This is a genomic window from Lysinibacillus sphaericus (genome assembly GCF_001629735.1).
GTDB classification, from domain to species: Bacteria; Bacillota; Bacilli; order Bacillales_A; family Planococcaceae; genus Lysinibacillus; species Lysinibacillus pinottii.
This window is the reverse complement of the sequence record NZ_CP015224.1, coordinates 1,611,527-1,669,197: the sequence shown is the minus strand read 5'-3', so window position 1 is coordinate 1,669,197 and position 57,671 is coordinate 1,611,527. Positions and strand designations below refer to the sequence as shown.

The 57,671-nt window shown below is 38.0% G+C and carries 56 protein-coding genes, 1 pseudogene, 2 riboswitches and 1 other annotated feature (1 of these 60 cut by a window edge); of the genes and pseudogenes, 37 read left to right on the top strand and 20 right to left on the bottom strand.

Annotated features, from left to right (window positions below):
* Positions 1-148: 148 nt before the first annotated feature.
* The 8 genes from A2J09_RS24170 to A2J09_RS08065 all read left to right on the top strand — a co-directional run bounded on the left by A2J09_RS24170 (position 149) and on the right by A2J09_RS08065 (position 8,958).
* Positions 149-334, top strand: a complete 186-nt coding sequence (locus tag A2J09_RS24170; RefSeq protein ID WP_227256851.1) for a hypothetical protein — start codon at positions 149-151, stop codon at positions 332-334.
* Positions 335-366: 32 nt separating this feature from the next.
* On the top strand, positions 367-600 hold the full coding sequence (locus A2J09_RS24165) for a phage tail assembly chaperone (protein ID WP_012294657.1): 234 nt from the start codon (positions 367-369) through the stop codon (positions 598-600).
* Positions 601-744: 144 nt separating this feature from the next.
* Positions 745-1,311 (top strand): DUF4352 domain-containing protein, encoded by a 567-nt coding sequence (locus A2J09_RS08090; protein WP_012294656.1) that lies wholly within the window; start codon positions 745-747, stop codon positions 1,309-1,311.
* Positions 1,312-2,492: 1,181 nt separating this feature from the next.
* Positions 2,493-2,633, top strand: coding sequence for a hypothetical protein (locus A2J09_RS23685; protein WP_155726283.1), 141 nt, complete (start codon positions 2,493-2,495; stop codon positions 2,631-2,633).
* Positions 2,634-2,764: 131 nt separating this feature from the next.
* Positions 2,765-3,094, top strand: coding sequence for a phage minor head protein (locus A2J09_RS08080; RefSeq protein ID WP_051563251.1), 330 nt, complete (start codon positions 2,765-2,767; stop codon positions 3,092-3,094).
* A gap of 332 nt (positions 3,095-3,426) precedes the next feature.
* A complete protein-coding gene (locus A2J09_RS08075) occupies positions 3,427-3,909 on the top strand; it encodes a hypothetical protein (protein WP_036161806.1) in 483 nt (160 codons plus the stop codon).
* Between the two features lie 602 nt (positions 3,910-4,511).
* Positions 4,512-7,217, top strand: coding sequence for an aconitate hydratase AcnA (gene acnA / locus A2J09_RS08070; RefSeq protein WP_036161804.1), 2,706 nt, complete (start codon positions 4,512-4,514; stop codon positions 7,215-7,217).
* Positions 7,218-7,497: 280 nt separating this feature from the next.
* Positions 7,498-8,958, top strand: coding sequence for an S-layer homology domain-containing protein (locus A2J09_RS08065; protein ID WP_012294651.1), 1,461 nt, complete (start codon positions 7,498-7,500; stop codon positions 8,956-8,958).
* Between the two features lie 57 nt (positions 8,959-9,015).
* On the opposite strand, the gene A2J09_RS08060 is transcribed toward A2J09_RS08065, so the two are convergent.
* Positions 9,016-9,600, bottom strand: coding sequence for a DJ-1/PfpI family protein (locus tag A2J09_RS08060; RefSeq protein ID WP_036161802.1), 585 nt, complete (start codon positions 9,598-9,600; stop codon positions 9,016-9,018).
* Between the two features lie 138 nt (positions 9,601-9,738).
* Here A2J09_RS08060 and A2J09_RS08055 point away from each other — a divergent pair, with 138 nt between their 5' ends.
* The 5 genes and pseudogenes from A2J09_RS08055 (at position 9,739) to ileS (ending at position 15,369) form a co-directional block, all read left to right on the top strand.
* Positions 9,739-10,185 carry an Lrp/AsnC family transcriptional regulator gene (locus tag A2J09_RS08055; RefSeq protein ID WP_031416066.1) on the top strand — a complete coding sequence of 149 codons (447 nt, stop codon included), beginning with the start codon at positions 9,739-9,741 and terminating at the stop codon, positions 10,183-10,185.
* 346 nt (positions 10,186-10,531) lie between these two features.
* Entirely contained in the window at positions 10,532-11,083 is a 552-nt protein-coding gene (locus A2J09_RS08050) for a hypothetical protein (RefSeq protein WP_227256850.1), read from the top strand.
* Complete coding sequence (locus A2J09_RS24160; RefSeq protein ID WP_227256849.1) at positions 11,080-11,319, top strand: hypothetical protein; 240 nt, start codon at positions 11,080-11,082, stop codon at positions 11,317-11,319. Before A2J09_RS08050 ends, A2J09_RS24160 begins: the two co-directional genes overlap by 4 nt.
* A pseudogene (locus A2J09_RS24650) lies at positions 11,256-11,737 on the top strand (DUF2785 domain-containing protein). Before A2J09_RS24160 ends, A2J09_RS24650 begins: the two are co-directional and overlap by 64 nt.
* A 243-nt stretch (positions 11,738-11,980) precedes the next feature.
* Positions 11,981-12,217 (top strand) — a binding site (T-box leader).
* Positions 12,218-12,276: 59 nt separating this feature from the next.
* A complete protein-coding gene (gene ileS, locus A2J09_RS08040) occupies positions 12,277-15,369 on the top strand; it encodes an isoleucine--tRNA ligase (RefSeq protein ID WP_036161797.1) in 3,093 nt (1,030 codons plus the stop codon).
* Between the two features lie 41 nt (positions 15,370-15,410).
* Here the strand turns inward: ileS and A2J09_RS08035 are convergent, their stop codons facing one another.
* Complete coding sequence (locus tag A2J09_RS08035; protein ID WP_012294644.1) at positions 15,411-16,013, bottom strand: LysE/ArgO family amino acid transporter; 603 nt, start codon at positions 16,011-16,013, stop codon at positions 15,411-15,413.
* Between the two features lie 106 nt (positions 16,014-16,119).
* On the opposite strand from A2J09_RS08035, the gene A2J09_RS08030 reads away from it, so the two are divergent.
* Positions 16,120-17,580, top strand: coding sequence for an aminotransferase-like domain-containing protein (locus A2J09_RS08030; RefSeq protein WP_012294643.1), 1,461 nt, complete (start codon positions 16,120-16,122; stop codon positions 17,578-17,580).
* A gap of 146 nt (positions 17,581-17,726) precedes the next feature.
* Positions 17,727-18,911 (top strand): oxalate decarboxylase family bicupin, encoded by a 1,185-nt coding sequence (locus tag A2J09_RS08025; protein WP_036161794.1) that lies wholly within the window; start codon positions 17,727-17,729, stop codon positions 18,909-18,911.
* A 37-nt stretch (positions 18,912-18,948) separates the two neighbouring features.
* Here A2J09_RS08025 and A2J09_RS08020 read toward each other — a convergent pair whose 3' ends face one another.
* Positions 18,949-20,100, bottom strand: a complete 1,152-nt coding sequence (locus A2J09_RS08020; protein ID WP_036161791.1) for an MFS transporter — start codon at positions 20,098-20,100, stop codon at positions 18,949-18,951.
* Positions 20,101-20,198: 98 nt separating this feature from the next.
* Between A2J09_RS08020 and yeiL the strand changes: the two genes are divergently transcribed.
* On the top strand, positions 20,199-20,861 hold the full coding sequence (gene yeiL / locus A2J09_RS08015) for a transcriptional regulator YeiL (RefSeq protein WP_036161788.1): 663 nt from the start codon (positions 20,199-20,201) through the stop codon (positions 20,859-20,861).
* A gap of 46 nt (positions 20,862-20,907) precedes the next feature.
* Here yeiL and A2J09_RS08010 read toward each other — a convergent pair whose 3' ends face one another.
* Positions 20,908-21,207 (bottom strand): hypothetical protein, encoded by a 300-nt coding sequence (locus A2J09_RS08010; protein WP_012294639.1) that lies wholly within the window; start codon positions 21,205-21,207, stop codon positions 20,908-20,910.
* A gap of 283 nt (positions 21,208-21,490) precedes the next feature.
* On the opposite strand from A2J09_RS08010, the gene A2J09_RS08005 reads away from it, so the two are divergent.
* From A2J09_RS08005 to panF, 3 genes are all read left to right on the top strand, one after another.
* Positions 21,491-22,471: a diaminopimelate dehydrogenase gene (locus A2J09_RS08005; RefSeq protein WP_012294638.1), complete on the top strand. Its 981-nt coding sequence runs from the start codon at positions 21,491-21,493 to the stop codon at positions 22,469-22,471.
* Positions 22,472-23,162: 691 nt separating this feature from the next.
* Positions 23,163-23,426: a YhdT family protein gene (locus tag A2J09_RS07995; RefSeq protein WP_012294636.1), complete on the top strand. Its 264-nt coding sequence runs from the start codon at positions 23,163-23,165 to the stop codon at positions 23,424-23,426.
* Positions 23,426-24,871, top strand: coding sequence for a sodium/pantothenate symporter (gene panF / locus A2J09_RS07990; protein WP_036161783.1), 1,446 nt, complete (start codon positions 23,426-23,428; stop codon positions 24,869-24,871). The genes A2J09_RS07995 and panF overlap by 1 nt, the downstream gene beginning before the upstream one ends.
* Before the next feature lie 44 nt (positions 24,872-24,915).
* On the opposite strand, the gene A2J09_RS07985 is transcribed toward panF, so the two are convergent.
* Positions 24,916-25,686, bottom strand: coding sequence for a TSUP family transporter (locus A2J09_RS07985; RefSeq protein ID WP_036161779.1), 771 nt, complete (start codon positions 25,684-25,686; stop codon positions 24,916-24,918).
* 127 nt (positions 25,687-25,813) lie between these two features.
* On the opposite strand from A2J09_RS07985, the gene A2J09_RS07980 reads away from it, so the two are divergent.
* Complete coding sequence (locus A2J09_RS07980; RefSeq protein WP_012294634.1) at positions 25,814-26,596, top strand: TrmB family transcriptional regulator; 783 nt, start codon at positions 25,814-25,816, stop codon at positions 26,594-26,596.
* 21 nt (positions 26,597-26,617) lie between these two features.
* A complete protein-coding gene (locus A2J09_RS07975) occupies positions 26,618-27,001 on the top strand; it encodes a hypothetical protein (protein ID WP_227256848.1) in 384 nt (127 codons plus the stop codon).
* Positions 27,002-27,046: 45 nt separating this feature from the next.
* Here A2J09_RS07975 and A2J09_RS07970 read toward each other — a convergent pair whose 3' ends face one another.
* Positions 27,047-27,418 carry a nucleotide excision repair endonuclease gene (locus A2J09_RS07970; protein ID WP_025116318.1) on the bottom strand — a complete coding sequence of 124 codons (372 nt, stop codon included), beginning with the start codon at positions 27,416-27,418 and terminating at the stop codon, positions 27,047-27,049.
* Between the two features lie 202 nt (positions 27,419-27,620).
* Positions 27,621-27,730: riboswitch (SAM riboswitch) on the top strand.
* Between the two features lie 98 nt (positions 27,731-27,828).
* Between A2J09_RS07970 and metA the strand changes: the two genes are divergently transcribed.
* Positions 27,829-28,764: a homoserine O-acetyltransferase MetA gene (gene metA / locus A2J09_RS07965; protein WP_012294631.1), complete on the top strand. Its 936-nt coding sequence runs from the start codon at positions 27,829-27,831 to the stop codon at positions 28,762-28,764.
* A gap of 55 nt (positions 28,765-28,819) precedes the next feature.
* On the opposite strand, the gene A2J09_RS24145 is transcribed toward metA, so the two are convergent.
* The 6 genes from A2J09_RS24145 to plsY all read right to left on the bottom strand — a co-directional run bounded on the left by A2J09_RS24145 (position 28,820) and on the right by plsY (position 34,800).
* Positions 28,820-30,694 (bottom strand): endospore germination permease, encoded by a 1,875-nt coding sequence (locus tag A2J09_RS24145; RefSeq protein WP_012294630.1) that lies wholly within the window; start codon positions 30,692-30,694, stop codon positions 28,820-28,822.
* Positions 30,695-30,727: 33 nt separating this feature from the next.
* Positions 30,728-30,961, bottom strand: a complete 234-nt coding sequence (locus A2J09_RS07955) for a hypothetical protein (protein ID WP_012294629.1) — start codon at positions 30,959-30,961, stop codon at positions 30,728-30,730.
* A 4-nt stretch (positions 30,962-30,965) separates the two neighbouring features.
* Entirely contained in the window at positions 30,966-32,165 is a 1,200-nt protein-coding gene (locus A2J09_RS07950; protein ID WP_012294628.1) for a Ger(x)C family spore germination protein, read from the bottom strand.
* 30 nt (positions 32,166-32,195) lie between these two features.
* The gene (locus tag A2J09_RS07945) at positions 32,196-33,740 is read right to left on the bottom strand and encodes a spore germination protein (RefSeq protein ID WP_012294627.1); all 1,545 of its coding nucleotides are present in this window, start codon (positions 33,738-33,740) and stop codon (positions 32,196-32,198) included.
* Between the two features lie 147 nt (positions 33,741-33,887).
* Positions 33,888-34,178, bottom strand: coding sequence for a HesB/YadR/YfhF family protein (locus A2J09_RS07940; RefSeq protein WP_012294626.1), 291 nt, complete (start codon positions 34,176-34,178; stop codon positions 33,888-33,890).
* Positions 34,179-34,197: 19 nt separating this feature from the next.
* The gene (gene plsY, locus A2J09_RS07935) at positions 34,198-34,800 is read right to left on the bottom strand and encodes a glycerol-3-phosphate 1-O-acyltransferase PlsY (RefSeq protein ID WP_012294625.1); all 603 of its coding nucleotides are present in this window, start codon (positions 34,798-34,800) and stop codon (positions 34,198-34,200) included.
* Positions 34,801-35,337: 537 nt separating this feature from the next.
* Between plsY and parE the strand changes: the two genes are divergently transcribed.
* The 7 genes from parE (at position 35,338) to A2J09_RS07900 (ending at position 43,662) form a co-directional block, all read left to right on the top strand.
* Positions 35,338-37,314 carry a DNA topoisomerase IV subunit B gene (parE, locus tag A2J09_RS07930; RefSeq protein ID WP_031416030.1) on the top strand — a complete coding sequence of 659 codons (1,977 nt, stop codon included), beginning with the start codon at positions 35,338-35,340 and terminating at the stop codon, positions 37,312-37,314.
* On the top strand, positions 37,311-39,749 hold the full coding sequence (gene parC / locus A2J09_RS07925; protein ID WP_036161775.1) for a DNA topoisomerase IV subunit A: 2,439 nt from the start codon (positions 37,311-37,313) through the stop codon (positions 39,747-39,749). Before parE ends, parC begins: the two co-directional genes overlap by 4 nt.
* 123 nt (positions 39,750-39,872) lie before the next feature.
* Positions 39,873-39,983: riboswitch (TPP riboswitch) on the top strand.
* 155 nt (positions 39,984-40,138) lie between these two features.
* A complete protein-coding gene (locus A2J09_RS07920) occupies positions 40,139-41,134 on the top strand; it encodes an ABC transporter substrate-binding protein (RefSeq protein ID WP_012294623.1) in 996 nt (331 codons plus the stop codon).
* A gap of 1 nt (position 41,135) precedes the next feature.
* Positions 41,136-41,429 carry a thiamine-binding protein gene (locus tag A2J09_RS07915; RefSeq protein ID WP_012294622.1) on the top strand — a complete coding sequence of 98 codons (294 nt, stop codon included), beginning with the start codon at positions 41,136-41,138 and terminating at the stop codon, positions 41,427-41,429.
* Positions 41,426-42,199, top strand: coding sequence for an ABC transporter permease (locus tag A2J09_RS07910; protein ID WP_012294621.1), 774 nt, complete (start codon positions 41,426-41,428; stop codon positions 42,197-42,199). The genes A2J09_RS07915 and A2J09_RS07910 overlap by 4 nt, the downstream gene beginning before the upstream one ends.
* Complete coding sequence (locus A2J09_RS07905; protein ID WP_012294620.1) at positions 42,174-42,923, top strand: ABC transporter ATP-binding protein; 750 nt, start codon at positions 42,174-42,176, stop codon at positions 42,921-42,923. Before A2J09_RS07910 ends, A2J09_RS07905 begins: the two co-directional genes overlap by 26 nt.
* Positions 42,913-43,662, top strand: a complete 750-nt coding sequence (locus A2J09_RS07900; RefSeq protein WP_036161772.1) for a TatD family hydrolase — start codon at positions 42,913-42,915, stop codon at positions 43,660-43,662. The genes A2J09_RS07905 and A2J09_RS07900 overlap by 11 nt, the downstream gene beginning before the upstream one ends.
* A 60-nt stretch (positions 43,663-43,722) precedes the next feature.
* On the opposite strand, the gene A2J09_RS23920 is transcribed toward A2J09_RS07900, so the two are convergent.
* The 5 genes from A2J09_RS23920 to A2J09_RS07880 all read right to left on the bottom strand — a co-directional run bounded on the left by A2J09_RS23920 (position 43,723) and on the right by A2J09_RS07880 (position 48,254).
* On the bottom strand, positions 43,723-43,899 hold the full coding sequence (locus A2J09_RS23920) for a hypothetical protein (RefSeq protein ID WP_227256847.1): 177 nt from the start codon (positions 43,897-43,899) through the stop codon (positions 43,723-43,725).
* Between the two features lie 92 nt (positions 43,900-43,991).
* Entirely contained in the window at positions 43,992-45,536 is a 1,545-nt protein-coding gene (locus A2J09_RS07895; RefSeq protein WP_036162768.1) for a solute symporter family protein, read from the bottom strand.
* Positions 45,537-45,544: 8 nt separating this feature from the next.
* Entirely contained in the window at positions 45,545-45,883 is a 339-nt protein-coding gene (locus tag A2J09_RS07890) for a DUF485 domain-containing protein (RefSeq protein ID WP_031416022.1), read from the bottom strand.
* 481 nt (positions 45,884-46,364) lie between these two features.
* Positions 46,365-47,918 (bottom strand): solute symporter family protein, encoded by a 1,554-nt coding sequence (locus tag A2J09_RS07885; protein WP_036161769.1) that lies wholly within the window; start codon positions 47,916-47,918, stop codon positions 46,365-46,367.
* Complete coding sequence (locus A2J09_RS07880; protein WP_012294615.1) at positions 47,919-48,254, bottom strand: DUF485 domain-containing protein; 336 nt, start codon at positions 48,252-48,254, stop codon at positions 47,919-47,921. It abuts the gene before it with no gap.
* A 586-nt stretch (positions 48,255-48,840) separates the two neighbouring features.
* Here A2J09_RS07880 and A2J09_RS07870 point away from each other — a divergent pair.
* The 4 genes from A2J09_RS07870 to A2J09_RS07855 all read left to right on the top strand — a co-directional run bounded on the left by A2J09_RS07870 (position 48,841) and on the right by A2J09_RS07855 (position 51,811).
* A complete protein-coding gene (locus A2J09_RS07870; RefSeq protein ID WP_012294613.1) occupies positions 48,841-49,437 on the top strand; it encodes an SCO family protein in 597 nt (198 codons plus the stop codon).
* Between the two features lie 318 nt (positions 49,438-49,755).
* Positions 49,756-50,403: a type A chloramphenicol O-acetyltransferase gene (gene catA / locus A2J09_RS07865; protein WP_012294612.1), complete on the top strand. Its 648-nt coding sequence runs from the start codon at positions 49,756-49,758 to the stop codon at positions 50,401-50,403.
* A gap of 127 nt (positions 50,404-50,530) precedes the next feature.
* Entirely contained in the window at positions 50,531-51,028 is a 498-nt protein-coding gene (locus A2J09_RS07860; RefSeq protein WP_012294611.1) for a DinB family protein, read from the top strand.
* A gap of 357 nt (positions 51,029-51,385) precedes the next feature.
* Positions 51,386-51,811: a YfmQ family protein gene (locus tag A2J09_RS07855; RefSeq protein ID WP_031416018.1), complete on the top strand. Its 426-nt coding sequence runs from the start codon at positions 51,386-51,388 to the stop codon at positions 51,809-51,811.
* Positions 51,812-52,133: 322 nt separating this feature from the next.
* Here the strand turns inward: A2J09_RS07855 and A2J09_RS07850 are convergent, their stop codons facing one another.
* Positions 52,134-52,409 (bottom strand): YqhV family protein, encoded by a 276-nt coding sequence (locus A2J09_RS07850; protein WP_012294608.1) that lies wholly within the window; start codon positions 52,407-52,409, stop codon positions 52,134-52,136.
* A gap of 365 nt (positions 52,410-52,774) precedes the next feature.
* Here A2J09_RS07850 and A2J09_RS07845 point away from each other — a divergent pair, with 365 nt between their 5' ends.
* Positions 52,775-54,130 (top strand): FAD-binding oxidoreductase, encoded by a 1,356-nt coding sequence (locus A2J09_RS07845; RefSeq protein WP_036161765.1) that lies wholly within the window; start codon positions 52,775-52,777, stop codon positions 54,128-54,130.
* Between the two features lie 304 nt (positions 54,131-54,434).
* Here A2J09_RS07845 and A2J09_RS07840 read toward each other — a convergent pair whose 3' ends face one another.
* Positions 54,435-55,046: a hypothetical protein gene (locus A2J09_RS07840; protein ID WP_012294606.1), complete on the bottom strand. Its 612-nt coding sequence runs from the start codon at positions 55,044-55,046 to the stop codon at positions 54,435-54,437.
* A gap of 208 nt (positions 55,047-55,254) precedes the next feature.
* The gene (locus A2J09_RS07835; protein WP_004229970.1) at positions 55,255-55,887 is read right to left on the bottom strand and encodes a hypothetical protein; all 633 of its coding nucleotides are present in this window, start codon (positions 55,885-55,887) and stop codon (positions 55,255-55,257) included.
* A 251-nt stretch (positions 55,888-56,138) separates the two neighbouring features.
* Between A2J09_RS07835 and A2J09_RS07830 the strand changes: the two genes are divergently transcribed.
* The 3 genes from A2J09_RS07830 to arsB all read left to right on the top strand — a co-directional run.
* On the top strand, positions 56,139-56,687 hold the full coding sequence (locus A2J09_RS07830; RefSeq protein WP_012294604.1) for a DUF6143 family protein: 549 nt from the start codon (positions 56,139-56,141) through the stop codon (positions 56,685-56,687).
* Between the two features lie 422 nt (positions 56,688-57,109).
* Complete coding sequence (locus A2J09_RS07825) at positions 57,110-57,436, top strand: ArsR/SmtB family transcription factor (protein WP_012294603.1); 327 nt, start codon at positions 57,110-57,112, stop codon at positions 57,434-57,436.
* Positions 57,429-57,671, top strand: partial view of an ACR3 family arsenite efflux transporter gene (gene arsB, locus A2J09_RS07820; protein ID WP_036161760.1) — the 5' end (the start) only. The gene runs 816 nt beyond the window's last position; 243 of the gene's 1,059 nt are visible here — the first part of the coding sequence; it begins with the start codon at positions 57,429-57,431; the stop codon falls past the right edge of the window. Before A2J09_RS07825 ends, arsB begins: the two co-directional genes overlap by 8 nt.

Genomic DNA, 57,671 nt, shown 5'->3' with positions numbered 1-57,671 from the left:
AATGTTATAACACTAGAGCTCGCGTCATTGTGGGCTCTTTGAAAACCAATTAAAAAGGAAAAAATGATTATATATTAAAACTTAGCTGCATTTTTTGCGCACAATAAAAAAACAAAACGATAGCGAGCTATTTTAAAGGAATTTGTAAATGAACAAGGTAATCCGATTGGAGTTTGCACCTATTACACCAGAACGAGATGCTGAATTGAAATCTGATTCTACTAAGCATTCTATGATCATGCAAGGTAAGCAAAAAGGGCAATATAATACAGATTTTGACCGCTTTAAATATCAACGTTTATTAACGGTAGAAGTATTGTATTCCCTAATTTAAACAATAAAGAGCTACAGGATTCTTATGGTGTTATGGGTGCAGATCAGTTACTTTGTAAAATGCTAACAATTGGGGAAATTGCGTATGTGGACACCATAACTCAAGAAGCGAATGGTTATGATGCAGAACTTGAAGATATAGTGGAAGAAGTAAAAAAACTAATTGAGGACGGAGATGGTGAGTGCACAAAATGCGTCGCCTCCCGTCTAAATATGTGTCGTTACCCATGGCAGATAAAGCCTGCATCATTGCTTCATTACGAGTAAAGATTGAATAGGAGAAAAAACAAGAACGTGAAGCAAAACGGGGGTCCAGAAAAGGCAAGAAACGATAAAAATTAGATGATTATGCTAGATAACTATAGTGAAATCTCTTCTTATTAGGTATATTTGTGTATAGGAGGGATATTTATGAAAAAACTATTTGTTTATCTATTTATGTTATGTCTTTTTTTAGTTGGGTGCGGAAGTGAATCTATAAGCAACTCATCATCCAATGAAACAAACTTAGATAAAATAGATGAGAAAAATGAAAAAGATACGAAGAAAGAACAAAAAAATGAAGACTTTGAAATTAAACAAATTGGTGAAACTTTTAAATTAGGTGATTGGGAAGTAACTTTGGAGTCATTTGAATTTAATCAAACTGTTGTAAGAGAACGGGTATCATCTGAAGCTAATGAAGGTAATAAATTTTTAATATTAAATTTTAACGTTCTCAACAATGGAACAGAAGCTGATCAGTTAATGAAAGCAAGAGATGGAGTATCTTTAAAGGCTGTTTATAATGAAAAATATGATTATGATGTTTCTTTAACTTTAATGGATGGTGATTTGCATCACGAAAATGTACGACCATTATCAAACGTTAAAGGTTTTGCTGTTATTGAAATGCCAGATAATGTAGTGGAGGCATCAGAAAGCATAAATATCTTTATGGAAAAAGAAAAAGATAAAGTTCAAATAAATATTCGATAATTTATTAAAGCATCCTAATTTTAGAGGATGCTTTTTATTATCTCAAATAGAGGTGGAATTATGGCCAGAATTCGCACAGCAATCCAAATGGAAGATAGCTTGAGTCAACTCATTAGGGCTATGCAGAACCAGTCTCTATGATGTGCAATTCGTGATTTAGCTGCTGACGGAATGAGTACAGCCGACATTGTTAAAAATGCAATGTTTGCAGCCTCTGATGATATCAATTAAAAGTTTGACAGTATGCCAATAACTTGGTCGCAAATGTGGACGTACTTCCAAAATGAAGCATTATGAGCTTTTGGTCCAGTGTTGCAAAAAATAAATGAAATTGCAAATAGTGAACGATTGAAAACATTCGCTGCTAGTGCTATTCAAGCATTGTATGTAATAGCTAGGGTTATTGATATAAGTAATGAATGCAATTGCTGCAACAGGTTCCTTTATTTTGATAATTGGCAATGTGTTGGGCCTATCATTTTAGATGTTGGGATTATCCAGCTTATATTTGGCTGTTAAGAGAGCTTGCAAAAGAGGCTAGCATACCTATTGTATTAGATTAGGGCAGGCAACAATATTAAGTCACATCGATAGATGACAGACAATTTAATTACAACGCTTCAGAGACCATCATAAGCTTATTAAATACAACGAGGATACTCGAGAAATAGTGATTAAAAACTGGGGTAAATACAATCTTAATCGAGGAGGCAAACCAATCCTTGATTGTGTGAAATCAGAACTAAAGAGGTCAAAGATACTTTCCTTATTCAATGGGTTAGTGAAGGAATCCCGAATGATTCTGTACGTAACGTCAACGAGTCGTATTACGATACGTCTAACGCAACGTTAGAAAATGAGAAATCCAGTAATGAGCTGGTTTATGAAGCCATGAAAATTATAGCACTTGAATAACTAAATAAATCAATGCAGTATACAGAAAGATACTAGCAAACTGGAGAAATGATTTTGTAACCAATGTCGAGCAACTAAAGGCCAAGGAAGAAAGGGATAAAAATAAGCGGCAGCAATCTAGTCAATCCTCTTATCAAAAATCAAAGGGACGTACAGAGGTAGTACCTGAATGATTCGCTAATCGAAATGATAGAGAAGAAACGAAGTCAGCTACTGAAACTACTAGCAAAACGATAGGCCGAGAGACAAAAGGTTGGAACTTTATATTGATGTCTTATCTCTTACAGCAGTCTACAGGTGAGGAAATGGGCTTTAAGATACCACCTGTTGAAGTGATTCAAGCAGCGATTACTAATCCAGTTGAGTTTCTGACGATACCCATAGGAACGAAATTATTAGGCGTTTGAACATCGAGATAGCACAAAGCCTACAATCTGGGATCTGGCGAAAGCTACACAGACATGGCTATCAGGATTGAAAACGCTATGGGATCGACCCGAAAGAAAGCTATCCTAGTTGCTCGTACTGAGGGTGCCGTGTGAGATCACAAGTTGATTTGATCATTGAGGAACAGGCGAGCAAAACAGCACGACTCAGTAAAGTATGGATGTCCTCACTAGATACCAGGGTTCGCAAGTCTCATAGAAAGCTAGATGGTCAGAAAGCTAATCAGGATGGCTATTATCACTATGATAAGTGGAAATCAAAAGCTCCTAGGTTATGGGGTGTTACATCGATGGATATTCAATGTCGTTGCCACACGATTTATATGGTGAATAGCAAACTACCAGAGTATAGGCGAGGAAGAGATTACATGGATGATACGTATCAAAATCAATTGGCTAATAGTATATGCTTACATGTCTGATTTAGGATTGACCTATAAACAAGCTTTCAACAAAGCGTACAAAGAGGTTAAGCCTCCAAGCGTTGTGATACCATTCGTGAGTTACGAAAGTTGGAGGAAACAGTTTAGTGGTGAGGGGTGATTGTACTTCTATAGAGTAAAACTATTAACAACAATTTAAATAAGCCTTATTTCGCAGTGAATATAGATAGAGTTCGACATAATCTCCTATTTAATTACAACATAATATGCAATATTACAACTATTACAAGTAAAATACTTCCTAATTTAGATATAACATGATAATATGGTATTTATTGGTTAACCAAACAATACATTAGGAGGTTTTAAAAATGAAGAAACTCTTTACATTTTCTTTTACGACATTACTCACAATATTTTTAATGTCCACAGGTGCCTCAGCGGCCTCAGCGAATTATATTCAGTGGGAAACAGAACCAAACGATAGCTGGACTACTGGCAGTGTGGTTATGACTTATAATATCGATCAGGCTATAAATAGAGGTTATATCAGCTCAGTAAATGATATTGATTATTGGAAATTTGAATATGGAACTAACCCTAATGGCTATCAAATTGCTTTGCAAGTTCCTGATGGCGGATATAACTATGGAGTAGCAGTATGGGAAAAGATAAATGGACAATATGTTGAAGTAGCTAGAGACAATGGAGACTTCTACCAAAATGTTTATTTAAACATTCCTGGCTTAAAAAGTGATGGAACTGTGCCACAATATGTTATTGGAATATACTCGCCATACAACATTATCTATACGCCAGATGAATACTATCAACTTGTAGTTTCACCTCTTTAATAGTTAAACGATATCCCTGTAACATGGGTTTTAACTTCTACATTTAATAAGAGCTTGTTTTGACAATCATCAATCTCAAAACAAGCTTTTTATATTTGTCTCATATCAAGGTTAATATCAGTAAACTAATCTAACTTTATTACTTAGTAATCGAGTCATTCTTTTTGAGTGGCTTTTTTCTTTTGTCTTTTTCTCGCAGACGCTATAAAGAACGAGAGCAAATACACTATTGGACAGTTTAGGGATTCTTACTAAATTTGCAGACATCCAATGGTAATCATTGGTGTTAAGCTATTTTATTTTCTTATGTGGTACATTTTTTACAATAATCCATGTACCACTGTTCGTACCCCAGTTAAATACATTTAAATACACTTATTTAGATAGTATAGAATCCCTCATAAATACAAACCCTTTTTATTATGTACATCAAAAATTAAAAGCATCAGGGTAGAAACCAAGGTCATAAGTAATGCTTATCAAAAAAGATAATATTAATGTAATTTACTTATGAATATAAATACGTTATCATGGGTATTGGAGAAAAGATGCTACACTTTTATAAAGCCTTTTCAAAAAGATATATTTAGGGGGATCCGCAAATGGCACAAGGTAATTTACACAACAGCCGTGCATCATTCGAAGTGAATGGTAAAACTTACAATTACTATGACTTAGCTGCGATTGAAAAAGCTGGCGTTGCAAAAGTTTCAAACCTTCCTTACTCAATTAAAGTATTATTAGAATCTGTTTTACGTCAATATGATGCATATGTAATTAAAGAAGAGCACGTAAACGAATTAGCAAAATGGGGCAATGGTGCTGATCCAGAAGCAGAAGTACCATTCAAACCTTCTCGCGTTGTATTACAAGACTTTACTGGTGTACCAGTAGTTGTTGACCTTGCATCTCTTCGTTCAGCAATGAAGGAAATGGGCGGCGACCCAAGCAAAATCAACCCTGCTATTCCAGTTGACCTTGTAATTGACCACTCAGTACAAGTTGACAAATATGGTAACGCATCTGCATTACAAGCAAATATGGACCTAGAATTTGAACGTAATGCTGAGCGTTATAACTTCTTAAAATGGGCTCAAACTGCTTACAATAACTTCCGTGCTGTACCACCAGCAACTGGTATCGTTCACCAAGTAAACTTAGAGTACTTAGCTCCAGTTGTACACGTAAACGAAAATGCTGATGGCACATTCGAAACATTCCCAGATTCAGTAGTAGGTACTGACTCTCATACAACAATGATCAACGGTATCGGCGTTCTTGGATGGGGCGTAGGCGGTATCGAAGCTGAAGCAGGTATGCTTGGTCAGCCTTCATACTTCCCAATCCCAGAAGTTATCGGTGTTAAATTAGTGGGCGATCTTCCAAACGGAACTACTGCTACTGACTTAGCATTAAAAGTAACACAAGTATTACGTCAACGTGGCGTAGTTGGTAAATTCGTTGAGTTCTTCGGACCTGGCGTATCTAAATTACCACTAGCTGACCGTGCGACAATCTCAAACATGGCTCCTGAATATGGTGCTACATGTGGTTACTTCGCAATTGACGAAGAATCATTAAACTACATGCGTTTAACAGGTCGTGACGAAGAGCACATCGCGGTTGTTGAAGCTTACTTAAAAGCAAACCACATGTTCTTCGATCCATCTTTAGAGCCAGTTTACACTGACGTGTTAGAAGTAAACTTAGATGATATCGAACCAAACCTTTCTGGTCCTAAACGTCCACAAGACTTAATTCCACTATCTCAAATGCGTTCTCGTTACAAAGAAGCAGTAGTGGCACCACAAGGTACACAAGGTTTCGGTTTAACTGAAGACGAATTCGCAAAAACTTCTGTAGCTAAATTTGCTGAAGGCGATGTAGAAATTCCAACAGGTGCTGTTGCAATTGCTGCGATCACTTCTTGTACAAATACATCTAACCCATATGTATTAATTGCTGCTGGCTTAGTTGCGAAAAAAGCTGTAGAAAAAGGTCTTACAGTACCTAAATGGGTAAAAACTTCTTTAGCACCAGGTTCTAAAGTTGTAACTGGTTACCTTGAAGATTCAGGTTTACAAACGTACCTTGACCAAATCGGCTTCAACACTGTAGGTTACGGCTGTACAACATGTATCGGTAACTCAGGTCCATTATTACCAGAAATCGAAGATGCTATTAAAGCAAAAGACTTATTCGTAACATCTGTTCTTTCTGGTAACCGTAACTTTGAAGGTCGTGTACACCCACTTGTAAAAGCTAACTACTTAGCTTCTCCACCACTTGTTGTTGCTTATGCACTTGCTGGTACAGTGGATATCGATCTACAAAAAGATTCATTCGGTAAAGACAAAGATGGTAATGAAGTATTCTTCGCTGATATCTGGCCATCAACTGAAGAAGTAAACGCAGTATTAGGTACTGTTGTTAACCGTGAGCTATTCCAAAAAGAATACGAAACTGTATTCACAGCAAACGAAAAATGGAATGCAATTGAAACATCAACTGAGTCTCTATACACATTTGATGATAAATCAACTTACATTCAAAACCCACCATTCTTCCAAGGTCTTGCGAAAGAACCAGAAGCTATTAAAGGCTTAGACGGTTTACGCATTATGGCGAAGTTCGGTGACTCAATCACAACTGACCATATTTCTCCAGCTGGTGCAATCGGTAAAGATACACCTGCAGGTAAATATTTAATTGAAAACGGTGTTGCTATCCGTGACTTCAACTCTTATGGTTCTCGTCGTGGTAACCACGAAGTAATGATGCGTGGTACATTTGCAAACATTCGTATCCGTAACCAAGTTGCTCCAGGTACAGAAGGTGGTTTCACTACTTACTGGCCAACAGGTGAAGTAGAGTACATCTATGACGCATGTATGAAATACCAAGAGCAAGGTACTGGCTTAGTCGTACTTGCTGGTAACGACTACGGTATGGGTTCTTCTCGTGACTGGGCTGCGAAAGGTACATTCCTACTTGGCGTGAAAACTGTTATCGCACAATCTTACGAGCGTATCCACCGTTCTAACTTAGTAATGATGGGTGTTCTTCCACTTCAATTCATGCCAGGTGAATCTGCTGAAACATTAGGCTTAACTGGTAAGGAAGAAATCTCTGTAAACATTACTGATAACGTGAAACCACGTGAAATCTTAACAGTAACTGCTAAATCTGAAGACGGCACAGTTAAAACTTTCCAAGCTTTAGCTCGTTTCGACTCAGAAGTAGAAGTAGACTACTACCGTCATGGTGGTATCCTACAAATGGTTCTACGCGCAAAAGCTGCTGAGTAATCATCACATTAGAAAGCCGATCTCTTAGGAGGTCGGCTTTTTTGTTTGCTCATGAAATCCTTATGAAGTCATGGAGAGAAAATGAGAGAACAGCCAAAGTGATGGATAAAACGAGAAAGTGACGGATAGCGAGGCAGAAGTGACGGATAAAGCCCTAATGTGACAAAGAGGAAAAATCAAGAAGCTCGAATATTTCCAAATGCATAGCATTTTCCCAAATATTTATATACTATTAAAATGTAAGCCTTTAAATTTTTACATAAATGGGGGAAGATTTATCATGACAAAGAAAAATAAAAAGTTTTTTACGGCGGCAACTACGGCAGTGGCCTTGACGGCTGTAGCAGTTGTACCTGCATCGGCAGCTAGTCCATTTTCAGATGTGAGCGAAGATTATGCACATTTTAAAAGTATATCTACATTACATGCAGCAGATATAATTAATGGATTTCCTGATGGAACCTTTAAGCCAACATTGGACGTAACACGCGGACAAGCAGTGAAGATGATTGCAGGGGCTTTCGATCTTACAACAACGGATGTTGAAAATCCGAATTTCAAGGATGTCGATTCAACTAGTCCATACTATAAGGCGATTGTTACATTGGTTAATTTAGGTATTGTAAATGGCTATGAGGATGATACTTTCAGACCTGATGAGACGATTACGCGTGGACAGATGGCGGTTATGGTGGCACAGGCAACAGGCTTAACAGCAGAAGGAAAAAGTCCATTTACGGATGTACCTCAAACTAGTCCATTTGCAGATGCTGTAACGGCATTGCATGAAGCAGGAATTGCGAAGGGCGTGACGGCAACAGAATTCGGGGTGGATAAAAATGTAACGCGTGGTCAGTTAGCAACATTTATTGTTAACGCCTTAGGCTTAGAACAGCCTTCAACTGGGGAAGATAAGGAGCCGGTAACGGAAGAAAAGCCTGAAGTAAACGATCAAGCATTGCTAGAAGAAGTGTTTACTAAGGCTTTAGCTAAGCAAAAAGAGGTAAAAAGCATGAAGGCTTCTATGACGATTTCACAGTCTGTAGAAGCAAACGATGGTAAGGAAACCATGAAAATGGATTCTAAAGGCAATATGAAGATGGAGATTGTTACAGAGCCGATGCAATTCTTTGCAGATGGTACCATGTCACTAACAGATCCAACTAGTGGTGAAGCGATTAATTTACCCATTAAAATGTATATGACAGCTAAAGATGGTATGTATATGTATGAGGCAGACCAGAAGGCTTGGGTAAAATTCCCGAAACAATTATTTGACGACGTTCTAAGTCAAACAGGCTTGCAGCCAGATGCAGCGGAGCAATTAGAGATGCTTCAATCCTTTGCTGAGGATTTCACTTTAAAGGAAACAGCGAATCGTTATGAATTAACCTTGAAAGGTGCTGGTGATAAATTTACAGAGTTGGTGAAGCAGCAAATTGGTGCCATGGATTTAGGTATGGATGCTGATTTAGATAGCCAATTAGGCAATATGTCTTTTGATAGCCTCACATACAAATTGGTGATTAATAAAAAAACATTTGATGTAGAAGAAATTGCTATGGATATGACATTAGGTATGAAAGTAGAAGGCAATTCCATTAAAACAAAACAGCAAATGACAATCAAATATCATGATTTCAATGCTGTGACGACTATTACCATTCCAAAAGATGTGTTAGACAATGCGAAGGAAATCGATTTAAGCACAACTGAAACAGTACCACCAGTAAGCAAATAAACGTGAATCAAAAAGTAGGCTACGCCAAATATATGGTGTAGCCTACTTTTTTATCAATTAACGAAAGCCCATTAAGTCTTTTACTCTTGCTGTATTTGAGGTAGATGTCAGTGTTTCCAGTAAACAAAAGGCTACATCAAAGCCTGTTCCTGGATTGGAAGAAGTAATAATATGGTCTGTTTGTACAATTCGCTCGTTGACAACTGTCGCCCCAAAGCTTGCTAGCTGCGCTAATCGTTTACTAGTTGGATGATTGTAGGTTGTCGCCTGACGATTGTGGAGAATACCGCTATGTCCTAATATTAAGGAAGCCACACATATCGTTGCTATTGGTTTTTGCTGATCGTCAAAATGTCGAACAACCCTTTGAAATTCCTCGCTAAAGGCATCCTCATAAAATCCCGCTTCCTCAAAGCCACCTGGAATAGCCAAGGCATCAAAGTCGGCTAAATCAATTTCATGCAGCAATTTTTCAGGAGTGACCTTAAAATTCCATGTGCATTGAAGCTGTGTATGTAATCCTACCGTGACAACCTCTGTTGTTCCATCACCCTCCCATTTATTCCAACCTAGTACATCTGTAAAAACACTTGCTTCCACAGCCTCGAAGCCATTTGCTAAAAGTAACATTATTTTTTTCATTTGTTCTGCCTCCTTTATGCTTTTATTGTAATTAAAGAAGCTAATCGTTAACAGAAGCTATATAATGTAATTTAGATAAATCTCCTTATTAAAACAGGAATTATATAAATAAAAGTTAATTAAGAAAGGTGATTAATGGTGGATCAAATTGATATTCACATTTTACAGCAGTTACAGCAGAATGCTAAAATTTCGATGAAAGAATTAGCTGCTACTGTTCATTTATCTTCTCCCGCTGTAATAGAACGCGTCAAAAAGCTCGAGGAACAAGGTGTGATTGAAGGGTATCACACTAAAGTAAACATCAAAAAAATGGACCGTACGATTCAAGCGATTATTTTATTTAAATCCATCGATTGTAAAAGTCTATCTGCTTTTTGTAATAGCCACCCGGATGTACTCGAATGTTATCGCGTAGCAGGGGAGATTAGCTATATTGTCAAGCTAGCAACCTATTCTGTAGAAACATTAGAGCAATTTATTGATGCGACCATGCCCTATGGTACACCCTCTACTAATATCGTGTTATCTGCAAACGAAAAAATGGTGATTACACCTTTTACGGATCTTAACGATAATATGTAGGCTCAGGCGACTTCTGCAAAGCTTCCCTTTAGTAATGTCTTAAAAATGGTGATGGAGTGGAAGTGCCATATTACGAGACGAATGGCAAATCAGTATGAATGTGCACATCGACCAACATGTTCAATAACTAAGTCTGTTTCAAATGGCAGGCTTTTTTTTTGTTTGTATCCAACCTTTTAATCTTTTCTGGTTCCAGTTACAATAGTTGTAATATTTTTCTAATTAAAGAGGTGGTCAGTTGGTATTCGCTCTATTGGATAATGGGACTGCTTTTTTCCTAAGCCTGCCACTCCTACTCATTTATTTAAAAAGTAGGTCCCGGGATGAGTCCACTTGGCGCTGGTCAATGTCATTATGGATTGTTAATTACTTAGGTATTCGATATTTTGTCTCGTTTGGAGATGTGTTTTGGGTAGTCCTATGTTGGCAGTTACTATTTTTGTGGCCTATAAGTATTGCTATGTATATCCATTTATTCAACAAAGAAAAGAATTGGGCATTTTACATAGGTTTGAAGAAGAAGCATGTACTTCTTGTAGCGTCCTTCATGGTTCTATTCGGTGGTACTCTAGTTTATTCACTATTTCAGGCAAATGAGCAGGTAATTGCTTTTCACCGGCAGGTAATGGAAGAAATTGAGTCTAATCCGGATCGTCAAGAATATTTAATGTATCATACAATTGCACCTTCTACACTTCTTGGTGTAACCGATGATATAGCTGAGGTTCGTAGAGGGCAAATATATGCTTCCACCTTACCCTGGCGTAGCAGGGTAATTGTGCACACGGATGATTGGCAAAAGGAATTTACATATGTCCGTTTTAATAATGGTTGGAAGTTAGAGGGGCTCTACCGGGAGAACATAACCATAAGGAATAAAGGGGAGTTTGACAATTGATACAGGATATATTGATGGCAGGTGATTTAAAAGATAAGCTAAGCACAATAAAACAGCGTCAAACAACATGGGAACAAGTGAATCAAGAACAGCTATTACAGTCCATGCTAGCCCATATCGGCTCGACCGATAGTGAGCTAAGAGATACCTATATTTATAGTGGCTTCTATGAATGGATACTCGAAAAAAATTTGTTAGATATCGTTATAGGACAGACCTCTGGCATTACTGCTTGAACCATTTATTATGGAAAGATATTGAGGAAGTGGCATCAGATGGGGTCTTTACTAGTTCCTTTACACCTTTATTGGTTGCATTTATTTTAGCAAGAGATTTAGAGGATGATTTTTTAACGCAGGACAGGATAGACGAAGGTCAAACAAAATTACTGGCTTATGTAAAAGAAGAAATGGATGGAAGGGCTTTGTACCTGGCAAGGGATGGGCGCATAGTGTAGCACATGTATCAGGTGCGATCGATGAACTTGTGAAAAATCCTAAAATAAAGAAAACTGCCTATGTTGATATGTTACATGCATTAGGGTCCATTTATTTACAGCCTCAATATATCTTTATTCATGATGAGGATGAAAGGCTGTTAGTACCCATTTTTGCGATGTTGGAGCGAGGCTTAGCACAAAATGAGGTAGTCTGATCATTCCAGTAAATTCCATCAATCCTATCCACATTAAAAGATTAAGTGGACGAAGAGTATTTTTATCATGTAAGGTTTAATAGTAAAACATTGCTAAAGAGCTTTTTTATTCAAACGAATCACCAAGCTCAGTATGCAACCTTGCATCAAAGCATTATCACTTGTCTAAATGAGATTAATTAAGATTGTCCACCGTTGACAGACAATTGGTAAATCTGATAAGATGAGTGACAATAAAAGCATACAAATTCGTTGATGAGAAAAAGTAATGTTTCATTTTGTTCTACAGAGAGCCGACATTTGGTGGAAGTCGGTGTGCAGGTGTTACATGAAAATCCTCTCTGAGAAGGTTGGCTGAAAACAGTAAGCTAACCCGGGTGTCTACCGTTAAAAAGAACACGTATGATAGTACGTTGCTGAGTGCTATTGACTGGCGTCAATAGAATTAGGGTGGTATTCGCGGTTAACCCCGTCCCTTTCTTGGGACGGGGTTTTTTGTATGCCTTTTATACAAAATAGAATTGTATAGGAGGAATTAAATGCAAACAGAACAAAAGAAAGAAACGACGCTTGAACGAGAAACACGGATACGGACATTGTGGGAGCAAGAGGGAACATTTTTAGCCTCTGTCACAAATCGAGCTGGACAGCAGCCCTTTGTATTTTATGAGGGACCACCGACAGCAAATGGTTTACCACATGTTGGGCATGCCTTTGGAAGAACGATTAAAGATGTAGTGGCCCGCTATAAAACAATGCAAGGTTTTTTTGTTGAACGAAAAGCAGGCTGGGATACACATGGTTTACCTGTAGAACTAGGAGTAGAAAAAGCCTTAGGTATCTCAGGGAAGCAGGAGATTGAGAAGTATGGAGTGGAGCGCTTTATTCAAGCGTGTAAAAATAGTGTTTTTACCTATGAACAGAAATGGCGTTCCTTTACAGAACAGCTTGGCTATTGGCTTGATATGGATGATCCCTATCTCACATTAAGCAATGATTATATAGAATCGGTGTGGCATATTTTAAGTCATGTTCATAAGGAACAGCTTTTATATAAAGGGCATCGTGTTTCACCATATTGCCCGAGTTGTCAAACATCCTTAAGCTCACATGAGGTAGCTCAGGGCTATAAGGATGTGAAAGATTTATCTGTCACAGCTATGTTTAAGCTTGCTGATTGTGATGAATATTTCTTAGGCTGGACCACAACACCATGGACATTACCCGCCAATGTAGCGTTGGCGATGAACCCATCTTTACAATATGTACGGGTAAAGCAAGGGGATCAGGTATTTATTTTAGCCAAATCTTTGGTTTCTAAGGTTTTCACTGAAGCTGTGGAAATTTTAAGTGAGCATACTGGGCAGGAATTTGCTGGTGTGTCTTATCAGCCACCATTTTCATATGTAACGGTTCATCAAGGTCATGTTGTCGTGATGGCTGATTATGTCACGGAGAATAGCGGTACAGGGATTGTGCATATTGCTCCAGCGTATGGGGAGGACGATTATAAAACGGTTCAACAGCATGGCTTGTCCTTTGTCAATGTAGTGGATCTGAAAGGCTGTTACACAGAAGAGGTGCCGGAGCTTGTCGGACGATTTGTAAAAGATTGTGATGTGGACATTATAAAAATGCTTGCGAAAAAGGAGCTCTTATTTAGTAAAGAAAAATATGAGCATAGCTACCCGCATTGCTGGCGCTGTGATTCTCCATTATTGTACTATGCAACGGATAGCTGGTTTATCAAAATGACCGCTTTAAAAGAGCAATTATTACAAAACAATCAGCAAGTGACTTGGTATCCTAGTCATATTAAGGATGGGCGATTTGGCAACTTCCTCGAAAATATAGTGGATTGGAATATAAGCCGCAACCGCTATTGGGGTACGCCGTTGAATGTCTGGATTTGTCAGAATTGCGGTCATGAGGAGGCTCCTCATAGTATCACAGCGTTAGAAAAATTAGCCAAGGGAGCTGTCGATCAGCAAATAGAGCTTCATAAACCGTTTATTGATGAAATTGTTTGTACTTGTCCTACATGTCAAGGAGATATGACGCGGACACCAGAGGTAATGGATGTATGGTTTGACAGCGGCTCAATGCCATTTGCACAGCAACATTATCCATTTGAAGATGTCAAGGCTTTTCACAATCAGTTTCCAGCAGATGTTGTGATTGAGGGAATCGACCAAACACGTGGTTTTTTCTATAGCTTATTAGCGGTTTCGACGTTATTTACTGGAAAGCCTGCTTATAAACAGGTGTTATCGTTAGGGCATGTGTTGGATGAACATGGACAAAAGATGTCAAAAAGTAAAGGCAATGCATTAGAGCCTGTAGAGTTAATGGACCAATATGGGGCAGATGCATTACGTTGGGCATTTTTAGTTGATAGCTCTCCTTGGAATCCAAAGCGTTTTTCCAAAAAGATTGTGGTGGATGCCAAATCAAAGCTAGTGGATACATTGGATAATACATTTAAATTTTATCAGCTCTATGCCAACATTGATGGATTTACGTATGATGCTATAAATACTGGTACACGAACACCTTTAGATCAGTGGATATTGTCACGATTGCATCACACAATTCAGCTTGTGACGGCAGCTATGGATGAATTTCAATTTACGTATGCTACAAGAGAAATCGCACAATTAATGGAAGAACTAAGCAATTGGTACATTCGTCGATCACGTGCAAGATTTTGGGCACATGGGCTGACAGCGGATAAACGAGGTGCATTTAGTACCCTTTATGAGGTTTTAACGAACATTTGCCGATTACTTGCACCATTTACGCCCTTTATCACCGAAGATATTTACCGACAATTAACAGGCAAGAGTGTGCATGTAGAAGACTACCCAATCTACGAAGAAAAGCTTGTGAATCCTCAGCTGGAACAAGAAATGTCTACGGTTTTAACGGTTGTAGAGCTGGGTAGGAGTATACGTAATAGTCAAGGAATGAAGGTCAAACAGCCTTTAAGTGAGCTTATTGTTGAGGTGTCTGGAGAGCTGACTGGCTATCAAGCTTATAGCCAGTTAATACAAGAGGAATTAAACATTAAGGCTTGCATATGGACGCATGATTTTTCAGCTTATGAAAGTGTCCAATATAGGCTTAATTTTAAAACAGCTGGTACTGCTTTTGGTTCACAGGTCAATCAAGTAAAATCGTATATGATGACGTTAACGGATGAAGAGAAAGAACAGCTACAGCAAAATGGGGAAGTGCCCATCATAGTGGAAGAGCAACAGCTAACATTATTATCAAGTCATGTCATAGCTGAAGCGATTGTGAAAGACGACTATATTTTAGCTGAAGATAGCAAATGCCGTGTATTGATGAATGTTCAATTAACCGAGAGTTTGCTACAAGAGGGACAAATACGAGAATTAATTCGGTTCATCCAAGATTCTCGTAAAAAGTGGCAGCTGCCTGTTGAACAATATATATCCATCGCCTTTTGCGGTAGTGAAGAGGTACTTTCCGTCATTCAACAGCATGAAGCGTTATTACAAGCCAATGTACTAGTCAAATCCATACATTATGGCGAAGAATGGACAGAAGTGAGATCGGCAGAAACAGAGCTATTTGATGAAAAGCTCACTGTTTATATCTCCTTATAAAAGAAATGCTCAGGATTCATCCTGAGCATTTTCTCTGTAGGTTACAGTAAGCCAAATGCTAGATAACAAGCTGTCGCCCAAATGAAAATCGCTGAGCATCTATTAAAAATTCTCATCACATTTCCGGAGCTATCAAGCTTTTGGAAAGAGGATCCAGTTACAGTAAGGCCAAAAAACCATAGCCAAGAAATAAGGACACATGCTGTAGTGAAGATGAATTGCTCTGTACCACTATATTTTAAGGCACTCGTACCAATCACCCCAATAGTATCTAAAATGGCATGTGGATTTAGAAGTGATACAGAAAGTGCAAAGAGAATTTGTTTTTTTACGGGAAGTGCCTCACTCTTATTGCCAGTTACTGGACTTGAACGCCAAATCGTATAGCCCATATAAAGTAAGAACAATATACCAACCGACATTAAAGTAATGCGTAACCATTCAAATTGTAAGACGATTATTGACAGACCAAATACCGCCAGTAATATTAGCAATGTATCGCAAATGGCAGCTGTCAAACTAGCTGGCAGCGCTCGCCATATAGTTGGTTGTGTAGCACCTTGAGAGAAAACAAAAACATTTTGTACGCCTAATGGCAAAATGAGACCAAATGCTAAAATGATGCCGTGAAGAAATGCTTCCAATGATTAATCCCTCCTTTCCTTCATCATTTTAGCTATGGTATCACTAAAAGAAAACGACCAATTGGATGGTTTTTTATCCACCCAATTTTAAATGGAGGCGATAACCATGGGCTGGCAACCAAGTAGAAAAAGTGGCCATACATTACAGCAACAAATTGTTCAGTGGGTAACTGCCCAAGTCGAACGAGGAGATTGGGCAGCAGGGACTAAACTGCCTACTCAAAGACAACTGGCTATGCAATTCGGTGTAAATCGCAGTACAGTTCAACAGGCTTTAGATGAATTAAAAGCGATCGGTATTCTTGAAGCAAAGGTAGGTTCAGGAGTTTATGTCACTCGCAATTCCTGGCATGCATTACTTCAACAAACACAGCCAAATTGGCAAAAATATATCGAAACGAGCCTGCATAAACCAAATTACCATACAATCCAATTAATTAACGAATATGAGCAGCGTGATGATGTGATTCGATTAGGGACAGGAGAACTAGCACCAAGTCTGTTACCAACAGAGGAAATTGAAGCTTCACTAAGGGAGCTATCCTTGCAGCCCAAAACATTAGGCTACTCATCACCACAGGGCAATGATCAACTCCGGGCAGCTATCTGCGATTATGTACAAAAACGAGGCATCGAAGCGGAGCCTCAGAACGTTTGTATTGTCTCTGGTGCATTACAAGCTTTACAGCTAATTGCCGTTGGTTTACTAGAGCAAGGGTCCATCGTTTTTCAGGAATCAACCTCCTATTTGAATTCTGTTCATCCATTTCAATCGGTTGGTATGCAAATGATTGGGATACAGCGAGATGAACAGCTTGCTCAAACACTATCTCAAAGGAAACGAAAAAAACAAGCCGTGTTTTATGCCATTCCTACATTGCATAATCCAACTAACCATGTATGGACATCTTTGGAAAAAAAACAGCTATATGAGGTCTGCCAAGCAGCACGCATTCCTATAATTGAAGATGATGTTTATCATGAATTGCTTTTTGATGACCCGTCACCACCCATTAAGGCAATGGATAGTAGTGGACAAGTTCTATATATTGGGAGTGTCTCCAAAACCTTAAGTCCTGGGTTACGCATTGGCTGGCTAATCGGTCCAACGACTGTTATCGAACGATTGGCAGATATTAAAATGCAAACGGACTACGGCTCAAGTGCCATTTCACAAGAACTTGTGCTACATTGGCTACAATCAGGGAAATATGAAAAACATCTTATACGTTTACGACAGCAATTACAGGATCGTGCTGATTTTACAGAACAAATATTACAGGAAAAGTTTAGAGAGTTAGCTGATTGGAATAAGCCAAAGGGAGGCTTTTACATTTGGCTCAAGTTCCATTATCCTGTTGTCGATAAGGACTTCTTTGTCAAGCTATTACAGCATCGTGTCTTAATTAACCCAGGCTATATTTATGATCCTCAAGATCAGCATCATATTCGTTTATCCTACGCCTATGCAACCTATGAGGAAATGCAGGAGGGTTTACAAATTTTATATGATTATGTAGTGGAGGCTACGGATATTGGTAACGGTAGCAAAGTGAGTAAGAAGTAAGAAGGGGACACTCTGAAATTGTTGAACAGAAACGATTGATTGCATAATTACCTGTGAATGTAAAGGGCATAATCCGAGCTGTATACCCATACATTTTAGAGAATCATAGCATTTCAGTTCGATTTCTAACATAAAGAGGTGAATGATTGGAAAATTTGTCGTCAGGTTATTTTCAGGTGCCCCAACCCATACGTAGTGATGGGGCAGGAGGCATAGATAAAGGACCACGCGATATAATGAGAGATTTAGAAAATCCCGATATGCTGGTGCCCCCAACAACAGATGCAGGTTTGATTCCGAACCTACGATTTTCATTTTCAGACACACATATGACCTTAAATCAAGGGGGCTGGTCTCGCGAAATTACGGTACGTGAATTACCAATAGCGACCACATTGGCTGGTGTTAATATGAGTTTGACACCGGGCGGCGTACGTGAGCTACACTGGCATCAACAGGCAGAGTGGTCCTACATGTTATTGGGGCATGCACGTATTACGGCGGTCGATCAAAATGGCTGTAATTTTATTGCGGATGTAGGCCCTGGCGATTTGTGGTATTTTCCACCAGGAATACCGCATTCCATACAAGGCTTAGCGGACGGCTGTGAATTTTTATTAGTATTTGATGATGGGAATTTCTCTGATCTCAATACGCTTTCCATTTCTGATTGGTTTGCTCATACGCCAAAGGAAGTGCTATCAGCGAATTTTGGTGTTCCAATTCGTGCCTTTGATGATATTCCGAGTGAACAGGTGTATATTTACCAAGGCAATGTACCAGGATCGATTGACTCGCAAAAAATTCAATCTCCCTATGGTAAGGTGCCACAAACTTTTAAACACCGTTTGTTGGCTCAGCCACCATTGAAAACACCGGGTGGCAGTGTACGCATTGTTGATTCGACCAATTTCCCAATCTCTAAAAATATTGCGGCAGCATTAGTGGAAATTGAGCCAGGTGCAATGCGGGAGCTGCATTGGCATCCGAATAATGATGAATGGCAATATTATTTACAAGGAAAAGGGCGTATGACGGTATTCACTGGGGATGGAACTGCTCGAACATTCGATTATCGCGCAGGAGATGTCGGCTATGTGCCGTTTGCGACCGGTCACTATATTGAAAATACAGGTACGGAGCCATTATGGTTTTTGGAAATGTTTAAAAGTGACCGATTCCAAGATGTATCGTTGAATCAATGGATGGCACTAACACCAACTGAGCTGATACAAAGCAATCTACAGGTTGGTCCGGAGCTAATACAAGCATTAAGAAAGGAAAAGTGGCCAGTGGTGAAATATCCTGGATTTTCCTATTATCCGAAATGAAAAACGCAGGTGAAGTAATTCTCACCTGCGTTTCATATTAATATTGATATTTGCGTCGTGTCATGAGCACTATAGCGATGGCTGGAACGGTACAAATTAACATGGCTGCAAAGGATAAACCAGGCGATAGCTCGTATAAATAGCCTCCCAAAAATGTCAGGATGGCTGTACTTAACCCCATCGCTAATGCTGAATATATACCCTGTGCGTTTGGAATTTGCTCCTTCGGTAGGGTTTGTGTGAGATAACGAATAAAAGCAAAATGTGCCAGAGCAAAGGAGAATGCATGCAATGTTTGAGAGGCAATAAATACCCAAACATTTGGGAACATAAATATGAGTAACCAACGTAGAGAAGACCCGCTAGCTGCTAACAGTAATAATGAAGAAGAACGCCATTTCGTAAATAAAGTATCAGCCTTCATAAAGTATAGGATTTCGCAAATAACGGCGATATTAATAATCATGCCCATATAAAATGGATCTACTTGTAAATCTTCTAAATAAATATAACCATAGCTATAATAGGAGGCATGTGCACCTTGCAATAAAATAACAATGAATAAAACAATTGGGAAACCTTTAATAGTCCATAGTGTTTTCATGGACAATGATTTAGCACGTTGCTCCTTTGTTGGCACAATAAGCAATTCCTTTGGTGTAGCGAATAGCTGCATAAGCAGCATGCCGATTAAGCCAAGGATCATGCTCCAAAAGATAATATTTTTACCGAATACCCCTGTTAGCATACTTATAATTAATACGGCAATCACAAAGCCAAAGGAACCATAGGAGCGGCTTTTACCATAATGAATGTTGCCAGATTGGACAAGCGTTGCAGCACTACTTTCAACAGCTGGTAACAGTGCTGGGTAAAAAATACTAAACAAAATTGTGACCACTAATAATGCACTAAAGCCCGAACTTGGTATGTACAGCAGTGCTGTCAGAAGTGCACCGACTGCTAAAATGGTAATGAGACGTTTATTGTTAACATATTTAGCGAGCGTGGGGAAGAAGAATAGATTAGACGTGGCTCTAGCGAGTAACCCACAGCCCATTACAACGCTTGCTTGTGATACTGTCAAATGTTTAGCATCCACAAGCCAGCCTGTCCAGTAGGGTAAGAATATGCCCCAAGTAATAAAAAATGTAAAGAAATTTTGAGAAAGCCATCGTTGATTATTCATAAATTTACCGTACCTCCATTTAACTATGTTGAATAATAGCACGTTCATCGCTACAATAATGTGAGATATCTCATATTTTTCAGAGGAGAGAGTAAAAAATGCATATTCTAACAGCTGAAACACGCACCCATTATCTCGAAAAATACCCTATTCATGATTTCTTCTCCTTTGACATTAATCCCTATATAGAAGTTTGTGAATTTGACAAAGGAGAATGGATTTTCCAGGAAGGCTCTTTTCCAGAGACATTGTATTACATGATTGAGGGTAAGGCGAAGCTCTATATGACGCATAAAAATGGCAAGGTTTCACTCATCGAATATTTAGAGGCACCACGTTTTATGGGGGAGATTGAATTGCTGAATGAGGCAAGATATACAAAGGGCATTCAAACGGTATCTAAGACAATTTGTTACTCCATTACCCAATCATGTAAGGAAAAGTTACTTGCTGACGCTTTATTTTTACGACGACTTTGTGTGTTTTTAGGGGAAAAGGCCACAAAAATAACCTCCAAATATACACAAAATCAGGCATATCCTTTTGAAAGTCGTTTAGCAGCCTTTATTCAATTATCGGCTGATCAAGGTGTTTATAAGGAAAAGCATACAGAGATCTGTGAGTATTTAGGGGTTTCCTATCGCCATTTATTATATGTATTGGCACAGTTTTGTGAGGAGAAAATTTTAGAAAAACGCAAGACAGGCTACCATATTATTGATGAAAAACGTCTCGCACAATTGGCTCAGGAGATTCAGTAGTTGGGGAATTAAAAATAGGTGGAGTATATAAACCGTCGTTCAGACTTCAAATAAAGAAGTCATGGATAGATTTGTTATATTCACTTTTTTTAATGAGCCAGCGAGCAATTTCCTTGCCGCTATAATAAAAGTCTACTTCATTAACCCTGTTTTTTTGGATGGATTTGTCTAAGGTGCTTTCCATAACGTCAAAAGGTAGAACACCGATACTTACATGTTTGTTTGGTAATAAACTTTCAAGCGGCTTCCTTACAGTTTGTATCGTTTCACTGCTTTGGTTTACAGAAAATGTAAGTAGTTCTCCTTGTGCTTTTGTTGTGCTTAATGAGTAACCAGTACTTTTCATTCAACATGCCCCCTTTTGTCGTTACATTTATTGTACAAGACTGGTTCGAAAAATAGCCGTCATTTACAAGTCTTTTACGAAAACTTAAAGGTCCATGGAATATTTAGTAATTTGTAACCGTATTCATACCATCATTGGATGAAAATCATAGAAAACTGATATATATTCTTTCAAAAAAACTCATACTCAAACTATTGTGAATTTTTCTAACACGAAGTATTATTGTAGTTAGATTTAACGTGAAGGTTTTCACAAAGTCACGTAATCGTGAGGAGGAATTTTAATGAGTGCAATTCGAGTAGGTATTGTAGGTTATGGAAATTTAGGTCGTGGTGTGGAATATGCTATATCACAAAATCCAGATATGGAACTAGTAGCAGTATTCACACGTCGAGACCCTTCAACAGTAAACGTAGCAAGCAATGCTAGCGTATATGTAGTAGAGGACGCTGAAAAATTCCAAAATGACATTGATGTTATGATTCTATGTGGGGGCTCAGCAACAGATTTACCAGAGCAAGGTCCACATTTTGCTCAATGGTTTAATACAATTGATAGCTTTGATACACATGCGAAAATTCCTGAATTTTTCGATGCGGTTGATGGAGCAGCTCAAAAATCTGGTAAAGTATCTGTCATCTCAGTTGGTTGGGATCCAGGTTTATTCTCATTAAATCGTCTATTAGGAGAATCTGTATTACCAGTTGGTACAACGTATACGTTCTGGGGAGATGGTCTAAGTCAAGGTCACTCTGATGCAGTTCGTCGTATTGAGGGCGTTAAAAATGCTGTACAATACACTTTACCAATTAAAGAAGCAGTAGATCGTGTACGTAACGGTGAAAATCCAGAGCTAACAACACGGGAGAAACATGCTCGTGAATGCTGGGTTGTGCTGGAAGATGGCGCAGATGCAGCAAAAGTTGAACAAGAAATTGTGACAATGCCTAACTACTTCGATGAATATAATACAACTGTCAACTTCATCTCTGAAGAAGAGTTTAAAGCAAACCACACAGGTATGCCACATGGTGGTTTTGTTATTCGAAGTGGTGATAGTGGTGCAAACGATAAACAAATTCTTGAATTCTCATTAAAACTCGAAAGTAATCCAAACTTCACATCAAGTGTTTTAGTTGCTTATGCACGCGCAGCACACCGTCTGAACCAAGCTGGTGATAAAGGGGCGAAAACAGTATTTGATATCCCATTCAGTCTGCTTTCACCAAAATCAGCGGCTGAATTACGTAAAGAATTATTATAATTACAGAACTAAAACCCGATTATCATTGATTTGATAATCGGGTTTTTTATTTATCTCCATCAAAACTATTAAAATATGGTAAACTGTCAATCTTTTAATAACCTGAATTTTTGTAACCTTACACTAACGGAGGTTATCGTTTACATGACAGATATTATCATTGAATCTAAATGTATAGCTCCAAATCCATCCAATTATTGTATTAATCGAGCAACTCTTATGAGAACATTAATAAAATGTCATCAGCATACATGCACACTTATTCATAGTGGAGCAGGATATGGCAAGACAACCATCCTCACTCAATTTCTATACCCGAATCTCGACGTTTTTCTTGGTATAGTATTTCCGATGAAGATGATACAGTTTTACCCTTTTTAAGGCATCTTTTTCTCAGTATACAGCAAATTGTACCTAATTTTGGTCAGACATTTGATACATGGGACCAATTATCTCGCTTTCCAAAATGGAGGAGCTCAATCGCTGGTACAAGCTGTTTATCAATTGCTTATGTAACATAGATAAGCCACTCCTAATTGCTCCGTTGTTGGCTATGAGGATGCCTTTCCAATCATAGGAAAATTAAAATCGTCAATTAAAGCGTAGTAAAGTCAAGGACGCTTATTTGTCCACATCTCTTCCCATCAGACCAACATATCAGTAAAATAGAGTAGGTTAGGGGGATTGTCTTGTGAAAGATCAACGCTTTAAAATTGCGCATCGAGAGGCACTTATTGGAATTGGACTAGTCCTTGTGAACTTTGCGATTTGGTTTGGCTTTGCATATGGACTAGGTGCAGGGGATCCCGCAAATTATTCGTATGTTTTGGGTTTTCCTGCTTGGTTTTTCTATAGCTGTATCGCAGGGACAGGCTTTATGATCCTGCTCGTCTGGATCGTTATGAAGCTCTTCTTTAAAGAGGTTCCATTTGATGATGGGGAGGAGGAGCGCTAATGCACTGGCAAGTTGTATTTCCATTGCTATTATTTCTAATTATTATTTTTGGAATTGGACTCTGGGCCAATAAACATGTTCGCTCCTCTAACTCGTTTCTACAGGAGTATTTCCTTGGTGGTCGAGAAATGGGTGGATTTATTCTAGCGATGACCATGATAGCTACCTATGGTAGTGCGAGCAGCTTTATCGGAGGGCCAGGAGTAGCTTATACGAAAGGACTTGGCTGGGTGCTACTTGCCATGGCACAGCTACCTGCGGGCTATTTTGTCCTGATGATTTTAGGGAAGAAATTTGCTATTATTGCTCGTCGTTACCAAGCTATTACGCTCATTGACTTTTTACGTGAGCGCTATAAAAGCCATGTCATTGTCATTCTGTCTGCTATTAGTATCATTGTCTTTTTATTTTCAGCGATGATGGCACAGTGGGTAGGGGGAGCCCGTTTAATCGAGTCTTTAACAGGCTTACATTACACGGCAGCATTGTTTATATTTGCGATATCAGTATTAGTGTATGTTATCATTGGTGGCTTCCGAGCAGTTGCTTTAACAGATACTGTTCAAGGTACGATAATGGTCATTGGAACTGTTATTTTATTAATCGGAACTATTATTGCAGGTGGAGGCATCGATAAAATTATGTCCTCGCTGGTCGCAGAAAATCCCCATTTCGTATCTCCATTTGGAGCAGAAGGGGATTTAACGCCTCTGTATGTTTCAACGTTTTGGCTATTAATTGGTGTAGGTGTGGTGGGACTTCCCCAAATTGCCGTGCGTGCGATGAGTTATAAAGATTCTAAAAGTATGCACTTAGCGATTATTATTGGTACGATTGCTATTGGGACCATTATGTTTGGGATGCATCTAATTGGTGTGTTAGCACGACCTGTCCTACCTGGCATCGACATTGGTGATAAAGTCATGCCACTCTTAACATTGAAGGTGCTGCCGCCATTTTTAGCAGGGATTGTCTTAGCAGCGCCAATGGCCGCTACCATGTCCACTGTCAATGCATTACTTATGCTAGTAAGCTCTACGGTTGTCAAAGACATCTATCTAAATTACATGAAGCCACAGGCAAGTGATGCCGAAATTAAACGCGCAAGCTTTATTGTAACGACTGTGATTGGCTTAGCAGTGATCGTCTTTGCACTCCATCCACCTGATTTATTAGTGTGGTTAAATTTATTTGCATTTGGTGGGCTTGAGGCAGTCTTTATTTGGACGGTAGTTCTCGGATTATACTGGAGGAAAGCAAACAAATATGGCGCCATTGCGTCCATGATTTCAGGTATGGCTTTATATATTTTCATCGACCGGTTCTATCCGACGGCCTTCGGTATGCATACCGTTACGATTCCAATTGTAGCTTCCCTTATTATTTTTGTAATCGTAAGTCTTGCTACTAGTCATAAATTTAAGGACGAGCACTTCCTCATATAATGTAAAACAACGCCGCAAATTTTGGACTGTGGCGTTGTTTTTTATTAATGAATCATATAATCGTAGGCATTTTTTGCAAGGAGTGTCATTGTCACAATAATAAAAAGCGACCGGACAAAGCCGCTTCCTTTTTGAATGGCCATTCGAGAGCCAAGCATAGCCCCTCCAATTTGAGCAACCCCCATGACTAAACCATATACATAATGGATTTGACCTAGGTAAGCAAACATACAAACACCTGCCACATTACTTGCTAGATTTAAAAATTTCGCATTTCCTGCCGCCTTTAAAAAATCAAAGCCAACAAGCAAGAAGCTAAAGATTAAAAATGAGCCCGTTCCTGGACCAAGAAACCCATCATAAAATCCAATAGCAAATAATAGCATCATAAATAAAAATAAGTGGGTTTTCGACAGATTTTTTACCGTTGAGACAGCGCCCCAATCTTTTTTAAAGATTGTATAAATCCCAACAGCTGCCAGCATGATAAGCATTAATGGTTTTAGTAGAGCTGGGTTAATTAAATGAACAGTCCATGCACCACATAATGATCCAATGAAGGCGAGAGGGAAATATTTCAGCACAGATCGAATTTCAAGCTGACCAGAACGGTAAAAGGAAATGGTCGAAGTAAGTGAGCCCATTGCGCCTGCTAACTTATTGGTTGCCACAGCGGCGGCTGGATTTAGGCCAACAAACAATAGAGCTGGTAAGGAAATTAAACCGCCACCTCCAACGACTGAATCGATAAATGCCGCCAGAAATCCAAACGAAATTAAAAGTATTAGAATATGTACATCCACATCAAAAACCATGTCTTACACCTCATTTTAATTAGTTACTACTGAAATAGTAACTAATTTATTTAAAGCTGTAAAGCCTAACTTTTTCATTGGCAAATGTTCACAACAGTAGCCTATAATAAAAATATGGAGGGATGATATGGATGAATTAATCGCCCAATTAAAAGAACTGGGATTGACAGAATATGAGGCAAAGGCCTATACAGCACTCGTACAAAATAGTCATGTCAGTGCCTATCAAGTTAGCAAAAACTCTGGGATTCCAAGAGCTAGAATCTATGACATATTAAATGGTCTTGTTGAAAAGGGATTCGTACTGAAGGAGGAAACGGCGGATCAAACGACTTATTCTTCTATTCCTGTCGAGATGTTTTTGCAGCAAATTCAACAGCGCTGGCAATCAAATTTTACATCGATTAGTGATCAGTTAGAAAAACTAGAAATGAAAGAACAGGAAGCGGAATCTAAAGTATTAATGCTAAAAGGGAAGCAGACGATCGTTAATTATTGTCAAACCTTATTAAAAAAAGCAGAGACAAAAGTCATCCTATCGATGTGGGAAGATATGTACGATACCTTACGTGAGGATATTGAAGAGGTATCTCAGCATGTGGAGGTGCATGGCATCACTTTATATGTCGAGGAACATCTAGCATCTATAGACATGCACAGAGCCACACACTATACGAGAAAGACTTCTACACCTCATTGGTTTATTTTATCGGTTGATGGTCAAGAAATGATTTATGGTCACTCGCCATCCAACCAAGAAACCGCATTTATAACGAATGACCCTGTGCATATTTATTTACTAGAGGATTATATTTGGCATGATGTTCTTATCAATAGACTAGTAAAACGCGATGATAATGAATTGGAGGACTGGATTGCTAAAGAACGTAAAGCATTTTTCTTAGAGTAGTTATAAGGGAAGGGGAGCATCTTGAAAAAATGGATGTTGCCAGTATTACTTTATTTATTAATGATGGGTGGATGTGATTCTGCACCGCTGCCGGTTTTTCCTAAGATTCAAGAGCTAACAATCGTTCCTGACCATATCCAACAACATATTATAGCTACAGACAGAATTCAGTTATTGTATGAAGATGACGTGACGTACTATCTTGTCATGTTTTCAAAAGGAAATGTGCTAGCAAGTGTAGCAGCTAATGAAAATAGGTTAGTCATTCATTTCAAGGAAGGAAGCGAGCAAAAGAAAGAAGCTCTACCCTATGTCTATGCCAACAACAAAAGCGCGGAGCTGACTATTATCGAACTGTATATTAATGGCAAAAGCATGCCGATAGATCGTATTACCATGCTGTAATAAAAAACCGAAATCCCTAAAAAGAGATTTCGGTTTTTATTGATATTAATAAAATACTTTATCTACATTGTATTTGGAGCGGAACGTATTAATCGCATACGTTTCATAAATTTCACGTTCCATAGGATCTTCTACTTCATAGACTTCAATTTTGAAGACCTCGTCACGATAGTTTTTCATCGGAGATACATTGTCTTCAAAATGTTTTTTTATGCGTTGGCGAATTTTACGTGCTTTGCCGACAAATAATAACTCATTCTTTTCATTATAAAATAAGAAAATGCCGCCTTTATCACGTGTGATTTTGTGGAAGTCGATGAAACCAAAGTATGGTGTAATTGGGACATCACCTGGTTTTACATCTTGTTCGCGTTGGCGAATAACTACATCTGGTTTTGGAAATTCAATATTAATCAAAGTATTCACGTTCCTCTCTATTACTAAAGATATATGGTAACATAATAGCGGCATGTTTACCATAAAATTTCATGTAGAATAACCATATACAGCAAGCTTAGTGTTCATCAAATGAATGTAGAACATGCATGGGAATAACAAAATATTCTATGAATTATTGATATTCTAACTCGTCCATGTTACAATTCAAAATAATTAAATAATCTTATCAAGAGAAGCAGAGGGATTTGGCCCGATGACGCTTCAGCAACCTCTAACAAATGTTAGAAAGGTGCTAATTCCAGCAAAGGTTTTTCCTTTGAGAGATAAGAGTGAACGTGAAAAAAATCCTTCTCATTCTATCTCATATGGAATGTGGAGGATTTTTAATTTTTTTAGAAAAAGGAGCAAAAAAGAGAGGGGAATGCTAGATGCCAATTAATATTCCGAAAAATTTACCTGCTGGGGAGCATTTACGTGAGGAGAAAATCTTCGTGATGGAAGAGGATCGTGCGAGAACACAGCAAATACGTCCATTAAACATATTAATTTTAAATTTGATGCCCGAAAAAGAAAAAACGGAGCTACAATTATTACGTTTACTAGGAAATACACCATTACAGGTCAATATTACTTTTTTAAACACGGCTACTCATGAATCTAAAAATGTCAGTAAATCTCACTTACAATTATTTTACACAACGTTTAACCAAATTCGTCACCGACGTTATGATGGTATGATTATTACTGGGGCACCTGTAGAAAAAATGCCATTTGAAGAGGTTAACTATTGGCAGGAAATTGCTGAAATTATGGATTGGTCTAAAAAGAATGTGACATCCGTGCTACATATATGTTGGGGGGCACAGGCTGCGTTATATCATCATTATGGAATTGGAAAAATAGAGCTTTCTGCTAAATGCTCCGGCGTTTATTCTCATGTGATTACTGATTTAACAGTGGATTTAGTACGAGGCTTTAGTGATTTATTTACAGCCCCTCATTCTCGCTATACATCTGTCTCGATTGACGAGGTTCGCAATCATCCAGACTTACGCTTATTATCCTATTCAGAGGATGCAGGTGTGTTTATCGTGCAATCTAAAGATAATAAAAACATTATGATTACAGGTCATTTAGAATATGATGCGACAACACTGGCTGATGAATACAGTCGCGATGTTGCCAAGGGCATTGATATCAACGTTCCAGTAAACTACTTCCCAAATGATGATCCAGAAAAGGAACCGATGAATACATGGCGTGCCCATACACATTTATTGTTCTCCAACTGGTTGAACTACTATGTATACCAAGAGACACCATATGAATGGGACTTTGTGGACGAAATTGAATATCATATTTAAATAACAATAACAAAGTCTAATTTCTTCGCTAAGTAGCTGAAGGAATTAGACTTTGTTATTCTAAATTCTTCTTGTCAGAAACCGTAATATCTGGTTTAGCCTGATCTTTCTGATTGGAATCTGTAGCAACATCGTTAGTTGGGTTATTTTGATTGGCATCCCTATTATTAGGTTTCATCTGATTATCTTGGTTGGAATCTGTAGCAGCATCGTTAGTTGAATTATCTTGATTGGCATCCATTTTATCAGGCTTAGTGTGATTATCTTGGTTGGAATCTGTAGCAGCATCGTTAGTTGGATTATCTTGATTGGCATCCATTTTGTCAGGTTTACTGTGATTATCCTGGTTGGAATCAGTAGTAACATCGTTAGTTGGATTATCTTGATTGGCATTCATATTATTAGGTTTCATCTGATTATCCTGGTTGGAATCAGTAGTAGCATGGTGAGTCTGATTATTTTGATTGGCATCCCTATTATTAGGTTTTATCTGATTATCCTGGTTGGAATCAGTAGTAGCATCGTTAGTTGGATTATCTTGATTGGCATCCCTATTATTAGGTTTCATCTGATTATCCTGGTTGGAATCAGTAGTAGCATTGTTAGTTGGATTATCTTGATTGGCATCCATTTTGTCAGGTTTAGTGTGGTTATCTTGGTTGGAATCAGTAGTAGCATTGTTAGTTGGATTATCTTGATTGACATCCCTATTATTAGGTTTCATCTGATTATCCTGTTGGGAATCCGTATTAGCAGGATTAGGTTGATTTCCTTGATTAGCATCCGTATTACCCACATCAGTTACTTGCCCCTGATTAGCATTCGCAGCCGCATTCCCTTGTGATTTTCGATTACGTATGACGGCTACAATAAGTAGCAGGATAGGTAATAAAATGGTGAAAATAAATGAATAGATAGGCCAAATTTCATTATTATAATTGTCGGAATGGACAATATCAGGATGAACAATTTGCGAAAGACCAATCATAATAATACCCATTGGTAAGATAAGTGGGCGGTGATCCTTCAGTTTCATAATTTGTGCAATTCCCACGACCGTTGTATAGAAGTACATAAATGTTCGAATAAAAATAGATACAATCCACATAAAAGCCATGATAATTTCAATACGCTGTAAAAAGTTGCCGATCGAGATTCTTTGTGCTAAGGCATAGCTAGGAAAAGTTCGGGAAGCCGTATTGGCTGCCCCTAATACTAGTATGCAAAGGGTAATCAATGTTACTAAAACAAATCCACCGAGAATCGTACCTATGTAAAATCCTTTCTTTGAGGATTGCTGGACATTGACACTGGCAGGGTAAATCATTAATAACATAACTAGGGAAAAAGAAAAGACGCTCATAAAGCGAATAATACTATAGAACAGTGATGTTTTGGATACTTCCATAATGGGTTGTATATTTTCAAACTTAATTTGTGGAGTAATACAAACAATAAAGAAAATAAAAATTAAGATAAACATAGGAAAAAGTATTTCTGCTGAGCGAGCAAAGGTCTCTAAGCCTAAATAGGCAGCATACATAATAATAATGCTAAACAACAAGGCGAATGCCAGTGTGGGTGTTTCTGGCATTACCTCTGTTTTCATAAAAATTCCAATAAAGTATAATAGTTCTCCTCCCGAAAATAGGGTAAGGGACAGAAAACCAATCACTGTAATTTTTCCAAAAAAGCGACCGAAAATTTTTTCATTTGCCTCAATAAAATTCAGTGTGGGTGTTTGGTTGCCTAGCGTCAAAAATAATTTCACCACTAGTAAACTAAGGACAACGCCAATGCTTGCAGCAATCCATGCATCCTGCTTACTGGAGCTTGCAATAGTTGAAGGGATAATTAAAATGGCTGTACCGATAGAAAGGAGTGACGTAATAATTGTAAATTGTCTTGAACTAATGATTTCTTTTTCCATTTAACTGTCCTCCCATACATGTCGATGTGTCTACTATTTTGTGAGTGAAACGATAAAATCCTTAATGGGTGTAAAAATAAAAGTTACCAAATCTAAAGGGCTCGGGATATTTATTTTGAGAGCAATACCTATATTAAGTGCTGTCCCAATTAGTAAAAGAATAGAAAAAACAAGAATGGTCTTGGTTTCTTTTTGTCTTTTGAGCTTTGGGATAAATAGTAATGCAATAATGGCCGAAATAATGAAGACTGCTACCGCTAGTACCATGCTACTATTCCTCCTTTGGCTTTTTTAATAATGAATTTTGCATTGTGCCTAAGCCTTGTGTCGTTACTTTTACACGAACATGGACAGGAAGATCAGGAAAGATAGTTGGCCAATCATTTTTAATTTTTTTCCATTGTTTAGCATCTGCGCGATGAAGGGCATCCCCATAGCCTAAAACATCCACTTGGTATTGCTGCTGAATTTTTTCTAACGTTTTTTCAATACGTTCATCGATGCCTTGTGCTGTTTTTTTATTGATATAATCCATCGTTTTATTTTTTGTGAGATTAATATCACATTCGACCTCACCTACATTTTGCTCCACATCTATTTGGACATCAATTTGTGGTTTCCCATTTTGAAATGACCCCTTTACTTTTGTGGAGGATTGCGTAATCTCAGTCGAAAGCGTACCTTGTTTTGGACAGTTGACGATTTCAATGGTACTTTGTATTTTGTCACTGAGGAAGCTAATACTTTTACTTTCTCCCTCTGAAAGTAAACCAATGTATCGATCTCCTTTAAAGACAGCCAATCCTGCATATTTTAATAACACAGGAGTTTTAACACGTTGGACGTTTGTTTTATCGGCACCTAATCGTTTGTCCCCATGAATTTCAATGGCAGAAATCAATGCGCCATTATCCTTTTCGTTGAGCCTCGTGACCAATTCGTCTATATTAATCGCAATTGTAGAGCCCCAAACTTTTTCAGAAACATTGAGCGAATTTAAGATTTTATTAGCAGGCACTTTTTCGATAGGGGTAAGAACATTTAACACTTCCTTAGCTGTAGCCTCATGAGACATAATGACATCGAAATCTTTTCTAAACTCATGGTCTCGTGCAATCAAATCCAATGAATCACTAATTCCTTCTTTGGCGAGGTCTTCACCTAAGATAACTACTTGTAAATGAGCAAAATAGGGTTTCCGAGCTGCAATAGTTGTCATTTTACGAATGGCCTCAAAAATTGTTTCCCCTCTCGAATGATAGCTAATAACTGGGGTGCGCTGAGTGGAAGCTTGTCGCATTGAAACCTCACTAGGATCAACGATTTGAACAGTAATTTCAAATTCGTCCTCTACTTTATCTATTCCAAGCGCTACGACAATGGCTAATTCATTTAATTCACGCTTACTCCAGCAGCCACTTAACAGTAAAGGGAGGATGCACAGTAAGCAAATTGTTTTTACTTTTGCCATAATTCATTCCTCACTTGTTCAGTAGTAGTTTTATTTCCTGCCTGTTCTTGTGACATATTTATGCCCTCTGACAACATTTTTCTGATTCACCAAACGTGGACGTTTTAATAAATGTCTGCGTGGGAGTAATAAAAAAGCATCTTTTTGGTCCTGTATAATGAATGGAGCAAATGGGCTTAAATATGGTACACCAAATGAACGAATGCTACATAAATGAAGAATAATAACCATAATGCCGAACATTACGCCAAATAGACCGAACATAGCAGCTAAAATCATTAATGGAAAACGCAGTACACGAATCGTATTGGACAACCCATAAGCAGGAAATAAAAAGCTACAAATGGCCGTCAATGCTACAATAATAACCATAACTGCTGAGACCACACCGGCATCTACCGCCGCCTGTCCGATAACCAATGTACCCACGATGGACACCGCTGGACCGATTGTTCGCGGCATTCGAAGCCCTGCCTCTCTTAGTATCTCAAAGGCAAGCTCCATAATAAGTGCTTCTACTACAGCAGGGAAGGGCACGCCTTCTCGTTGTGAAGCAATACTAATGAGCATGGGCGTCGGTAGCATTTCCTGATGAAACGTCGTAATCGCAACATAGAGAGATGGTGCTACCAATGCCAAACTAATACCAAAGAAACGTAAGATACGAATGAGGGAACTAATCATCCAATGTTGGTAGTAGTCTTCTGCTGATTGCAAAAAGGAAGTAAATAATGCAGGCACCACTAAGACAAAGGGGGTACCATCTACTAGAATCGCCACTTTACCATCTAATAATTCGCCAGCAATCACATCAGGACGTTCGGAGTTATAAACGGTTGGAAACATGGAATTTTTGGAGTCTTGAATAAAATCCTCAATATAGCCACTTTCTAAAATGCCATCGATATTAATGCGGTCTAACCGCGCTAACACCTCTGCAACAATTTTGTCACTGGCGATACCATGTATATACATCACGGCGACATCTGTTTGTGTCACTTCACCAATGACACGGGACTTAATCCAAAGGTTTGGACTTTTTATTTTGCGCCGAATGAGCGCAGTATTAGTGCGTAAAGTTTCAGTAAAGGACTCTCGAGGTCCCCTAATGACGGATTCGGTTGATGGCTCTGTCACAGCTCTGTCTTTCGCACTTTTCGTACTTGTTACAATGCCTTCCGCAAAGCCATCTAATAGAATAACGGTCTCACCATTCAGTATGGCATGATAAAGTGTGGTAAAATACTCGATATTCATCACGTCACCAACAGTTAAATAGGAACTTCGCACATATTGATTTATGGTAGTAATTTCTATTTCTTGTTCTTCCTCAATATTCGCCATTAATTTATCAATGACAGAATCCGAAATCATGGTTTTATCGGATAAGCCATCAATGGAAATAATAGCGAGCCGATGGGGCTCAGCTTCACCAATTGTAATTTCTCGTATAATGATGTCATTGCTATGACCAAGAGTGTTTTGAATGACCTTTATATTTTTGGCAAGGGAAGTATTTAATAAATCGTCCGTTGTAAGGGATGGGGAGGGATCGATCTTGTTTGATATGGACATGCGCTTTCCTCCTCAAATGAATGTTCATTATTTATAGAATGGACAACTTTATGCGGAGATAAACGAAAAAAGGAATGAAATTCTAGCTACTATTTTTCAAATAAAAAAACAGTATTTCCTTTCAAAGACCGAAAGGAAAATACTGTTTTATGTACGATACTCGTATTGTAATTCATCTAAACTAGCATCCACGTCCACGTGTAAGTTATGATCGTTAAAGAACCATAAATCTTTTTCATCGATGTAATAGGTTACGCCATCAATGACTGCTTCAGCTCCAATAGCAATGGGCTCTTCTAGCGTCATACCTAGTGAAAAGCCTTCGTGAAAAGGACTTGAGCCACCATAGCGTGCATAAAAGCGAATAGTATCGCCTGGTTCTACTTCCATCTCTTGCTTGAACCATTGTAGGGCTTCATTTGTCAGTGCAATTTTCATAGCGAATGCTCCTCTCTTCCTACAGCCATTTTACCTTTGGCTCAGTGCCATTTTTAATACGTGCAATATTGGCACGGTGACGATAAATAATAAAGGTAAATAAAAAGGCTACCAAGATGCTTAATGCAAAGTCACCTGTAACAAAATAATAAACGATTGAATAGATAAGTGCTACTGAAGCGGCTATCATAGATGTTAGGCTGACGATTTTTGTGAGTTTCAATGTCACAAGAAAAGCAATTAGGAGCAAGACAAACAATGGCCATGAGTAGCCTAATAAAACACCTGCAGATGTGGCAACGGCTTTTCCACCACGGAAATTGGCGAAAATCGGAAACATATGACCAATCACTGCAACAAGACCTAGGATTAAGGGATGAATAGAACTGTCTGAGAATATGGGAAGTGCAGCTAGTAAGACAGCGGCAGTCCCTTTTAGAACATCCATCACAGTCACAACAATACCGGCCTTTTTTCCTAATGTTCGAAATGTATTCGTTGCTCCTAGATTACCGCTTCCGTGTTCTCGGATATCGGTATTATAAAAAATTTTACCTATCCATAGCCCTGAAGGTATAGAGCCGATTAGATAAGCACATAAAATAATAAGTCCATTGATCATAGTTGGACTCCTTTCATTCATAGTCCATCACTTGGTACTAATAGTTTGTAACAAGTATTTTACACTTTTTCTTGCTAATCTACAATGTTATGAAGGAGAATTCCTAAGGAGTCTTGAATTCAATACAAAAGAAACTAAATGTAAGTTGGAGATAGGCTTTTAGACATGATTGATGAAGGCACGAAAAAAGTCTTTCTTAAAATTTAGGCAAAATGGCAATTTTGTCAATCGTTCATTCCTTTGGTAGAATAGAAGTCTAACTTTATTCATTTACATGGAATGACGCAGAAACACTATTTTGCAACTAAATAAGCTACGATGCGTCAGGTGTTTACGGATACTAGTGGTTGTCTGTCTTGCTTAAATTCCAATTTTAAGCAACTGTTGAAGATGTTTACTATTGAAATGTTTATTAAAACTGTGAGCAATTTTTAAAAATTTAATTGGACCTGTCGCTAACTATTGACAGGAAATGCTATTATTATTAGGATGAGAACATAAATAGAACATGTGTTTGTTTTTTGGAGGGGAATTTTGTTGACGAATAAACAGTCACCTAGCGTCTATAATGATGACGCTATACAAGTATTAGAAGGATTAGAAGCGGTGCGCAAACGACCAGGCATGTATATCGGTTCGACAGATGGCCGTGGACTTCATCACCTTGTGTATGAAATCGTAGATAATGCGGTGGATGAAGCATTGGCTGGCTTTGGATCTCATATTATTGTCAAGATTCACAAAGACCAGAGTATTAGCGTACGCGATTTCGGCCGTGGAATGCCAACTGGTATGCATAAGATGGGTAAACCTACTCCTGAAATTATTTTTACCGTCCTACACGCAGGTGGTAAGTTTGGACAAGGTGGTTATAAAACAAGTGGCGGTTTGCACGGTGTAGGTTCTTCTGTTGTGAATGCGCTATCAACTTTTTTAGAAGTAACCATCCATCGTGATGGGAAAAAATATCGCCAGCGCTTCGAGCATGGTGGACATCCAGTGACAACACTTGAAGAAATTGGTCAAACAAAACAAACAGGAACGCTTGTTCATTTCCTACCTGATGAAACAATCTTCTCTGTCACAAAATTTAATTATGATACTTTAGCAGAACGTTTACGTGAGTCGGCTTTTTTATTAAAGGGCTTAAAAATTGAATTAATCGATGAGCGCGAGGAAGGCAAAAATGATGTGTTCTTTTATGAGAACGGCATTGAAGCTTTCGTTGCGTATTTGAATGAAGAGAAGGATGTTCTTCATCCTGTGAAATATGTTGAGGGTATTCAAGATGATATTGAAGTAGAGTTTGCCTTCCAATATAATGATGGTTATTCTGAAACGATTTTATCGTTTGTCAATAATGTACGTACACGAGATGGCGGTACACATGAAACAGGTGCAAAAGCAGCCTTGACGCGTGTCTTTAATGAATACGCAAGAAAAATTGGCTTATTAAAGGACAAGGACAAAAACTTAGAAGGAACGGATATTCGAGAGGGCTTAGCGGCTATCGTATCTGTTCGTATTCCAGAGCACTTATTACAATTTGAAGGACAAACAAAGGGCAAGCTTGGTACGAGTGAGGCTCGTTCAGCGGTAGATAGTGTGGTGTCTGAGCAAATTTTATATGTGCTAGAGGAAAATGCTGAATTGTCAGCGTCTCTTGTGCGTAAAGCGATTCGTGCGCAGCAAGTGCGTGAGGCGGCTCGTAAAGCCCGTGAGGATGCACGAAATGGTAAGAAAAACAAAAAGGGTAGTACGATTCTGTCTGGGAAATTAACGCCTGCACAGTCACGTAATGCGGCGAAAAATGAATTATATTTAGTCGAGGGTGATTCAGCGGGTGGTTCTGCAAAACAAGGTCGTGATCGAACATTCCAGGCGATATTACCACTGCGTGGGAAAGTTATTAACACAGAAAAAGCCAAGCTACAAGATATTATGAAAAACGAAGAAATTTCAACGATTATTCATGCGATCGGTGCAGGTGTAGGTACAGATTTTGCTGTGGAGGATTCAGCCTACAATAAGGTAGTCATTATGACCGATGCTGATACGGATGGTGCGCATATTCAAGTATTGCTACTAACGTTTTTCTATCGTTATATGCGTCCACTCATCGAGGCTGGAAAAGTCTTTATTGCGTTACCACCACTTTATAAGGTTTCGAAAGGAACTGGCAAAAAAGAAGTGATTGAATATGCTTGGACAGAAAACGATTTACAAAAGGCCATCAAACAAGTTGGAAAGGGTTACATATTACAGCGCTATAAAGGTCTTGGAGAGATGAATGCTGACCAGCTATGGGATACAACAATGAACCCTGACACACGGACATTAATTCGTGTCACTATCGAGGATGGTGCACGTGCAGAGAGACGTGTCACGACGTTAATGGGCGATAAAGTAGAGCCACGTCGTAAATGGATCGAAGCCAATGTAGACTTCGGTATGGAGGATGATGCTAACATTTTAGAAAATGAATTCATCCAACAAGAGGAGGGCCAAGCATGAGTAGTACAGAAAAGTTTCAAGATTTACCTTTAGAAGAAGTAATGGGTGACCGTTTTGGTCGCTATAGTAAATATATTATTCAAGACCGCGCGTTGCCAGATGCACGTGACGGTCTTAAACCAGTACAGCGTCGTATTTTATATGCAATGTTTACGGAAGGTAATACACATGAGAAACCGTTTCGTAAATCGGCTAAGACAGTCGGAAATGTAATCGGTAATTACCATCCGCACGGAGATAGCTCAGTCTATGAGGCGATGGTTCGTATGAGTCAGGATTGGAAAGCTCGCCATATGCTTATAGAAATGCATGGGAATAACGGTTCGGTTGATGGAGATCCACCAGCAGCCATGCGTTATACGGAGGCAAGACTTTCTGCAATTGCTGGTGAAATGTTACGAGATATTGGGAAGAAAACGGTTGAATTCGTGCCAAACTTCGATGACCAGGATATGGAACCAACTGTTTTACCAGCTCGTTTCCCTAATTTATTAGTAAACGGCTCTACAGGGATATCTGCGGGTTATGCAACAGATATTCCACCGCATGCATTAGATGAAGTGCTGGATGCTGTTTTGATGCGCTTAGACAAGCCTACTGCGACAGTGGATGAATTGATGACAGTTATCAAGGGTCCTGATTTCCCTACAGGCGGAATTATTCAAGGTGTAGACGGCATTAAAAAGGCATATGAAACAGGGCGCGGTAAAATTATTGTCCGTGCACAAGCTGTGGTCGAACCTATCAAGGGCGGAAAAGAGCAAATTGTCGTTACCGAATTACCATACGATGTGAATAAAGCGAATCTTGTGAAAAAAATTGATGAGCAACGTGTAGATAAACGCCTTGAAGGGATTGCTGAAATTCGTGATGAATCAGATCGTACAGGGTTACGTGTCGTTATCGAGCTGAAAAAGGATGTTCCTGGACAGGGGATTCTACAGTACCTATTTAAAACAACAGATTTACAAGTAGCTTACAATTTTAATATGATTGCCATTCATAATCGTCGTCCAACGATGATGACATTACCATTATTGCTGGATTCCTATATTACTCACCAAAAAGAAGTGGTCACAAATCGTTCTATATATGATTTACAAAAGGCAAAGGATCGCTCCCATATCGTGGATGGCTTAATTAAAGCCCTATCTATTCTAGACGAGGTTATTGCTACGATTCGTTCATCTAACGATAAGAAGGACGCCAAGCTCAATTTACAGGCGAAGTTCGATTTTACTGAGGTACAGGCAGAGGCGATTGTGAGCCTGCAATTATATCGTTTAACGAATACCGATATTACAGAACTCCGTCAAGAACAGGATGACTTAAACAAATTGATTGCCAAGCTAGAAGGAATTTTACAAAGCGAGGCCAAACTTGTACGCGTCATTAAACAAGAATTGCTAGATATTAAAAAACGTTTCACAGAGCCACGTCGCTCGAAAATTGAACAAGAAATAGAAGAAATTAAAATTACATTAGATGTCCTTGTTCCAAGTGAAGAGGTTGTAGTGACTGTCACGAAAGATGGCTATATTAAACGTACATCTACACGATCCCATGCCGCCTCCAACGGTCAAGATTTTGCGATGAAAGATTCCGATTACTTATTGTATGAAGCAAACTTAAATACACAACATCATCTATTGTTATTTACAAATAGAGGGAATTATATTTATCAGCCTGTTCATGAATTACCTGATATTCGCTGGAAGGACCTTGGACAGCATATTTCAAGTATTGTGCCAACAAGTGAAGATGAGTCGATTATTGCAGTCTATGGCTTTGAAACATTTGAACAGCCAAATATGTATATTTTAACTGCTACGAAAGATGGCCAAATTAAACGTTCGCCATTAGCAGATTATGCTGTGACGCGTTATTCGAAGCCAATTAAAACAATGAATGTTAAAGCGGGCGATGCAATGATTTATGCATCGTTTATAACTGATGATGCGGAACTGCTCTTAACAACTGATACGGCCTATGCCATTCGTTTCCCTATTGAAGAACTACCAGTTACTGGAGTGAAAACGGGCGGTGTTAAAGGTATTACGCTAAAAGATGGAGAAGCTTTAGTCGGGGTCAATGTCCTACAGCCAGATGAAACACAATATGTCGTTATTGTGACACAACGAGGGGCTGTAAAGAAAATGAATGTCGCAGAGGTAGAAATAGCAAGTCGTGCCAAGCGTGGACTTAAAGTCCTTACAGAATTAAAAGCAAATCCTCATCGAATTGTCGCTGTTATTCAAGCAACAGACGATGAGCAGGTTGTGATTGAAACTGAAAAAGGCATACAAGAGGTTATCGATGTCCATGCATTGACGCGCGCTGATCGCCATTCTAATGGTTCATTTAAAGTGGACATTGCAACAGATGGAGCCATCTCACATGTTTTAACGGCCAAAAAAGAACAAAAAACAAGCTAACATCATGCCCAGTCTCTATAAGTAGAGCTGGGCTATTTGTTTATAGTGGCACAACTATCCAAAATTAGCATCTTGTCATTTAAGATCAACTATGGGTATAATAAACATCGAAAAGTTCATAGCGAAAGAATGTAGGGGGGCTAGTTATGGCTAGCTGAGATTGTGTCCGATAGACACTGACCCTTTGAACCTGATTTGGCTCGTACCAGCGTAGGGAACATCTATTCAAAAAAGCAAATGTTTTGGAGATTGATTGCAATACGTCTGGGAGGAATCCTAGGCGTTTTTTTATTTTCTAAGCAATATCTTACCAACCGTATAATACGCTTTCTTCTGGTGACAACATTCATTCATGAACACTTTCATATTACAAACTGGGAGGACCTAGCATGAAAAAATGGTTATTTATCCTATTAGCTACTCTATTGACGTTAGTAGGCTGTAGCGACAAGGAGGACAAGCAGTCTGCTGATACAAAGAAAAAGGTATCAGTGGTACTCGATTGGACACCGAATACGAATCATACAGGATTGTATGTTGCGAAAAAGCTCGGTTATTTTGAAGAAGTAGGCTTAGATGTTGATATTATAATGCCAGGAGAGGCAGGAGCCGATCAGCTCGTAGCTTCTGGTAAAGCAGAATTTGGCGTGAGTTATCAGGAGGGCATTACACAGGCTCGTGTTCAGGATGTGCCACTTGTCTCGATAGCGGCCATCATCCAGCATAATACATCTGGATTTGCTTCTGTAGCGTCAAAGGGTATTACCTCTCCAAAGGACTTTGAAGGAAAAACATATGGGGGCTGGGGAGCACCTCTCGAACAAGCGGTATTACAATCATTAATGCAAAAAGAAAACGCTGATATTAATAAATTAGACATTGTCAATGCGGGAGATTTAGATTTCTTTACGATGATGAAAAAGGACATCGACTTTGCTTGGATTTATTATGCATGGACAGGTATTGAGGCAGAGCTTCGTGGGGAAAAAATTAATATGCTGTATTTAACGGACTACAGTGATCAGTTAGATTACTATACACCTGTTTTAGCAACCAATGAAAAAATGATTCAAAACAATCCAGACAGCGTCAAAGCTTTTGTTGCGGCTGCATCGAAGGGCTATGAATATGCCATCGAGCATCCGAATGAAGCGGCTGATATTTTACTAGAAGCGGCACCAGACTTAGATAAGGAGTTAGTGCATAAAAGTCAAGAGTGGTTGGCTGATAAGTATCAGGATGACGCTAATCAATGGGGGGAGCAAAAGCTTTCTGTGTGGGAAAACTATGCTAAATGGATGTCGAGTAATAAAGTGTTAGAGGGCGAATTTGATGCTAAACAGGCGTTTACGAATGAGTTCCTACCGAAAAAGGAGGCCAATTAACATGGCAAATTCATTAATCAGTGTCCAAATCATTCCGAAGACAGAGAAATACGAGGATGTCATTCCTTATGTGGATGCGGCCATTGCGGTTATTGATGCATCTGGTGTGAACTATGAGGTTCATCCCCTTGAAACAACAATGGAAGGTGAGCTTACAACGCTTCTTCAAATCATTGAAAAAATGAATGTTAAGATGGTCGAGCTAGGAGCCATTAATGTCATTACACAAGTAAAAATTTTATATCAACCAAATGGGATTACCATGGCTACATTAACGGAGAAATATCAGTCATGAAACGGGCATTACAAAAGGGAAGGACGATAATGTTTATCGCCTTCCTCTTATTCATATGGGAGCTTGTTGTGCATATCGCTGATGTTCCTCCCTGGCTCCTACCAGCACCAAGCATAATCTTAAAGGAAGGCTTTCAATCATATCAAACGTTTCTGCCACATGCTCTGGCTACTGTGGAATTAGCTTTACTTGGACTTGCTATTGGGGTTGGCTGTGGTCTAACCGTGGCGATTGTTTTGCATCGTTTTACTTTCATTCGGTCGTTATTTTATCCGATTCTCATTATGTCGCAAAATATACCCATTCTTGTATTGGCGCCGTTACTTATTATTTGGTTTGGCTTTGGCTTATTACCAAAGCTCATCATTATTTGTCTAGTATGCTTTTTCCCTATTGTCATTGCGGCAATGGACGGTTTTCGTCAAACAGCACCCGAGTTAAAGCATTACTTCGAAATGATTGGAGCAACGAAGGCCCAAACGTTTTGGAAATTAGAATGGCCACATGCCTATCCGGCAATTTTCTCGGGCATAAAAATTGCTGCTACCTATAGTGTAATGGGAGCAGTTATTGCGGAGTGGCTTGGTGCAAAAAAGGGAATAGGTGTATACATGACCTTAGCACAATCTTCCTTCCGTACAGATCGAGTGTTTGTCGCCATTTTTGCGATTGTCTTGCTAAGCTTAATGTTGTTTAGTAGTATCCGCTTGCTTGAAAAATTAATGGTAAAGGGGAGAGGTTATCATGCTCAGCATTCAAAACATCGCTAAATCCTTTGACAGTCTACATGTACTTGACCATGTTTCCTTTGATGTCAAGGATGGTGAGTTTGTGGCCATAGTAGGACCATCTGGCAGTGGTAAGAGTACCCTTTTTCAATTAATTGGTGGGGTCTCTTTGGTTGATCAAGGGACGATTTTATTAAATGGAGAGGAGATTCAGCAAAAAAGAGGCGCAATTGGCTATATGCCACAGCAGCCTTGTTTACTTCCTTGGCGTACTATTTTAGAGAATGTAACAATTGTCGAGGAATTACAGCAAAATCCAAATGTTGAACGTGCAAAAGGTTGGCTTGAAAAGGTGGGGCTTGCTTCCTTTAGTCAAGCTTACCCATACGAGCTCTCGGGAGGGATGCAACAACGTGTGTCTTTTATCCGTGCCATTGTCAGTGATAAACCTATTTTATGTCTAGATGAACCATTTTCTGCGCTTGATGAATTTACAAGACTGGAAATGCAGGCATGGCTCCTATCCATTTGGGAAGAGCATAAAAAATCTATCTTATTCGTCACACATAGTATTGAAGAGGCCCTCTTTTTAGCCGATCGTATAATTGTTTTATCGAAACGGCCTGCAACAGTGAAAAAAGAAATGATTGTGCCATTTGAGCGCCCCCGCAAAGAAGAAATTCGTCATTCTGCCACATTCACAGCCTTGAAGCAACAGTTATTCACGTATTTACAGGAAGAAAAGGGGGATTTGAATGTTGATTGATGCCCATATTCATTTAGATCAATATAAGGACGTGGAAATACCTTCATTATTGGCAGAAGTAGAGGCATTAATTGCGGTAAGTATGCAGTTGTCCTCCTGTCAAAAGACGTTGCATTTAGCGAAGGTCTATCCCAAGGTGAAGGCGGCTTTTGGGTTTCATCCTGAACAGCCTTTACTGGATGAAATAGAAGAGAAGGCTTTATTTGATTGGATTCGCGCGCATCGTGATAACATGGTAGCGGTTGGTGAGGTCGGTTTACCCTATTATTTAAGGCAAGAACAAGCCTTGGATGTTCGTCCATATGAGGCTTTATTGGAACGATTTATCGTATTGGCTAAGGAATTGGGCAAACCGATTGTGTTGCATGCTGTATATGAGGATGCTAGCATCGTGTGCGATTTGCTAGAAAAGCATCAGCTTTGTCAGGCTCATTTCCATTGGTTTAAAGGGGACGAGGCAGTCATGAAACGCATGATTCGGCGAGGTTATTTTATCTCTATTACGCCTGATGCCTTGTATGAAGAGGAAATTCAACAGCTAATTCAAATCTACCCGATTGACTTAATGATGGTAGAAACAGATGGCCCATGGTCGTTTGAGGGACCTTTTACAAATAAACCAACGTCTCCGTGGATGATGCATTCGACGATTGAGGTGATTGCAGCCATCAAGGGATTGTCTATTCAGCAAGTGGCTAAAATTATCACTCAGAATACAAAAAACTTTTATCGACTTTAAGGTAACGTGGCAATTGCCACTTATGTTTTCTACAATAATAAAAGCAGTATAGGATATCAATTAGTTATCCGTATACTGCTTTTTATGTTTAGTAAAATCATGCATCAATTTCTCTGTTTTTGTTTTGGTGGTGCGTTCATGTGTGCTGAAGGAATTGGATTGGCGATTTTTCTCTACATCCTTGCCAGCAGTTCTTTTTATATGCATCCGCTTCTTTTTCGCCCTAGATTGAGCCATTTTCATTCCCTCCTTTTAACAATTATAGTAACGAAAATGAATGAAAAAGTAAAACCTCGTAAGCAAGAACTTACGAGGTTTATGAAATCGATTTAGTGAGATACGTCCTGTACAGAAATACCTGTGTTTGCTTTAACGTCAACTTCACGATATTTTGCATCATCAGTTTCTTTAGAAAGTAATGTGCCGATGAAACCACCAAGGAAACCAAGCGGTACAGAGATTAAGGCAGGGTTCGTTAACATAATTAACGGATCACCAACAAAAATCGCCTTGCCTTCAACTGGATTCCATACGTTTGGTGACATAGCTACTAATACTAATGCAGAGATTAAGCCTGTTAACATCGCTGTAACAGCACCAGCTGTATTAAAGCGTTTCCAATAAATTGTGTAAATAATAACTGGAAGGTTAGCGGAACCTGCAATACAGAATGCTAAAGATACTAAGAATGCAACGTTTAATGTTTGTGCACCAAGAGCTAATAGAATAGATATTACAGCGATTGTAATCGAGCCAATACGAGCTGCAAGAACTTGCTCTTTTTCAGTAACTTTACCCTTTTTAATGATTTGACCATAAATATCATGTGATAGGGCAGAGGCACCTGAAAGTACAAGGCCTGCTACTACCGCTAAAATTGTTGCGAATGCTACCGCACAAACGAATGAGAATAGAATGTCGCCTCCTAGTGCTTCTGCAAGAAGAGGGGCTGCCATATTACCTGCAGCGTTAGCCGCAATAATATCTTCTTTTCCAACGAATGCTGCTGCACCGAAACCTAAGAAAATGGTTAAAACGTAGAATATACCTACAATCCAAGTTGCCCAAATAACAGATGAACGAGCCGTTTTTGCATCTTTTACTGTAAAGAAACGCATTAAGATATGTGGAAGACCCGCAGTACCTAATACTAATGCAATTAACATTGAAATTGTGTCAAGTCCCTCTGTATATTTTAGACCGGGTTTTAAATAAGCAGCACCATTATCAGTCACTGTAGACATTTCCTTGAACATTGTTGCAATACTGAAGCCAAACTCTTTTAATACTAAGAATGAGATAATCACTGTACCTAGCATTAAAAGACAAGCTTTAATAATTTGAACCCATGAAGTCGCTGTCATACCACCGAATAATACGTAAGTTGTCATCATGAAACCTACGATCAATACAGCTACCCAGTAGTCGATACCTAAAAGTAATTGAATAAGTGCTCCTGCACCAACTAGTTGTGCAATCATGTAGAATAAAACAATGGTAATAGTGCTTAAAGCAGCTGTTCCACGTACTTTCGCATTATTGAAACGCGCTGTAATCATGTCAGCTAAAGTGAACTTTCCAAGGTTACGTAATGGCTCAGCAACGATGTATAATACCACTAAGTAAGCGACTAAATAACCAATAGAGAAGAAGAATCCGTCAAATCCAAATAGTGCTACTGCACCTGCAATCCCTAAGAAAGAGGCTGCCGATAAATAGTCACCTGCGATAGCTAGTCCATTTTGCCAGCCTGTTAAGCCCCCACCAGCTGTATAGAAGTCACTTGCAGAAGAAGTTCGTTTAGATGCCCACCATGTGATAACTAATGTTAAACCAACAATGGCTACAAAGAAGAATATGGCTGTAAAGCTCATTCCGTTATTCATCGGTGGCCACCTCCGTTCTCGTATTCTGCGATAATTGCTTTAGCTTCTCTGTCAAAGCTATTTGCTTTAGCTACATATAAATGACATAACCCCCATGTCATAATGAATAGCCCTGCGGAATAAATCCACACCCAAGTAATTTCCCCAAATGCCTTTTGGTGTAGAATTGTTGTGTACGATGTCAGAATTGGTAACAACATGTAGGCCAATAAAAATATGGCAGTCATAGACCAAAGAAAAGAGTTCTTTCTACGTACAAGAGACTTAAACGATTCTTGGTTTGCAATTGCATCATAGTCAATCACGACACCTTTTTTTGCTTGATTGTTCGCCATTAACATTCCCCATTTTGTGTATATTTTTTCTGCCTTAAGACTTGATTTTGCTAGTTTAGTGAATTCACATTCTCATTTTATGAAAGAGTTCACAAAATTGCAATACATTTCAGAAAAATTATGTAAAAAAAATTTTTCTGAAAATAGTCCTGAAAGAGAAAATAACCTCCTAAATCAAGAATATATAGGGTTTTAGAATATTCAGACAAATAAATGAAGCAAAGAGAAATCTAGATTCTTAACAAAAAAAGAACGATAAATTTATAAAAATGCCTAGATTTTTTATCCATATTTAAATACTATTGCCTTAGTGAAAATTGGTTTTTTTCTGTATTTTGGAAGTCAAATAATATTGTTCGATAAGTAAATTGCTAGTTGTGGAATAACAAAAAAGGCGAAAAACTCGACCAAAAATCGAATTTTTTGCCTATTTTTTTGTATATTTTGAATTTCGGTTCATTATGCATAAGGTGCATAAAAATTAATGTGAAATATCAGATACAGAAACGCCAGTATTCGCTTTTACACGAATTTCTTTATAAATACGCTCGGCCTCTTCAGTCGGTACTTTACTAGATGAAAGGACTGATCCCAAATAACCTGCAATAAAGCCTAATGGAATGGTAATAATGGCCGGAACAGCTAGTGGTACAAGTGGCTTACCAACAAAAATAGCTGCACCTTCAACAGGACTCCATACATTTGGTCCCATCGCTCCTAAGATTAAACAAGAAATTAACCCTGTTAGCATGGCTGCTACAGCACCAGTAGAATTGAATTTCTTCCAATAGATAGTATAAAGAATGACAGGTAAATTTGCGGAAGCACCAATACAAAACGCAAATGACACTAGAAACGAAACGTTTAAGCTTTGTGCAAACAGCGCCAAAACAATAGAGACAATTGCAATGGAAATAGAGCCTGTACGTGCTGCAACTACCTGTTGCTTTTCTGTTAATTTTCCACCTTTCATAATTTCTCCATATATATCATGTGAAATCGCGGATGCTCCTGTTAATACTAAGCCAGAAACGACAGCTAAAATTGTTGCAAAGGCTACAGCCCCAATAAATGCCATTAACACATCACCGCCTAAATAATGTGCGAGTAGTGGAGCAGCTGTGTTACCAGCCTTACTTTCAGCTAAAATTTGATCGAGACCGACAAAGTTTAACGCGCCGAATCCTAAAAATATAGTTAACGAGAAGAAGATAGCTGTAATCCAAGTTGTCCATGAAATAGAAGAACGAGCTGTTTTAGCATCTTTTACAGTAAAGAAGCGCATTAATATATGTGGTAAACCGGATGTTCCTAAAACTAGGGCCATCATCATAGAGACAGAATCAATCGTGCTTGTGTATTTAATTCCTGGTACAAGGAATTCCTCCCCATGATCGACTGCAATTGTGTCAAACATTTTCATTAGAGAGAAATCAAACTTCACTAATACTAATATTGCTAATAAGCCTGTCCCGAATAATAGTAGACTAGCTTTAATAATTTGCACCCAAGACGTGGCTGTCATGCCACCGAATAAAACATAAGTAGTCATCATTACACCGACAATTAACACAGCAACCCAATATTCAATGCCGAACAGTAGTTTAATCAATGCGCCTGCACCTACAAGCTGTGCAATCATATAAAGAATCACAATAATAATCGTACCTGATGCAGCTACGCCACGAATTCGCTTTTCATTAAAACGAGCCGTTAACATGTCAGCTAGTGTATAGCGGCCTAAATTGCGCATAGGCTCAGCAATAACGTATAGAAGCACTAAATTGGCTACAACATAGCCCACTGAGAAGAAGAAACCGTCAAAGCCAGTTAAAGCAATCGCACCCGACACCCCAAGAAATGCCGCTGCGGATAAATAATCACCAGCAATGGCAAAGCCGTTTTGCCATCCCTTTAATCCGCCGCCAGCTGTGTAAAAATCAGCTGCTGAGGAAGTGCGCTTTGCTGCAATATAGGTAACAACGAGTGTTAAACCAACAATAGCTAAAAAGAAACCAACGGATACAATATTCATTTAGTTACCACCTTTCGTTTGATACTCGGCTAACACAGCAGCTGCAGCTTTATCGAATGAAGCAGCTTTTTTTACATATACTGTACAGAGCACGATAGTCATCACAAATAATCCAGCTGAGTACACCCATACCCCTGTAATATTTCCGAAGAATTTTTGTTGTAGTACAGGCTGGAATGCGAGGATTGGAAGTAGGATATAAAGAATAAGAAACAGTGCTGTAATCGAAAAAAGAAAGGTGTTTTTCTTTTTCACAAAACTATTGAACGATTCCATAGCCTCGATTGCATGATAATCAATAGGTTGTGCTTGTTTTTTACTAGAAACATTCGCCATTATTATTCCCCCTAAAGTTATATATTTCTGTTTTAAACGACATATTTCTTTTTCGTTCGTCGTTATATTCACTTATTTTATGGGGGATATTCTTATAATGCAATACTAAATTTTGAGTTTTTATAATTTTTAGTCATTTCATTTTTATGGTAATAACATAGAAATATTAAGGATTTAATAGAGAAATATTGTTTGAAAGAGAGTGATTATTTTTATTGATATAATATTATTAAAATAGCTTGCTGCTAATAAAAATGATTGCGGGAGAAAATTTGCACTTAAAAGAGAATTTTCTGTATTTTATTATTCTGCTATTAAAATTCCAGATTCATAATAAGGTGAAGAATCGTTTGTTATATAACAATCGTTATTTTCTTTGGGAAATAACGAAAATAATAAAAAAAAGCTATGAAAAAATTTCTGAAAAAGGAGAGCCATTCGGAAGAATAAGTGTGATGGAGTTCCAAAATTAGTTAATGTTCACAACTTACACAAAATGCATTGCTTGCGGAAGTTCATTATCTTGTATTTGGTATCTAGAATGCATAAAATAAGGTGAAGAAATGAAGGGATGTGTGCAATACAAATGAAAAAGAAAAGCATACTGCTAGTTTTAGTACTAGCAATCAGTAGCATTTTAGCTGCTTGCGGAAGTTACAAATTTGAGCCATCTTTAAACATTGAGGTTCAAGATTTTAATGTAACCAATCAAAAAAATGAACAGGTAAGCCTGGATGATTTAAAGGGCAAGCCGTGGCTGGCTATGTTTATTTTTACAAACTGTACAACAATCTGTCCGCCCATGACATTTAATATGACAGAGGTACAGCAGGCACTGCAGGATGAAGGCCTTGAAGATTATCAAATTGTTGCATTTAGTGTTGATCCAGAAGTGGATAAGCCAGATGTATTAACAAACTACCTAAATACGTATAACGTTGCAGATGAAAGCAAGTGGCAGCTACTAACAGGTTATCAGCAAAAATTTATCGAGCAATTTGCACGTAAATCATTCAATTCTTTAGTCAAAAATGATCCTAACTCAGACCAAGTCATACATATGTCGAGCTATTATTTAGTGAATGCAGACGGCACAGTTGTAAAAGACTATGATGGCGCGACGAACGTACCAGTTGAAACAATCGTAGGAGATATGAAGGCACTTATTAAGGAGAGCAAGTAACGCAGAGGTCCATGGGACTTCTGTGTTTTTTTGTGGTCTAGGGAGTCTCCATTTACTTTCTCAATATTGCACAGATTAGTCCATAAAATTTTATATTAATTGTTATGTATATACGCAAGTAAAAGCCCCTCTCGAAATTCGGTTTTTTACGACAAATTTTGCTATTAAGAAGCTCTAGTATTATGATGATAATTGACTATCCCATCACATATCCTTATACTGTTCTCATATTTCATTTAGAAAAAAGGATGATTTAAATGAAAAAAGCAGTGAAAATTGCCTCCTAAATCCAATAAAACATTTTAGGAGGCGTAAAAAATGGAATTTAATTTGATTGACCGTGAGAATTGGCACCGCAAAGAGTATTTTGAACACTATTTACAACAACAAACAACCTTCAGTATAACGAATGAAATTAATATTACTGTTTTGATGGAGAATTTAAAGAAAAAGAATTTTAAGCTATATCCCGCGTTTATTTTTATGATGACTAAAATAGTCAATGCTCATCAAGAATTCAGAACTAACTTTAACGAAGAAGGGCAATTAGGTTATTGGACGGAAATGTTACCATCTTACACAATTTTTGAAAAACAGTCGTGCACATTTTCTTGCGTTTGGACATCCAATTTAACTACATTTTCTGAATTTCACAAACAATACGAGCAAGATGTAGATATGTATAAAGGTACAGGTCGAATGTTTCCAAAAATGCCTGTGCCAGAAAACAATATCCCAATCTCTATGATTCCTTGGTGTTCCTTTACTGGATTTAATTTGAACATTCATAATGGTGGAGATTACCTACTACCAATTATAACCGGCGCTCAGTATACGCGTATAAATGGGGAGTACCACCTACCAATCTCCCTACAATTTCATCATGCCGTTTGTGATGGTTATCATGCAGGTATCTTTATGAATGAGCTGCAAGGACTTGCTGATAATAGTGCGGAGTGGCTATAGTTTTTTTATGAAAGAAGCTGTGATTACAGCTTCTTTTTATTGCCGTAAGCATAAAGCCAAGTCTAGTGAGAGCTTTCTATTTGAATGGAATTTATAGTATGCTAACCAAAAGGGAGGAGAGGAATCTATGATTAAACAACTGATTATCGGCGACACATTGCATGAATTAGCCGCTACACGCCGCATTTTGGAACGTTTGCCTGAGGAGCACCTGTCGTGGAAGCCGCACGAGAAATCGATGACACTTAGTGGGTTAGCCACACATTTAATCAACTTACTGAACTGGCAAATCGCAATACTTCAGCACTCAGAGTTTGATCTTTTGACAGTACCGCTGCGGAGGGAGCCAATAAATAAGCAAGCTTCCATTCTGAATGAATTTGATGAAAACGTAGACAAGCTTGAAAAGTTGCTAGCTGAATGTAACGAGAAGCTGCTTGCTGAAGAATGGACATTACGTCAAGGTGAACATATCATCCGCAGTCAGCCACGAGCCATGGCGTTCCGTACCTTTGGATTAAGCCATATGATTCACCATAGAGCGCAAATCGGAGTATATTTACGCCTTCTCAATATTCCGGTGCCCGGCAGCTACGGTCCCTCGGCTGATGAAGAAGCACCATGAATGAAGTTTCTTAATTCGATAAGAGCAGAATCTTAATCTACCAATGATAAAAAGGAATGTCCAAAACGAATTGTCTTAAAAAGGACAAAAAGTTTTGGGCTTTTTATATTTTGCTGGATTAATAGGGTATTAGAAGTATTAGATTTACTTCGATACATGACATACCAGAGATGTTATTAGTACATAAGTGGATGGTCAAAAAAATTAAAAATTGGAGGGTGATAAATAATATAAATCCCTTATCATTGAAAGGTGGATGATAAACATCAATATAGCGTAATTACTGATTAATGAGAAATGAAATTATTAATATAGTAGTAGCTATTAAGAAAAAATAGCTGAAAGAGTTGATAGGATATGACAACGGGATTGATAATTACAATAGTGATTGGATCTATTATTAAATTGTTAATGAGCCCACCAAGTATAGCTGTGGCGTGGCTAGTAAATAAATTTGAGCTTCATAAAGAACTCGACTCAAAAGAGGTTACGATCTCATTTAAGGGAAAGAATTTAGAAGAGAGAGAAAAAATAAGATTTATAGACTTTTTTAACAAAGCTATCTTTTTGAAAAAATATTATATATTTCCGGGCAATGAAAAATTATTTTTACAGCCTGAGACGAATGTTACACCTTTTATCATCAACTTAAAAAGTGGTAAAAAAGATGTGAATTTCTTAATTTTTCCCTACGACAATCATGTGGATGTAGTCAGGAAGCGTAAGGAGAAAGTGATTTCATATAGTCTAAGTTCAGAAAGTCTACAAAACTTCACTATTTAAACTTCTAATGCGATTTTCGAAAAAATAGGGATTTGGTCGTACTTCGGTTATCGGTGCGAAATCCCTTTTTTTATACGAAATTATAGAGGGATAGAATAGGACATAGTTTTGTAGTGAATGTACTTGGTATCTTAATGGGTATTCTGGATGATGCGTTCAATGTTGCTTCTATCCTCCAAAGGCTTCTACAAGAAGTGATTCATATAAAATTAGAAAATGATGGGACGGTTTGAGGTAGATGTTATGACTTTTTAAAGAGAAGAGTTAGTTTTAATATATAAGGGCGCTTTCCTGGAAAGTGCTTTTTTAGATTCATTTATTATTACTTAATATGTGAGCTTATTATAATAAGGGTAATTCCCGTAAATAGGCAAATGATTCTCGTCACAGGAATTTTATCAGCTAATCCAAATAATGCAATTGCAGTCGTGACAATTAAAACGGTTGGGCCAAACAAAGCAAGCATTGTATTAATATAGAATGCTTTTTCCAAGTTATTCAGCTTCAGCATTAACAATCCAGCACTAACTTCAATACTTCCAGATAATACACGTAAAATAACCATAGCAAGAAGCGATTTATCAATTATTGTCATCATCCTATCTTTATAGATAATTTTCGCTTATTTTATAATTTCATGATTAGGCTAATAATAGACTCCTGTTTTCAAGCAATATTAAAATCAATATATGTAGGATTCATATTTAATATTCTTTTTATCTGATACTTTAAAGTTATTAAGTTAATAGGTAAATTTCTAGTTTTATTGTAGGTAAGGTTAGAATTTATCCTAATTACAAACAAATTATTAATAGTATAAAAATCTACTTGTTTTCGAGCACAACTTTTGAAGTGATTGATACCCCTGAGAACTTCAATCATACGTCCCTAATACCTACACCCTTTTGAAGCCAAAGAATACGATAATAAAAAACTATTATTGTATTAGTAGAGGTGACTGAAATGGAACAAGATTTTAAGCTTTTAAAAGGATTAACAGGTGAAGTGATAACGATAAAAAATCCTAATTATGATGAAGCACGACAAGAATGGAATCGAGCTAATCAGAAATTCCCGCTGGTAATTGTATATTGTGAAATAAAGCAGGATGTTGTTAACGCCGTTCTTTGGGCACGTAGACATTGCATCGGAATTCGCATTAGGTCGGGTGGACATCATTATGAGGGATATTCCTCTGGTGATTTTGTATTGGTAATTGATATAAGTCGCTTAAATGCAATGAGTTTGGAGAAGAAGGAAGATGTATTAACAATCGAAGCAGGAGCAAAAAATTCAGACGTATATGATTTTATAGGTTCAAATGGATATGTTTTTCCAGGGGGAACTTGCCCGACCGTTGGAGTTTCTGGCTTTACACTGGGTGGAGGTTGGGGATTCTCCAGTCGACTTTATGGTCTAGGGTGTGACAGTTTGATTGAACTTGAATTGGTAGATTTTGAGGGAAGAATCATAAAGGCAAATAAAAATTGCAACTCTGATCTTTTCTGGGCTTGTCGTGGTGCTGGTGGAGGTAATTTTGGGGTGGTTGTAAGCATGACTTTTCAGTTACCAAAACCAATAAAAGGCCCTGTCACATTAATTAGATTCTTTTATGTAAATACTACAAAGGCTAAGCAACTAGAAGTTATGGATATTTGGCAAAACTGGTTACCTGAATTGGATAAACGAATGACTTTGGTTGCAAGCTTTTATAACACGGAGGAAGAAGGGTTAGGTATTTTTGCAACAGGATTTTTTTACGGTTCTTCAAGATTGGCAAAGAAAATTTTACAACCTTTTGCAAAAATAGAGGGTTTTCGAATGAACTTAGAAGAATTATCCTTTCTAGAAGCAGTGAAAAGGGTAGAGGCAACTTATCCACCGTTTGAAAAATTTAAATCAACGGGTAGGTTTGTTCAAAGGAGCTATACATCCGATGAGCTCGAAAATATTGGAAGACTTGTGGAAAGCCCTCCCAATGGTTCAGTTTATGCAGCTATATCCTTTTATGCACTAGGGGGAGCAATCAATAACATAGATAAAAATGAAACGGCCTTTTACTATAGAGATGCTAAATATATCATGGGCATTCAGTCTGTATGGATAGACGATAGGTATGCTAAGGGAAATCAGGAATGGGTTCGTGAACGCTTTGAAATTATTAAAAAGATGACAAAAGGTTCCTATGTGAACTTTCCCATTAGTCATCTTAAAAATTTTGAGAAAGAGTATTTCGGAGGCAATGCACAGAGGTTGAATCGAGTAAAAAGTAAGTATGATCCCTTGAATGTATTTAGGTTTCCACAGGGGTTAAAGTGAAATAGAAAATTAGGATAGATTTTAAAATGATAAAAGTAAAGTGAACACCAAATTAACACTACACCACAGTTTAGTAGTTACTACTAACTGTGGTGTAGTTTTGCTGGGGCCAGTTTAGCCATCCCTCAGCTCTCACTCAGTTCCATTCAATAGCGAATAATGGTTCGATGTGAAACCCCGTATTTCTTTGCAATCTCCTGAGTGGTTCATTATGGATTATAAATATTTTATACATACAATGATTGAAGGAATAAATAGAACTCAATCACCTTCATTATCCTAAATAACAGTAGGTGAAGTTGAATTATTTTTTAGTTACTATATGAATACCTGCACTTGCAGTACCAATTAAATTAACTGGGAAGTTTACCATTATTGATGAGATATAAAATACCATTAATAAACAATCTCCAACTGATATAGATAAGGGTGAAATATTACTTGATGCGAAAGCAATTTGTCCGAAGGTTACTACTGGTAATGTTATAGGGGGAGTTAAATCAACAAAGGCACTTGTACCAGTGAACATATTACTTCCAACGGGTGCATGAAAAATTTGAGCTCGGATTGTAACAGATCCTTCTACTAAAGGTAATGATCCTAATGGAGAAAATGACGCTGAGATAGCTGTAATGTTACCATCACTAGGAACTGTGAAGGCTTCACTCGTGTTTCCATTTAAGTTAATGACATTATTTATAATCGAAACGGTATTTGCAGTACCGAACCCTATACTACTTGCAAGTCCAACTAGAGCTTGAATATGTGATGTTGAATTTCCAGTTGAGAATGCAATTATAGTGTTATCAGTAGGAGAAGAAGGGTTTATACAGTTGGTTTCTGTAGCCATAAATGGTCCGGAGTTATCGCATGCTCTAAATGTTGACAATCTACTATTATACCGACAATTATCCATACAAGAACTTATCCCCTTTCTATTTATAATATGTAGTAAAGAGTATTAGACATGAACAATCACCTTATGTATGGATATTTTAATGTAGTAAAAACACTTTCAAATGGTTCACAAATGAACTACATATACTATAGATAAGAAAGACCACATTGCGCGACAAGTGATCCTTCTTGTTTATACGTCCAATTAATTTATAGGAAACCCAGTTTTAGTCATCGCATGTATATTTAAATTCCGGATTAGTCTGAATAAAATAGCCACTTCTAACTTGCCCTGCCCAATTCTGCAGTGCTTCTTTCCATGCTACACTTTCAAAAAATTCATCTACTGTCGTTGTTTCAGAAAACCAAATTAATGGAGTGAAGGGTGCAAGGGGTCCCGCATCACCCCAAATCCCCCCAGCTTTAATAGTACTTTGTTTCACAAGAAGCAAAGGGAGCCCGTGTTGAAAAGACATGGAAGGTTCTATTTGCATGAAAGGTGAATAGGGCTCTAATTGATCCGTACGACGTGTTGGTTTTAAAAGGGCAGCTATAGTTCCGTAACTAGAGTTTACAATTCTACGGACATTTTCTAAAGTGGTGTTAGGATACTGGTCTGTATTTGGTAGTGTTCTAGGGAAAAGAAGCACCTCTTTTATTTCATTAAACATGCGAATAATGAATCGCTGCTCTTGTGATAATGGTGGTTGCGATGGTCCCAGAGTAAATAGGTTTTGGTGGCTAAAAAAAATGGGTATACGGAAAAAAGCACTCGCTGCCTCATTGAAATCATCTACAGCTTTATAAAATTGATCTATTTCATTATTAGTAGCATTTTTTCTAGTTTTATTCTCACTCAATTTTTTATCAACTCCTCTCCATAACTTATTCATAAGTTGGAAGTGAGGGGTGTGTTTACATACAAAGTTCACTATTCATTTTTGTATTCATGAATAATTTTAAATAGATATTTAATTCTAGAGTTATATTTTTTCATGAAAAAATATAATGAAGCTAATTATTCGTCTGTTCAACATTTTTGTTTCAGAAAAATCTTTATCTGCACATTTTATATTAATTTACATAAATTGTAGAAAGGAGTGTTGTTCTTATGATGAATCATGATCGAATGATTAAGGCTGTTAATATACCTAATCCATTATATCAATCATTACAGGGGAGATATTTTGTAGGACAAACTGAAGCGATTTGTTTCGGACAAGGAAAAAATGCTTGGGGTAGTTTAAGTAACCCCCATCATTCAAATGTAGATCTATTTGTCAATGCGTTTACCATAACGAATCACTCAAATCAACCTTTTGTAGCTGAAATCTGGTTTAACGCAATTCCACCTGGAAATCCAATGGTTTCGAAAAATGTGACACCTTCAAACACAGCCATTTCTCCACTTCCAAAGCCGGAGGTGAACATCAAATTTGCTGAACTTGTTAATGGACTACCTAAGAATGGAATCAATGCGTTTAAGCGAATAGTACCCCCGCAAAGTACTTTAGTTAGTGATGAAGATGGAAAATATATTTTCCCATCGGGTGAATCATTTGTCATTTTTTTAGTTGCACCAGACAATGAATATATTGAGGCAGAAGTTGCATTTGGATGGTTTGAAAAAACGGTTAGGAAAAAGAAAATTATTAACTAAAATTCGAATATTAATATTTACTTAGTTCATATTTTAATAAAAGAGTTCTGACGGTGGATGCTTAACCTTCTTACTTATAGAAGATTTTCCATTAGAAATAACTCCGAAAAAATGGAATAGCCTTGTGTATTCGCACCAAAAAAACAGGTATCTATAGGTTTCGTTTCAGGATGAATATGTACTTTGGTCAGACAGTAATGGAATAATGGTTAAACAAAACAAAGCACAGTAACTAAGAAGCGGTGCTTTGTTTTGTTTACAACACAATAATTTTTAATATCTATAAAAATTTTTATTGCAATTTCCAATCAGTGTACATAATATAAGTGTATAGTTATATAAAAATTTATTCACCTGAATTGGTTAGGTGATTTTATTTAAAATAATATATAAGTAAATAGTTATATAAGGAGTGCAGATACATGGAAAATACACTAATTGAAAAACAATTAAAAGCAGCAGCAGATTTGAATCGCATTAAATTACTTGCATGCATGAAAAATGGGGAGGTATGTGTATGTGATTTTGTGGAGGTGTTAGGAATATCACAACCAGCCGTTAGTCAGCATCTACGAAAATTAAAGGAGGCAGGCATTATTACGGAACGAAAAGTAGGGACTTGGAAACATTACCGTTTAGTAGAGGATCAAACGCCATTGATGAAGGGGATTTTAGAACAAATTCAACCTTTAAACGGGTGCAACTGTGGCACAGATTGTTGCCATATAGGAGGGACTGATCATGCGTAATGAATCTTTAACCAAACAGCTTTCTTTTCTAGATCGTTACCTTACCCTTTGGATATTCGTTGCAATGGGTATCGGTGTCGTATTAAGTATCACCATGCCCAATATCGGCGAAGCATTAGAGGCCATGTCTATTGGTACAACGTCCATACCGATTGCAATAGGGTTAATTGTTATGATGTATCCACCATTAGCGAAAGTAAAATATGAAGAAATGTGGCGCGTGTTTAAGGATTGG

Excerpts from the sequence above, each read along its gene's own strand:
- A2J09_RS07890 (WP_031416022.1), bottom strand. The coding sequence starts at position 45,883 with ATGGCGAACAATCAAGCAAAAAAAGGTGTCGTGATTGACTATGATGCA.
- A2J09_RS07850 (WP_012294608.1), bottom strand. The coding sequence starts at position 52,409 with ATGATGACAATAATTGATAAATCGCTTCTTGCTATGGTTATTTTACGT.
- A2J09_RS07885 (WP_036161769.1), bottom strand. The coding sequence starts at position 47,918 with ATGAATATTGTATCCGTTGGTTTCTTTTTAGCTATTGTTGGTTTAACA.
- catA (WP_012294612.1), top strand. The coding sequence starts at position 49,756 with ATGGAATTTAATTTGATTGACCGTGAGAATTGGCACCGCAAAGAGTAT.
- A2J09_RS24165 (WP_012294657.1), top strand. The coding sequence starts at position 367 with ATGGGTGCAGATCAGTTACTTTGTAAAATGCTAACAATTGGGGAAATT.
- A2J09_RS08075 (WP_036161806.1), top strand. The coding sequence starts at position 3,427 with ATGAAGAAACTCTTTACATTTTCTTTTACGACATTACTCACAATATTT.
- A2J09_RS08090 (WP_012294656.1), top strand. The coding sequence starts at position 745 with ATGAAAAAACTATTTGTTTATCTATTTATGTTATGTCTTTTTTTAGTT.
- A2J09_RS24170 (WP_227256851.1), top strand. The coding sequence starts at position 149 with ATGAACAAGGTAATCCGATTGGAGTTTGCACCTATTACACCAGAACGA.
- A2J09_RS07825 (WP_012294603.1), top strand. The coding sequence starts at position 57,110 with ATGGAAAATACACTAATTGAAAAACAATTAAAAGCAGCAGCAGATTTG.
- A2J09_RS07860 (WP_012294611.1), top strand. The coding sequence starts at position 50,531 with ATGATTAAACAACTGATTATCGGCGACACATTGCATGAATTAGCCGCT.
- A2J09_RS07905 (WP_012294620.1), top strand. The coding sequence starts at position 42,174 with ATGCTCAGCATTCAAAACATCGCTAAATCCTTTGACAGTCTACATGTA.
- acnA (WP_036161804.1), top strand. The coding sequence starts at position 4,512 with ATGGCACAAGGTAATTTACACAACAGCCGTGCATCATTCGAAGTGAAT.
- plsY (WP_012294625.1), bottom strand. The coding sequence starts at position 34,800 with ATGATCAATGGACTTATTATTTTATGTGCTTATCTAATCGGCTCTATA.
- A2J09_RS07845 (WP_036161765.1), top strand. The coding sequence starts at position 52,775 with ATGGAACAAGATTTTAAGCTTTTAAAAGGATTAACAGGTGAAGTGATA.
- ileS (WP_036161797.1), top strand. The coding sequence starts at position 12,277 with ATGCAAACAGAACAAAAGAAAGAAACGACGCTTGAACGAGAAACACGG.
- A2J09_RS07945 (WP_012294627.1), bottom strand. The coding sequence starts at position 33,740 with ATGTCCATATCAAACAAGATCGATCCCTCCCCATCCCTTACAACGGAC.
- A2J09_RS08005 (WP_012294638.1), top strand. The coding sequence starts at position 21,491 with ATGAGTGCAATTCGAGTAGGTATTGTAGGTTATGGAAATTTAGGTCGT.
- A2J09_RS07830 (WP_012294604.1), top strand. The coding sequence starts at position 56,139 with ATGATGAATCATGATCGAATGATTAAGGCTGTTAATATACCTAATCCA.
- A2J09_RS07840 (WP_012294606.1), bottom strand. The coding sequence starts at position 55,046 with ATGGATAATTGTCGGTATAATAGTAGATTGTCAACATTTAGAGCATGC.
- A2J09_RS07895 (WP_036162768.1), bottom strand. The coding sequence starts at position 45,536 with ATGAGCTTTACAGCCATATTCTTCTTTGTAGCCATTGTTGGTTTAACA.
- parC (WP_036161775.1), top strand. The coding sequence starts at position 37,311 with ATGAGTAGTACAGAAAAGTTTCAAGATTTACCTTTAGAAGAAGTAATG.
- A2J09_RS07910 (WP_012294621.1), top strand. The coding sequence starts at position 41,426 with ATGAAACGGGCATTACAAAAGGGAAGGACGATAATGTTTATCGCCTTC.
- A2J09_RS08065 (WP_012294651.1), top strand. The coding sequence starts at position 7,498 with ATGACAAAGAAAAATAAAAAGTTTTTTACGGCGGCAACTACGGCAGTG.
- A2J09_RS07980 (WP_012294634.1), top strand. The coding sequence starts at position 25,814 with ATGGATGAATTAATCGCCCAATTAAAAGAACTGGGATTGACAGAATAT.
- metA (WP_012294631.1), top strand. The coding sequence starts at position 27,829 with ATGCCAATTAATATTCCGAAAAATTTACCTGCTGGGGAGCATTTACGT.
- A2J09_RS08030 (WP_012294643.1), top strand. The coding sequence starts at position 16,120 with ATGGGCTGGCAACCAAGTAGAAAAAGTGGCCATACATTACAGCAACAA.
- panF (WP_036161783.1), top strand. The coding sequence starts at position 23,426 with ATGCACTGGCAAGTTGTATTTCCATTGCTATTATTTCTAATTATTATT.
- A2J09_RS07955 (WP_012294629.1), bottom strand. The coding sequence starts at position 30,961 with ATGGTACTAGCGGTAGCAGTCTTCATTATTTCGGCCATTATTGCATTA.
- yeiL (WP_036161788.1), top strand. The coding sequence starts at position 20,199 with ATGCATATTCTAACAGCTGAAACACGCACCCATTATCTCGAAAAATAC.
- A2J09_RS08050 (WP_227256850.1), top strand. The coding sequence starts at position 10,532 with ATGTCATTATGGATTGTTAATTACTTAGGTATTCGATATTTTGTCTCG.
- A2J09_RS08060 (WP_036161802.1), bottom strand. The coding sequence starts at position 9,600 with ATGAAAAAAATAATGTTACTTTTAGCAAATGGCTTCGAGGCTGTGGAA.
- A2J09_RS08010 (WP_012294639.1), bottom strand. The coding sequence starts at position 21,207 with ATGAAAAGTACTGGTTACTCATTAAGCACAACAAAAGCACAAGGAGAA.
- A2J09_RS07900 (WP_036161772.1), top strand. The coding sequence starts at position 42,913 with ATGTTGATTGATGCCCATATTCATTTAGATCAATATAAGGACGTGGAA.
- A2J09_RS07880 (WP_012294615.1), bottom strand. The coding sequence starts at position 48,254 with ATGGCGAATGTTTCTAGTAAAAAACAAGCACAACCTATTGATTATCAT.
- A2J09_RS07915 (WP_012294622.1), top strand. The coding sequence starts at position 41,136 with ATGGCAAATTCATTAATCAGTGTCCAAATCATTCCGAAGACAGAGAAA.
- A2J09_RS23920 (WP_227256847.1), bottom strand. The coding sequence starts at position 43,899 with ATGGCTCAATCTAGGGCGAAAAAGAAGCGGATGCATATAAAAAGAACT.
- A2J09_RS07940 (WP_012294626.1), bottom strand. The coding sequence starts at position 34,178 with ATGAAAATTGCACTGACAAATGAAGCCCTACAATGGTTCAAGCAAGAG.
- A2J09_RS07855 (WP_031416018.1), top strand. The coding sequence starts at position 51,386 with ATGACAACGGGATTGATAATTACAATAGTGATTGGATCTATTATTAAA.
- A2J09_RS07920 (WP_012294623.1), top strand. The coding sequence starts at position 40,139 with ATGAAAAAATGGTTATTTATCCTATTAGCTACTCTATTGACGTTAGTA.
- A2J09_RS08020 (WP_036161791.1), bottom strand. The coding sequence starts at position 20,100 with ATGAATAATCAACGATGGCTTTCTCAAAATTTCTTTACATTTTTTATT.
- A2J09_RS07870 (WP_012294613.1), top strand. The coding sequence starts at position 48,841 with ATGAAAAAGAAAAGCATACTGCTAGTTTTAGTACTAGCAATCAGTAGC.
- A2J09_RS24145 (WP_012294630.1), bottom strand. The coding sequence starts at position 30,694 with ATGGAAAAAGAAATCATTAGTTCAAGACAATTTACAATTATTACGTCA.
- A2J09_RS07985 (WP_036161779.1), bottom strand. The coding sequence starts at position 25,686 with ATGGTTTTTGATGTGGATGTACATATTCTAATACTTTTAATTTCGTTT.
- A2J09_RS07950 (WP_012294628.1), bottom strand. The coding sequence starts at position 32,165 with ATGGCAAAAGTAAAAACAATTTGCTTACTGTGCATCCTCCCTTTACTG.